60 protein-coding genes and 1 tRNA gene (2 of these 61 cut by a window edge) are annotated in these 57,554 nt (G+C 37.1%); 24 read left to right on the top strand and 37 right to left on the bottom strand.

The window, feature by feature from the left end:
- Positions 1-335, top strand: partial view of a UvrD-helicase domain-containing protein gene (locus AC5YGD_RS02595; RefSeq protein WP_496142000.1) — the 3' end only. Its footprint begins 1,834 nt before the window's first position; 335 of the gene's 2,169 nt are visible here — the last part of the coding sequence; the start codon falls outside the window, past its left edge; it ends in the stop codon at positions 333-335.
- On the opposite strand, the gene AC5YGD_RS02590 is transcribed toward AC5YGD_RS02595, so the two are convergent.
- Genes AC5YGD_RS02590 through AC5YGD_RS02570 form a run of 5 tightly spaced genes read right to left on the bottom strand, consistent with a single transcriptional unit; the run spans position 332 to position 5,264 of the window.
- Positions 332-745 (bottom strand): rhodanese-like domain-containing protein, encoded by a 414-nt coding sequence (locus AC5YGD_RS02590; RefSeq protein WP_496141999.1) that lies wholly within the window; start codon positions 743-745, stop codon positions 332-334. The genes AC5YGD_RS02595 and AC5YGD_RS02590 overlap by 4 nt on opposite strands.
- Before the next feature lie 53 nt (positions 746-798).
- Entirely contained in the window at positions 799-2,121 is a 1,323-nt protein-coding gene (gene rlmD, locus AC5YGD_RS02585; protein WP_496141998.1) for a 23S rRNA (uracil(1939)-C(5))-methyltransferase RlmD, read from the bottom strand.
- Positions 2,114-3,268 (bottom strand): glycolate oxidase subunit GlcF, encoded by a 1,155-nt coding sequence (gene glcF / locus AC5YGD_RS02580; protein WP_496141997.1) that lies wholly within the window; start codon positions 3,266-3,268, stop codon positions 2,114-2,116. Before glcF ends, rlmD begins: the two co-directional genes overlap by 8 nt.
- A complete protein-coding gene (locus AC5YGD_RS02575; RefSeq protein WP_496141996.1) occupies positions 3,268-3,831 on the bottom strand; it encodes an FAD-binding protein in 564 nt (187 codons plus the stop codon). Before AC5YGD_RS02575 ends, glcF begins: the two co-directional genes overlap by 1 nt.
- 2 nt (positions 3,832-3,833) lie before the next feature.
- Complete coding sequence (locus tag AC5YGD_RS02570) at positions 3,834-5,264, bottom strand: FAD-linked oxidase C-terminal domain-containing protein (protein ID WP_496141995.1); 1,431 nt, start codon at positions 5,262-5,264, stop codon at positions 3,834-3,836.
- Positions 5,265-5,467: 203 nt separating this feature from the next.
- Between AC5YGD_RS02570 and AC5YGD_RS02565 the strand changes: the two genes are divergently transcribed.
- Positions 5,468-6,577: an aminotransferase class V-fold PLP-dependent enzyme gene (locus tag AC5YGD_RS02565; protein WP_496141994.1), complete on the top strand. Its 1,110-nt coding sequence runs from the start codon at positions 5,468-5,470 to the stop codon at positions 6,575-6,577.
- Between the two features lie 4 nt (positions 6,578-6,581).
- Here the strand turns inward: AC5YGD_RS02565 and AC5YGD_RS02560 are convergent, their stop codons facing one another.
- A complete protein-coding gene (locus AC5YGD_RS02560) occupies positions 6,582-6,827 on the bottom strand; it encodes a YfhL family 4Fe-4S dicluster ferredoxin (RefSeq protein WP_271537370.1) in 246 nt (81 codons plus the stop codon).
- A 140-nt stretch (positions 6,828-6,967) separates the two neighbouring features.
- On the opposite strand from AC5YGD_RS02560, the gene AC5YGD_RS02555 reads away from it, so the two are divergent.
- Genes AC5YGD_RS02555 through AC5YGD_RS02540 form a run of 4 tightly spaced genes read left to right on the top strand, consistent with a single transcriptional unit; the run spans position 6,968 to position 11,223 of the window.
- Complete coding sequence (locus tag AC5YGD_RS02555) at positions 6,968-7,960, top strand: peptidylprolyl isomerase (protein WP_496141992.1); 993 nt, start codon at positions 6,968-6,970, stop codon at positions 7,958-7,960.
- 2 nt (positions 7,961-7,962) lie between these two features.
- Positions 7,963-9,048, top strand: a complete 1,086-nt coding sequence (gene mraY / locus AC5YGD_RS02550; protein WP_496141991.1) for a phospho-N-acetylmuramoyl-pentapeptide-transferase — start codon at positions 7,963-7,965, stop codon at positions 9,046-9,048.
- A gap of 34 nt (positions 9,049-9,082) precedes the next feature.
- Entirely contained in the window at positions 9,083-9,649 is a 567-nt protein-coding gene (dcd, locus tag AC5YGD_RS02545; protein WP_496141990.1) for a dCTP deaminase, read from the top strand.
- A gap of 5 nt (positions 9,650-9,654) precedes the next feature.
- A complete protein-coding gene (locus AC5YGD_RS02540; RefSeq protein WP_496141989.1) occupies positions 9,655-11,223 on the top strand; it encodes a peptide chain release factor 3 in 1,569 nt (522 codons plus the stop codon).
- Positions 11,224-11,226: 3 nt separating this feature from the next.
- Here the strand turns inward: AC5YGD_RS02540 and AC5YGD_RS02535 are convergent, their stop codons facing one another.
- The 9 genes from AC5YGD_RS02535 to AC5YGD_RS02495 form a co-directional block, all read right to left on the bottom strand.
- On the bottom strand, positions 11,227-12,261 hold the full coding sequence (locus AC5YGD_RS02535) for a betaine/proline/choline family ABC transporter ATP-binding protein (protein WP_496141988.1): 1,035 nt from the start codon (positions 12,259-12,261) through the stop codon (positions 11,227-11,229).
- Positions 12,258-14,423 carry an ABC transporter permease subunit gene (locus AC5YGD_RS02530; protein ID WP_496141986.1) on the bottom strand — a complete coding sequence of 722 codons (2,166 nt, stop codon included), beginning with the start codon at positions 14,421-14,423 and terminating at the stop codon, positions 12,258-12,260. Before AC5YGD_RS02530 ends, AC5YGD_RS02535 begins: the two co-directional genes overlap by 4 nt.
- A gap of 85 nt (positions 14,424-14,508) precedes the next feature.
- The gene (locus AC5YGD_RS02525) at positions 14,509-15,516 is read right to left on the bottom strand and encodes a glycine betaine ABC transporter substrate-binding protein (RefSeq protein ID WP_496141985.1); all 1,008 of its coding nucleotides are present in this window, start codon (positions 15,514-15,516) and stop codon (positions 14,509-14,511) included.
- A 193-nt stretch (positions 15,517-15,709) separates the two neighbouring features.
- On the bottom strand, positions 15,710-18,373 hold the full coding sequence (gene gyrA / locus AC5YGD_RS02520; protein WP_496141984.1) for a DNA gyrase subunit A: 2,664 nt from the start codon (positions 18,371-18,373) through the stop codon (positions 15,710-15,712).
- A 103-nt stretch (positions 18,374-18,476) separates the two neighbouring features.
- A complete protein-coding gene (locus AC5YGD_RS02515) occupies positions 18,477-19,532 on the bottom strand; it encodes a 3-deoxy-7-phosphoheptulonate synthase (protein ID WP_496141983.1) in 1,056 nt (351 codons plus the stop codon).
- Positions 19,533-19,537: 5 nt separating this feature from the next.
- The gene (gene folE2 / locus AC5YGD_RS02510) at positions 19,538-20,329 is read right to left on the bottom strand and encodes a GTP cyclohydrolase FolE2 (protein ID WP_496141982.1); all 792 of its coding nucleotides are present in this window, start codon (positions 20,327-20,329) and stop codon (positions 19,538-19,540) included.
- Positions 20,330-20,335: 6 nt separating this feature from the next.
- Positions 20,336-20,704 carry a 6-carboxytetrahydropterin synthase QueD gene (gene queD / locus AC5YGD_RS02505; protein ID WP_496141981.1) on the bottom strand — a complete coding sequence of 123 codons (369 nt, stop codon included), beginning with the start codon at positions 20,702-20,704 and terminating at the stop codon, positions 20,336-20,338.
- A gap of 126 nt (positions 20,705-20,830) precedes the next feature.
- A complete protein-coding gene (parC, locus tag AC5YGD_RS02500; protein WP_496141980.1) occupies positions 20,831-23,068 on the bottom strand; it encodes a DNA topoisomerase IV subunit A in 2,238 nt (745 codons plus the stop codon).
- A gap of 113 nt (positions 23,069-23,181) precedes the next feature.
- On the bottom strand, positions 23,182-23,520 hold the full coding sequence (locus AC5YGD_RS02495) for an HIT domain-containing protein (protein ID WP_496141979.1): 339 nt from the start codon (positions 23,518-23,520) through the stop codon (positions 23,182-23,184).
- Between the two features lie 92 nt (positions 23,521-23,612).
- On the opposite strand from AC5YGD_RS02495, the gene AC5YGD_RS02490 reads away from it, so the two are divergent.
- On the top strand, positions 23,613-24,194 hold the full coding sequence (locus AC5YGD_RS02490; RefSeq protein WP_496141978.1) for a malonic semialdehyde reductase: 582 nt from the start codon (positions 23,613-23,615) through the stop codon (positions 24,192-24,194).
- Positions 24,195-24,225: 31 nt separating this feature from the next.
- On the opposite strand, the gene AC5YGD_RS02485 is transcribed toward AC5YGD_RS02490, so the two are convergent.
- Entirely contained in the window at positions 24,226-24,756 is a 531-nt protein-coding gene (locus AC5YGD_RS02485) for an HPP family protein (protein WP_496141977.1), read from the bottom strand.
- Between the two features lie 117 nt (positions 24,757-24,873).
- Between AC5YGD_RS02485 and AC5YGD_RS02480 the strand changes: the two genes are divergently transcribed.
- Positions 24,874-25,617, top strand: a complete 744-nt coding sequence (locus AC5YGD_RS02480) for an SDR family oxidoreductase (RefSeq protein ID WP_416679516.1) — start codon at positions 24,874-24,876, stop codon at positions 25,615-25,617.
- Positions 25,618-25,636: 19 nt separating this feature from the next.
- Positions 25,637-26,500, top strand: coding sequence for an NAD(P)-binding domain-containing protein (locus AC5YGD_RS02475; RefSeq protein ID WP_496141976.1), 864 nt, complete (start codon positions 25,637-25,639; stop codon positions 26,498-26,500).
- Positions 26,501-26,536: 36 nt separating this feature from the next.
- Here AC5YGD_RS02475 and AC5YGD_RS02470 read toward each other — a convergent pair whose 3' ends face one another.
- The 6 genes from AC5YGD_RS02470 to AC5YGD_RS02445 form a co-directional block, all read right to left on the bottom strand.
- A complete protein-coding gene (locus tag AC5YGD_RS02470; protein ID WP_496141975.1) occupies positions 26,537-27,169 on the bottom strand; it encodes a methyltransferase domain-containing protein in 633 nt (210 codons plus the stop codon).
- 142 nt (positions 27,170-27,311) lie between these two features.
- Positions 27,312-29,018 carry a cis-3-hydroxy-L-proline dehydratase gene (lhpI, locus tag AC5YGD_RS02465; protein ID WP_496141974.1) on the bottom strand — a complete coding sequence of 569 codons (1,707 nt, stop codon included), beginning with the start codon at positions 29,016-29,018 and terminating at the stop codon, positions 27,312-27,314.
- Between the two features lie 27 nt (positions 29,019-29,045).
- Entirely contained in the window at positions 29,046-29,771 is a 726-nt protein-coding gene (locus tag AC5YGD_RS02460; RefSeq protein WP_496141973.1) for an ATP-binding cassette domain-containing protein, read from the bottom strand.
- Complete coding sequence (locus AC5YGD_RS02455; protein ID WP_496141972.1) at positions 29,768-30,427, bottom strand: ABC transporter permease subunit; 660 nt, start codon at positions 30,425-30,427, stop codon at positions 29,768-29,770. The genes AC5YGD_RS02460 and AC5YGD_RS02455 overlap by 4 nt, the downstream gene beginning before the upstream one ends.
- A 10-nt stretch (positions 30,428-30,437) precedes the next feature.
- A complete protein-coding gene (locus AC5YGD_RS02450) occupies positions 30,438-31,097 on the bottom strand; it encodes an amino acid ABC transporter permease (RefSeq protein ID WP_271541425.1) in 660 nt (219 codons plus the stop codon).
- A 51-nt stretch (positions 31,098-31,148) separates the two neighbouring features.
- Entirely contained in the window at positions 31,149-31,964 is an 816-nt protein-coding gene (locus AC5YGD_RS02445; protein ID WP_416678862.1) for a transporter substrate-binding domain-containing protein, read from the bottom strand.
- 218 nt (positions 31,965-32,182) lie between these two features.
- Here AC5YGD_RS02445 and AC5YGD_RS02440 point away from each other — a divergent pair, with 218 nt between their 5' ends.
- The 5 genes from AC5YGD_RS02440 to AC5YGD_RS02420 are packed head-to-tail and all read left to right on the top strand — an operon-like array spanning position 32,183 to position 37,969.
- Positions 32,183-33,082: a dihydrodipicolinate synthase family protein gene (locus AC5YGD_RS02440; RefSeq protein WP_496141971.1), complete on the top strand. Its 900-nt coding sequence runs from the start codon at positions 32,183-32,185 to the stop codon at positions 33,080-33,082.
- Between the two features lie 12 nt (positions 33,083-33,094).
- On the top strand, positions 33,095-34,603 hold the full coding sequence (locus tag AC5YGD_RS02435; protein WP_496141970.1) for an aldehyde dehydrogenase family protein: 1,509 nt from the start codon (positions 33,095-33,097) through the stop codon (positions 34,601-34,603).
- Positions 34,603-35,634 (top strand): trans-3-hydroxy-L-proline dehydratase, encoded by a 1,032-nt coding sequence (locus AC5YGD_RS02430; RefSeq protein ID WP_496141969.1) that lies wholly within the window; start codon positions 34,603-34,605, stop codon positions 35,632-35,634. The genes AC5YGD_RS02435 and AC5YGD_RS02430 overlap by 1 nt, the downstream gene beginning before the upstream one ends.
- Before the next feature lie 28 nt (positions 35,635-35,662).
- On the top strand, positions 35,663-36,697 hold the full coding sequence (locus AC5YGD_RS02425; protein WP_496141968.1) for a proline racemase family protein: 1,035 nt from the start codon (positions 35,663-35,665) through the stop codon (positions 36,695-36,697).
- Positions 36,698-36,706: 9 nt separating this feature from the next.
- Positions 36,707-37,969 (top strand): FAD-dependent oxidoreductase, encoded by a 1,263-nt coding sequence (locus AC5YGD_RS02420; RefSeq protein WP_496141967.1) that lies wholly within the window; start codon positions 36,707-36,709, stop codon positions 37,967-37,969.
- A gap of 23 nt (positions 37,970-37,992) precedes the next feature.
- Here AC5YGD_RS02420 and rarD read toward each other — a convergent pair whose 3' ends face one another.
- The 10 genes from rarD to kdsA form a co-directional block, all read right to left on the bottom strand.
- Entirely contained in the window at positions 37,993-38,856 is an 864-nt protein-coding gene (gene rarD, locus AC5YGD_RS02415) for an EamA family transporter RarD (protein ID WP_496141966.1), read from the bottom strand.
- A 62-nt stretch (positions 38,857-38,918) separates the two neighbouring features.
- A complete protein-coding gene (locus tag AC5YGD_RS02410) occupies positions 38,919-39,278 on the bottom strand; it encodes a DUF4282 domain-containing protein (protein WP_496141965.1) in 360 nt (119 codons plus the stop codon).
- Between the two features lie 144 nt (positions 39,279-39,422).
- Positions 39,423-40,604 (bottom strand): ABC transporter substrate-binding protein, encoded by a 1,182-nt coding sequence (locus tag AC5YGD_RS02405; protein WP_496141964.1) that lies wholly within the window; start codon positions 40,602-40,604, stop codon positions 39,423-39,425.
- A 177-nt stretch (positions 40,605-40,781) separates the two neighbouring features.
- Positions 40,782-42,155, bottom strand: coding sequence for an ABC transporter permease subunit (locus tag AC5YGD_RS02400; RefSeq protein WP_496141963.1), 1,374 nt, complete (start codon positions 42,153-42,155; stop codon positions 40,782-40,784).
- Positions 42,148-43,182, bottom strand: a complete 1,035-nt coding sequence (locus AC5YGD_RS02395) for a branched-chain amino acid ABC transporter permease (RefSeq protein WP_416687798.1) — start codon at positions 43,180-43,182, stop codon at positions 42,148-42,150. The genes AC5YGD_RS02400 and AC5YGD_RS02395 overlap by 8 nt, the downstream gene beginning before the upstream one ends.
- Entirely contained in the window at positions 43,183-43,887 is a 705-nt protein-coding gene (locus AC5YGD_RS02390) for an ABC transporter ATP-binding protein (protein WP_271557194.1), read from the bottom strand.
- Positions 43,887-44,663, bottom strand: coding sequence for an ATP-binding cassette domain-containing protein (locus AC5YGD_RS02385; RefSeq protein WP_496141962.1), 777 nt, complete (start codon positions 44,661-44,663; stop codon positions 43,887-43,889). Before AC5YGD_RS02385 ends, AC5YGD_RS02390 begins: the two co-directional genes overlap by 1 nt.
- A 77-nt stretch (positions 44,664-44,740) precedes the next feature.
- Positions 44,741-45,040 (bottom strand): YciI family protein, encoded by a 300-nt coding sequence (locus AC5YGD_RS02380; RefSeq protein ID WP_496141961.1) that lies wholly within the window; start codon positions 45,038-45,040, stop codon positions 44,741-44,743.
- A gap of 9 nt (positions 45,041-45,049) precedes the next feature.
- Entirely contained in the window at positions 45,050-45,781 is a 732-nt protein-coding gene (gene dapB / locus AC5YGD_RS02375) for a 4-hydroxy-tetrahydrodipicolinate reductase (RefSeq protein ID WP_496141960.1), read from the bottom strand.
- Positions 45,774-46,613: a 3-deoxy-8-phosphooctulonate synthase gene (gene kdsA, locus AC5YGD_RS02370; protein ID WP_496141959.1), complete on the bottom strand. Its 840-nt coding sequence runs from the start codon at positions 46,611-46,613 to the stop codon at positions 45,774-45,776. The genes dapB and kdsA overlap by 8 nt, the downstream gene beginning before the upstream one ends.
- Before the next feature lie 77 nt (positions 46,614-46,690).
- Between kdsA and trpC the strand changes: the two genes are divergently transcribed.
- The 4 genes from trpC (at position 46,691) to AC5YGD_RS02350 (ending at position 49,500) form a co-directional block, all read left to right on the top strand.
- On the top strand, positions 46,691-47,491 hold the full coding sequence (gene trpC / locus AC5YGD_RS02365; RefSeq protein ID WP_496141958.1) for an indole-3-glycerol phosphate synthase TrpC: 801 nt from the start codon (positions 46,691-46,693) through the stop codon (positions 47,489-47,491).
- On the top strand, positions 47,488-47,901 hold the full coding sequence (locus AC5YGD_RS02360) for an OsmC family protein (protein WP_496141957.1): 414 nt from the start codon (positions 47,488-47,490) through the stop codon (positions 47,899-47,901). The genes trpC and AC5YGD_RS02360 overlap by 4 nt, the downstream gene beginning before the upstream one ends.
- Before the next feature lie 66 nt (positions 47,902-47,967).
- Positions 47,968-48,059, top strand: a tRNA-Ser gene (locus AC5YGD_RS02355).
- Between the two features lie 16 nt (positions 48,060-48,075).
- Positions 48,076-49,500: an FAD-binding domain-containing protein gene (locus tag AC5YGD_RS02350; protein ID WP_496141956.1), complete on the top strand. Its 1,425-nt coding sequence runs from the start codon at positions 48,076-48,078 to the stop codon at positions 49,498-49,500.
- Between the two features lie 23 nt (positions 49,501-49,523).
- On the opposite strand, the gene AC5YGD_RS02345 is transcribed toward AC5YGD_RS02350, so the two are convergent.
- Together AC5YGD_RS02345 and upp are read right to left on the bottom strand one after the other, a co-directional pair.
- Positions 49,524-50,432, bottom strand: coding sequence for an aminotransferase class IV (locus tag AC5YGD_RS02345; RefSeq protein ID WP_496141955.1), 909 nt, complete (start codon positions 50,430-50,432; stop codon positions 49,524-49,526).
- Between the two features lie 6 nt (positions 50,433-50,438).
- Complete coding sequence (gene upp / locus AC5YGD_RS02340) at positions 50,439-51,068, bottom strand: uracil phosphoribosyltransferase (RefSeq protein ID WP_496141954.1); 630 nt, start codon at positions 51,066-51,068, stop codon at positions 50,439-50,441.
- A 130-nt stretch (positions 51,069-51,198) separates the two neighbouring features.
- Between upp and AC5YGD_RS02335 the strand changes: the two genes are divergently transcribed.
- The 6 genes from AC5YGD_RS02335 (at position 51,199) to AC5YGD_RS02310 (ending at position 56,476) form a co-directional block, all read left to right on the top strand.
- The gene (locus AC5YGD_RS02335; RefSeq protein WP_496141953.1) at positions 51,199-52,140 is read left to right on the top strand and encodes a Gfo/Idh/MocA family oxidoreductase; all 942 of its coding nucleotides are present in this window, start codon (positions 51,199-51,201) and stop codon (positions 52,138-52,140) included.
- 77 nt (positions 52,141-52,217) lie between these two features.
- Positions 52,218-53,000, top strand: coding sequence for a thiazole synthase (locus tag AC5YGD_RS02330; RefSeq protein ID WP_271541612.1), 783 nt, complete (start codon positions 52,218-52,220; stop codon positions 52,998-53,000).
- Positions 53,001-53,018: 18 nt separating this feature from the next.
- The gene (locus AC5YGD_RS02325) at positions 53,019-54,128 is read left to right on the top strand and encodes an aminotransferase class I/II-fold pyridoxal phosphate-dependent enzyme (RefSeq protein ID WP_496141952.1); all 1,110 of its coding nucleotides are present in this window, start codon (positions 53,019-53,021) and stop codon (positions 54,126-54,128) included.
- Entirely contained in the window at positions 54,115-54,813 is a 699-nt protein-coding gene (locus AC5YGD_RS02320; RefSeq protein ID WP_496141951.1) for an alpha/beta fold hydrolase, read from the top strand. The genes AC5YGD_RS02325 and AC5YGD_RS02320 overlap by 14 nt, the downstream gene beginning before the upstream one ends.
- Before the next feature lie 85 nt (positions 54,814-54,898).
- Positions 54,899-55,387: a 5-(carboxyamino)imidazole ribonucleotide mutase gene (purE, locus tag AC5YGD_RS02315; RefSeq protein ID WP_496141950.1), complete on the top strand. Its 489-nt coding sequence runs from the start codon at positions 54,899-54,901 to the stop codon at positions 55,385-55,387.
- A 3-nt stretch (positions 55,388-55,390) separates the two neighbouring features.
- A complete protein-coding gene (locus AC5YGD_RS02310; RefSeq protein WP_496141949.1) occupies positions 55,391-56,476 on the top strand; it encodes a 5-(carboxyamino)imidazole ribonucleotide synthase in 1,086 nt (361 codons plus the stop codon).
- Here AC5YGD_RS02310 and AC5YGD_RS02305 read toward each other — a convergent pair.
- The 3 genes in view from AC5YGD_RS02305 to folD are tightly spaced (at most 24 nt apart) and all read right to left on the bottom strand, a layout consistent with a single transcriptional unit that may run on beyond the window.
- Positions 56,473-56,850, bottom strand: a complete 378-nt coding sequence (locus tag AC5YGD_RS02305; protein WP_496141948.1) for a hypothetical protein — start codon at positions 56,848-56,850, stop codon at positions 56,473-56,475. The two genes, AC5YGD_RS02310 and AC5YGD_RS02305, sit on opposite strands and share 4 nt — an antisense overlap.
- Positions 56,851-56,874: 24 nt before the next feature.
- Positions 56,875-57,243, bottom strand: coding sequence for a glutathione S-transferase N-terminal domain-containing protein (locus tag AC5YGD_RS02300; protein WP_496141947.1), 369 nt, complete (start codon positions 57,241-57,243; stop codon positions 56,875-56,877).
- Positions 57,240-57,554: the 3' portion of a bifunctional methylenetetrahydrofolate dehydrogenase/methenyltetrahydrofolate cyclohydrolase FolD gene (folD, locus tag AC5YGD_RS02295; RefSeq protein ID WP_416652795.1), read on the bottom strand. The gene runs 519 nt beyond the window's last position; 315 of the gene's 834 nt are visible here — the last part of the coding sequence; the start codon falls outside the window, past its right edge; it ends in the stop codon at positions 57,240-57,242. The genes AC5YGD_RS02300 and folD overlap by 4 nt, the downstream gene beginning before the upstream one ends.

The raw sequence follows: 57,554 nt of genomic DNA, 5'->3' as shown, positions 1-57,554 counted from the left end.
ATGCAAGTAGACGTTTTATTAATGGGCAATCCTTTTATTCAATGCAATCAAGGTTCCTTGACGAGATTCCAAAAAGTTTTTTAAACTATATTAAAAACCCTAATAGTGAAAGCACTCATCAAGGATATGAAAAAAATACCAACTTTAGCAAGAAGATGGTTGCAACTTCAGATTCAATGTACTCAATAGGTCAGGTCGTTAAGCACGCAAAATTTGGACTTGGCACTATTTTAAATTATGAGGGAAGTGGTGACTCAATGCGACTGCAAATTAATTTTCAAAAAGCTGGAACGAAATGGTTGATTAGCTCTTACGCTAATCTAGAGATAGTTTAGCCTTGAGACCAAGGCATCCCATCATGCCTCCAACCATTAAGGTTGCCTCGATGATCGTTTTCATCCAAGTCACCCTCAAATCCACTAGCGACATGGGAAAGACAAGTAAAACCATTACTTTCAAGGCACTTTAAAGCCTCATTTGATCTGAATCCACTTCTGCATATAAAAATCAGTTCAGTATTCAGTACTTCACTTCGGTCTCCGAGTTCATTCAGAACTGATTCGTAAAAAGCCTCTGGATCAGATTTTAAATCCGGCTCATCAAACCAAGGAATAAGAATTGAATTTTCTGGATAGCCTACATACTTATGTTCAGCACGTGTTCTAACATCAATCAATACAGCCTCTGGATTTTCCTTAAGTCTTTCCATAGCCATTTTTGGCAACAAGTTACGCTTATAGCTCATTAATCTTTCCAATAGAAATTAAAATCTTATCTAATATTATCATACGTTAATACTTATTTTTTGCGAGTAAAAAGTGCAATTGACTCTACATGTGCAGTTTGCGGAAACATATCCATCACGCCTGCACTCATCAAAGTAAAGCCTAATTCAATCAAACGAGCAGTATCTCTAGCAAGAGTAGCAGGATTGCAAGAAACATAAACTAAACGCTCAATGTTTAATTTTGGAAGAAGCTCAACAATCTCAATTGCCCCAGTTCTAGCTGGGTCAATTAAAGCTTTATTATATTTTTGACCTCTAAACCATTCAGAGCCTGATACATCTTCAGACAGGTCTGCCTTATAAAATGAGGCGTTAGTAATTCCATTAGCATCGGCATTGGCTTTAGCTCTTTCTACTAAGCCTTTATCACCCTCTATACCAACTATTTTTTCAACATATTTTGAAATAGGAAGCGTAAAGTTACCAAGCCCACAGAAAAGATCAAGAACACTATCTTGATCATTCAATTCGAGCAATTCAATCGCAAGGTTAATCATTTTTTGATTAAGCGCAAAATTAACTTGTGTAAAGTCATTCGGTAAAAATTCCATTTCAATCTTATGATCAGGAATAGAGTAAGTTAGGGTTACAGCTCCAATCAAAGGCTTAATGGTGTCTAAGCCTCCACTCTGCGTATACCAAGTTATTGATACTCTTTCGCCGCACTTTTTAAGTATAGCTTCATCAGCCTCAGTCAAAGGCTGGAGATGCCTTAAAATTAATATTGTATGTGACTCCGAAATTGCAGCCTCAATCTGAGGAATATGCTCCCTAATACTGAGCTTACCAATACAGTCTGCAATTATTTCTAGATTGTCACCAAGCGACGGATGTAAAACCTCACAGCGGCTCATCACAGTTATAAATGAAGACTTTCTTTCTCTAAAACCAACAAGAACTTTTTCTTTTTTGGCAACATAGCGAACGCCCAATCGTGCTTTACGGCGATAACCCCAGCTCTCAACCTGCATAGGCTCGAGCCAGTTTTTAGGTTCAGTCTTGGCTTGACCAATAAACGCACTTTGAAGCCAACTCTGCTTTGCAATTATTTGATTTTCAGATGAAAGGTGCTGAAATGAGCAACCACCACATATTCCATAAACAGCACACTTTGCCTCAATTCTATCTGGTGATGATTTAATTATTTCGACAACATCAGCCTCTTCAAACTTTGCTCTGGAGAGCGTACGGGATGCAATAACTTTTTCTCCAGGTAAAGCCCCTCGAGTAAAGATAACTTTGTTGTCACTATGAGAAATACCTCTGCCTTCATGGGATAATGACTCAATCTCTATTTCATAAATTTTACTCTTTAACTTTCTACCTCTAGACATCTAACAACTCCACCCAATGCTTCACAGGAATTGAGCTGCCTTTTTGAAGATGCATCAAACAGCCTATATTGCTAGTAACTATAATCTCTGGCTGAGAAGCATTTAAATTTTCAAGTTTATTTATCATTAATTTATTTGATATTTCAGTTTCAAAGATTGAATATGTTCCCGCAGAGCCACAGCAGATATGTGAATCCTTAATTGGATCTTTAAGATAGCCAAACTGAGACAGGATTGACTCAACAAGTCCGCCTAATTTTTGGCCATGTTGTATAGTGCATGGCTCATGATAGGAAACATTTAACTCTGATAATTGCAGTCCACTCAAATCTTGATTTGCTAGATATTCTGCAATATCTTGAGTTTTTGATGAAACTTTTTTAGCCTTCTCAAAATATGGATCTGACTCCTCAAATAGGCTTGGATAATCCTTTACCATGACCCCGCATCCACTCGCGCTGGAAATAATAGCCTCTGCATTTGATTCAAGCTCTAGAGTCCATTTATCAATATTACGTTTCACTTTTGATAAAGCATCTTTTGGTGCAGCCAAGTGCTGATCTAATGCACCGCAACAATCACTTTGGCTGCCCTCTAGAACTCTTACATCTAATTTAGCTAAAATATTTTTTATGCTATGATTAATGTTAGGAGCTAGTGTTGGCTGCACACAACCCCCTAAAATTAGCACTGTGGACTTTACCTTTTTAGGCTTAATTGGTTTTGAAATAATTTTAGAGTGTCGAAAAAAATAACCTACCGGTTTAAAAATTAAAGGTGTTGAAAGAACTTTTCTTACTGAAAATCGATAAAGTGTTTGCAGGATTGATCTTTTAGGCTCTATAAAATTACGCCCAACCTCAAGCAGCTTGCCATATTCAACACCTGAAGGGCAGTTTGTTTCACAGGAGCGACAAGTAAGGCACTGATCCAAATGCTTTAGAGATTTAGAGCTATATTCATTATTTTCAAGTGCTGACTTTATTAAATAAATTCGACCTCTTGGAGAATCAAGCTCATCTCCTGAAATTTGATAGGTCGGACAGGTTGGCAAACAAAAACCACAGTGCACACATGAGGCAATTACTTGGCTAGCAATGTCATTTTCATGTTGTGTGATCGATGGCTGTTTAAGCTCTGCATGCATTAGATAAAAACTCCATAAGGATCAAATACTTTTTTTAACTTAATTTCAACTTGCTCTCTTAATGACGACTCTTTATTTTTTATTGATGGTTTTTTATGAAACTGTACTGCTACTTTTTCAGGCAAGATCTTTAAGCTAATTTGAGTTATTATTGCCAAACGACCCATTGAGCCAACCAAGAGGCGAGATACATCATAACCAGCAACATTCTTCATAACCTGGCCACCAAAATTTAGCAGTTCACCCTTACCATTAATTATTTGAACGCCTAGAACACTATCTGAAAATTCTGCTCCAGATGTTGCATACATTGACCCAATTGTTTTTTTAGAGTCATCGGTAAAAAAAGCTAAAGCTTGATTATTTTTTGACAAAATTTTATTAACTTCATCAATAGTTGTTCCAGCCTTTAACGTAATGACTAACTCTTCTGGGAAGTATTCGACAATCCCTGAATATGAAGACATATTTAATTGCTCTTCTTTATTGTCTTTAACATTATTAGTAATTCTGAGTTTATTAGCTTGCCTTACTTTATGCTGCATTTCTGAAATTGAGCTCATAGCTAGAAGCGCTCCAATTCAGGGTGAGGTAAATTGCCATTATGAACATGCATATTTCCTAATTCAGCACAACGATGAAGCGTAGGCACTGCCTTTCCAGGATTAAGAAGAGAATGGGGGTCAAAGACCGCTTTAATTTGATGAAAAATCTCTAGCTCTGAACTATTATATTGATGACACATAGCATCTAATTTCTCAATTCCCACGCCATGCTCACCAGTAATTGATCCACCCATATCAACACATAACTTGAGGATGTCATTACCAAAGTCTTCTGCTTTTTCAAGCTCTCCTGGCTGAGCGGCATCATATAGAATTAAAGGGTGTAAATTGCCATCACCGGCATGAAAGACATTTGCAACTCTTAGATCATATGTTGTTGAAAGTTTGCTAATCTTTTCCAGAACATCAGCTAAAAATCTTTTTGGAATTGTGCCATCCATACAATAGTAATCAGGAGATAACCTTCCAACCGCAGGAAATGCTGACTTCCTTCCCTTCCAAAAAAGTAAGCGCTCTTCCTCATTTTCTGACACTCTTACAGAAGAGGCTTTAGAAAGTATATTAATAACTTTATTTAAATCTTCCTTTACCAAGTCTTCAGAGCCATCTAACTCACACAGTAATAGTGCCTTAGCGCCTAATGGGTATCCTGCTTGAGCAAAGGCCTCAGAAGCTTCAATGGCAAATTGATCCATCATCTCCAGCCCGGCTGGGATAACTCCAATCTTAATAATTTCTGCTACTGTATTAGCACAATCTCTAACACTATCAAAACCAGCCATTACAAGCTTTGCTACTTGTGGTTTTTTAGTCAGCTTAACAGTAATTTCAGATATAACACCCAAAAGGCCTTCTGATCCTGTCATTAATGCCAATAAACCCATGCCTTCATCTTGCCTCGAAAAAAGCAACTCTTGGCCATCTATTGTCAATATTTTTACTGCCTCTAAGTTTTGAACTGTAAGTCCATACTTAAGACAATGAACGCCGCCTGAATTCTCGGCAACATTTCCACCAATAGTGCACGCTATTTGAGAAGAAGGGTCTGGCGCATAATACAAACCATACTCTTCAACTGCCTCACTAATAGCAATGTTACGAACTCCTGGCTCAACTATTGCTATTTGAGCTTCTGGATCAATGGAGAGGATTCGGGTTAGCTTTGAAAGCCCCAGAACGACACTGTCTTTAAGCGGTAAAGCGCCTCCAGATAGCCCTGTCCCTGCCCCTCTTGTAACCACAGGAGTATTATTTTTCTTACAAATTTCCAAAACTTTTTTAATTTGATCAACACTACTAGGTAAAGCAACAGCTAAGGGCTTTTGTTTATAAACACTAAGGCCATCGCATTCGAAAGGACGAGTATTCTCTTCACCAGATATGACTGAATTTTTGGGCAAAGCCTTGGTTAACTCTGAAATAATAGACATATCACTTACATTTAAATAATTATTGTTAATATTGATGCATTCTATTAACTTATGCCTATAGTAGCTTAATTAAATAGAGGCTCAATTAATATAGTTCAAGTTGCTTTGAATATTATTAAAAACTATTTACACAGCTTCTGTGATAATCCTCATGACTGAAAACATTATAAAGAGTTATTAATTATATTTCCTAAAAAAAACGTATGAAATCATTTACCCCCCCTTCAAGAACTCTTATGGGTCCTGGCCCTTCAGATGTTCATCCAAGAATCCTTAATGCAATGGCAAAAACAACCATTGGCCATCTAGACCCTGCTTTTATTGACATGATGGATGAAATTAAAGAGATGCTTCAGTATGCCTACATGACTGATAATGCATTAACAATGCCAATATCAGCGCCTGGTTCAGCTGGAATGGAGGCCTGCTTTGTAAATCTTGTAGAGCCTGGAGATAAAGTTATAGTTTGTATCAACGGTGTCTTTGGGTCAAGAATGAGAGAAAATGTAACTCGAATTGGTGGCCAAGCAATAATCATTGAGGATGACTGGGGAGCACCCGTTAGCCCTCAAAAACTTGAGCAGTGCTTGACTGAAAATCCTGATACTAAAATTGTTGCATTTGTTCATGCAGAAACTTCAACGGGTGCCTTGTCGGATGCAAAATTACTTTGTGAGATTGCCAATAAGCATAATTGCTTAACTATTGTTGATGCAGTGACCTCACTAGTAGGCTCCGAGTTAAGAGTAGATGACTGGGGTATTGACGCAATTTATTCAGGATCTCAAAAATGTCTTTCTGCTATGCCAGGGTTGTCACCAGTTAGCTTTAGTGAAAAAGCAGTACATAAAATTAGTAATCGAAAAACGCCTGTAACAAGCTGGTTTTTGGATCTTAATTTAGTGATGGGTTATTGGGGTAAAGGTTCAAAGCGTGCATATCACCATACAGCTCCAGTAAATACTCTATATGGCCTTCATGAATCTTTAGTTATGCTTTGCGAGGAGGGACTTGAAAATTCATGGGATCGACACCAACAAAATCACCAGTTACTTAGAGATGGCTTAAGTGAACTTGGTATTAGTTACTTGGTCGAAAAGTCCAGCAGACTGCCTCAGCTTAATAGTGTGTTCATTCCTGAAGGAGCAAATGACGCTGAAATTCGCACCACTTTATTAAATGATTACAATATGGAAATCGGCGCTGGCCTTGGTAATTTGGCAGGAAAGATATGGCGAATTGGATTAATGGGCTATACTTCAAGAAAAGAGAATATAGAACTTTGTTTGTCCGCACTAAAAAAGACGTTATAGGCCTTTAGCTTTCCCGATCTTTAATTTTTGCTAAAAGCACTTCATCGGTCTCAACCCTGTCAGGATCTGGGAGACAACAATCAACTGGGCATACCTCTACGCACTGTGGTGTATCAAAATGCCCTACACACTCAGTACAAAGATCGCCATCGATTTCGTAGATCTCTTCGCCCATATAAATAGCCTCGTTCGGACATTCAGGAACACAGACATCACAATTAATGCATTCATCTGTAATTAGCAAAGACATAAACGATCCTCAAGTTAAATAATAATTTAATACAACAAATCCAGCTGTATCCTCTATTTATTAGATGAGTATTTTAACGTATCAGAGTAAAAATAAAGATGATTTTGGGTATCATTAATCATTTTATTTCTAGGGTTATTATGAGAGTTCTTTTAGTTGTTTTTTCATTATTATTTTCTTCTATGTCATTAGCTGCAACTAATGATGGAATTTATGCATATTTGCAGACCAATAAAGGAAAAATAGTTGTTGAGCTGGCTTATAAAAAAGCGCCGTTAACTGTAATCAACTTTATTGCATTATCAGAAGGCACTAAAAAAAGTAACAAGGATTTTGGCGTTCCTTTTTATGATGGCATTTCTTTTCATAGAGTGATAGATGACTTCATGATTCAAGGTGGCGACCCTAAAGGAGATGGAACTGGTGGCCCTGGGTATCGATTTGCAGATGAATTTACCGATTTAATGCATGACAAACCTGGAATCCTATCAATGGCTAACTCTGGACCAGCAACGAATGGATCACAATTTTTTATTACTCATGTGCCAACTCCATGGCTAGATGGCAAGCACACCGTTTTTGGTCATGTCGTTGAGGGCATGGACGTTGTAAATTCCATTCAAAAAGGTGATACTTTGGAAACTGTAAAAATTGAGCGTGTTGGTGATGATGCAAATGAATTTATTGCTAATGAGGGCTCATTTAATAATCTACTAGCTCAAGCAAATGAAGGAATTATTGCGCAACAAGCCTTGCGACAAGTTGACTTTGAAGACTTTGCTACTTCCACTTATCCAGATGCCAGAAAAAATGATTTAGGTTACTTCACAAGAATTAATAAGGAAGGTGATGGTAATCTAGCAAATCAAGGTCAGCTTGTTTCAGTAGATATAGCATTAAAAGCAAATAGTGGGCAAATAATGCGCGCGCCAGGAAGTGCAATTGACTTCACGCTTGGAAGTGGTGAGATAATTAGAATTATTGAGGAAAACACTCAAGCAATGTCCATTGGAGAAGAGCGCACTATTATTGCAACCTATGAATATGTATTTGGTGACGCTCCAAGTGGCAACATACCTCAAGACTCATTCATAATATTTGAGCTAATTCTGATTTCTGCAATGGATAAATAATAATGTTTTTAGAAATATTAAGCTTTCTTTCCACATTAGATACTGGCTTTAATGTTCTAAGCTATTTAACTGTAAGGGCTGTATTTGCTATGATGACCGCCCTTCTTATTACACTAGTTCTTGGCAAATGGATTATTGCAAAACTTCAGCATTATCAAATTGGTCAAGTGATTCGCAATGATGGCCCAGAAACTCACCTAGAAAAAGCAGGGACTCCAACTATGGGAGGAATTCTAATACTTTTTGCTTTTTTTATGAGTGTTCTTATTTGGGGAGATTGGGACAACCCATTCCTCTGGATAGTAATTGTTACAGCTCTTCTTTTTAGCTCAATTGGCTTTATCGATGACTATCTAAAAATTAAAAAACAAAACTCAGATGGTCTAAGTCGAAGACAAAAAATTCTAGCGCAGTCGATTAGCTCAATATTAATTTGTGTGTGGCTACTCAGCTTAAATTCTAAAACTATTGGCGCAGAGCTATTGATTCCATTCTTCAAAGACCTTATTATTCCGCTTAATGCGCTTGCTTTTTTAATTATTGGCTGGTTTGCACTTGTTGGAAGCTCAAATTCTGTCAATCTTACAGATGGCCTAGATGGTTTAGCAATAATGCCTGTTATTTTAATCAGTGGAGCACTTGCAGTTTTTGCTTATATTGGGGGAAATTATAACTTCTCAGGCTACCTTAATATGCCATTCATGCCAGGAACAGGTGAAATATTTGTACTATGCGCAGCATTAGTAGGAGCTGGCTTTGGCTTTCTTTGGTTTAATACCTACCCAGCTGAAATATTTATGGGTGACACTGGATCACTCTCTTTAGGTGCAATTTTAGGTGTTATTGCTATTATTGTTCACCAGGAGATACTGTTAATTCTAATGGGCGGTATATTTGTTGCTGAGACCTTATCAGTAATTATCCAAATAGCCTACTTTAAGAGCACTCAAAAAAGAATCTTTTTAATGGCGCCACTGCATCATCACTATGAAAAAAAAGGACTTAAAGAACCAAAAATTATTGTGAGGTTTTGGATTATTACCCTGATTTTGGTTTTAATTAGTTTAGCTAGCATAAAGATTCGATAATGTTGATTGTTTACGCACTGTAAAATACCGATTCATGAGTATAAAATCAGACACGTGGATTCGTAAAATGTCCCTAGAAAATGGGATGATTCATCCGTTTGAGCCAAAACAAGTTCGACAATCAAACGATCAAAAAATAATCTCTTATGGCACCTCTAGCTATGGCTATGATGTTCGCTGCTCAACTGAATTCAAAATATTTACCAATATCAATCACAATATTGTTGATCCTAAAAATTTTAACGCCAAAAGCTTTGTTGAAATTGATTCAGATGAGTGCATTATTCCTCCAAATTCTTTTGCACTCGCAAGAACAGTCGAGTACTTTAAAATTCCTCGCTCTACGCTAGTTATTTGCCTTGGGAAGTCCACTTATGCAAGGTGCGGTATTATTGTTAATGTCACTCCACTTGAACCAGAATGGGAAGGACACGTAACACTAGAGTTTTCTAATACAACGCCTTTGCCTGCAAAAATATATGCCAACGAGGGAGTTGCTCAAATGCTCTTTTTTGAGTCTGATGAGGTATGTGAAACTTCATATAAAGATAGAGACGGAAAATACCAAGGCCAAACTGGCGTAACTTTACCAAAGGCTTAGGCAATATGTCTGAAACCTCCATACGTCGCACTTTTGCGATCATTTCACATCCCGATGCTGGCAAGACTACAGTTACTGAAAAGTTACTCCTTTATGGTGGAGCTATTAAAACAGCTGGAAGCGTAAAGGCAAGAAAAGCTGATAGTCATGCTACAAGCGACTGGATGGAAATGGAGAAGGAAAGAGGCATCTCTATTACTTCATCTGTGATGCAGTTTCCATATAATAATCACATTATTAATCTACTAGATACACCTGGACACGAAGACTTTTCTGAGGATACCTACCGCACTCTAACTGCTGTGGACTCTGCTTTAATGGTTATTGATGTAGCCAAAGGTGTTGAGCAAAGAACAATTAAATTAATGGAAGTATGCAGACTTCGTGATACGCCAATCATAACCTTTATCAATAAGATGGACCGCGAAGGACGTGAACCTATTGATCTTCTGGATGAAGTTGAATCTGTATTAAATATCGAATGCTCGCCTATCACATGGCCAATTGGTATGGGAAAGGGTTTTAAAGGAGTTTTTCACCTGCTTGAAAACAAAGTTTATTTGTTTGAAAGTGGTAAAAATGCAAATATTGGTGACAACACAATTATCGAGGGAATTGATAATCCTGAATTAGATAAAATACTGGGTGAAGATCTTGCAAAAGAAGCCCGAGAAGAAATTGAACTCGTTAGTGGAACAACAAACCCTTTCAATTTAAATGATTTTCTTGAGGGTAAACAGACGCCCGTATTTTTTGGATCAGCAATCAACAATTTTGGCATCGAAAACTTACTAGATGGGTTTATTAAATATGCCCCTTTACCTCAAAGCAGACAATGTGATACTAGAAATGTATCTCCTGAAGAAGCAAAACTGACTGGATTTATCTTTAAAATTCAGGCAAATATGGACCCCAAACATCATGACAGATTAGCCTTTATGCGAATTGTAAGTGGTGAATATCAAAAAGGAATGAAGGTCCTTCAAGTTCCAACAGGTAAGCAGATTAAAATTGCAAACGCTGTAACCTTTATGTCTCGTGAAAGGAGCTCAACTGAAGTGGCCTATGCTGGCGATGTTATAGGTATTCATAATCATGGCGGCATAAGTATTGGAGATACATTCACTCAAGGCGAGAAGATTAACTTCCAAGGCATCCCTAACTTTGCTCCAGAGCTTTTTAGAAGAGCACAGCTCAAAGACCCTCTCAAAGCTAAGGCATTACAAAAAGGGCTTGATCAGCTTTCAGAAGAAGGAGCAACTCAAGTATTCAGACCCATTTCTAATAACTCACAAATTTTAGGGGCTGTAGGTATTTTACAATTTGATGTTGTTGCTCATAGACTCAAATATGAGTACGGAGTTGATTGTCAATTCGAAACGATAAATGTAGCAACGGCAAGATGGGTTACTGGCCTCGATAAAGATATCGACCAGCTCAAAATAAAAGCCGGGAATAATGTAGCAATTGATAGCGCAGGAATGCTTTCTTATTTAGCCCCAAGCATGGTAAATCTTCAGCTTACAATCGAGCGCCACCCAGACTTAACCTTTAGCTCTACAAGAGAGCATTGATTCTTAAGCTTCTAATGGCTTAACAACTTCAGCTATATCTTTCTTATTTAAATAGCCTACAACTGAGCCACCTGAGTCTTGAACTATGCAGCAATCAGCATTTTCACGAAGCATCTCACATAAAGCAGAATCCACTGAATCCATCTCGTTAACGGTGATATTTGAAGAAGCTTTTGCTGGCTTCTGATCAGTCATCACAGATTTTGTTTGCAGGACATGAGAGCGATTTACTTTTTTAACAAAATCCCTAACATAATCATCAGCAGGAGTCATTATAATTTCCTGAGTTGTTCCATGCTGAACCAGCTCACCACCATTAAGAATAGCAATACGGTCTCCAATCTTAAGTGCCTCCTCAAGATCATGAGTAATAAATACAATAGTCTTGTGGAGTTCTTTTTGGAGTTCTAGCAATAAATCTTGCATATCACTTCGAATGAGCGGATCAAGCGCACTAAAAGCCTCATCCATCATTAAAATTTCAGTATCGCACGTTAAAGCTCTCGCTAAACCAACACGCTGCTGCATTCCACCAGAAAGCTGCGATGGATAACGATCCTCATAGCCAGATAAGCCTACGCGATCAATCCATTTCTTAGCTCTTTTTACTGCTTCATCACCCTTTACTCCTTGCAAATGAACGCCTAAACAAACATTATCCATAATCGTTTTATGGGGAAGGAGCGCAAAGCTTTGAAATACCATTGCAGTTTTTTGTTGTCTAAATTTACGAAGTTTTTCCATAGGCATTTGTATTACATCTTCACCGCCAATAATAACTGAACCTGCAGTAGGCTCAATAAGTCGATTAATATGACGAATAAGTGTAGATTTACCAGAACCAGAAAGGCCCATAATTACTTCAATATTTTTATTGGCTAAATCAAGATTAATATTACTTAAACCAAGAACATGCTTATGTTCCTTAAGGAGATCATCCTTGGTCATGCCATTATCAACATGCTTTAAAACGGAGTTTGCCTTTGGCCCAAAAATTTTAGTTAGATTTGTGATCTTAATTTTAATATCTTGCGTCATAGAACATCTCCAGAACGGTGTTTTTGAATTCGAGTTCCAAACGCTTGCGAAACCCTATCAAAGATTACTGCTAAAGCAACTATCGCCAATCCGTTAAGCAGTCCAAGTGACAAATACTGATTTTGAACAGCCTGAAGCACAGGAAGGCCTAACCCAGTAACTCCAATCATTGAGGCAATTACAACCATTGATAATGCCATCATAATTGTTTGGTTTACTCCCGCAAAAATATTTGGGAGTGCCAATGGAATTTGAACCATAAATAATCGCTGTCTATAGGTGGCGCCAAATGCATCAGCAGCCTCCATTGCCTCCCTGTTGACTAAACGAATACCTAAATTTGTCAACCTTACAATAGGTGGCATTGCATAAATACAAACTGCAATTAAACCAGGTACTTTACCAATACCAAGCAGCATAACTACTGGTATAAGGTAAACAAAGGATGGAATCGTTTGCATAATATCAAGTATTGGAGTAATCATAGATTGTGCCCTATCAGACCGGGACATCCATATTCCCAAAGGGATTCCTAAAGTTAAACATAGCAAAGTAGCGGCAGAAATCATTGTTACAGTAGAAATCATCGGAGTCCACATACCAAAGAATCCTATAGCAAAGAATGCTAATATAACACCAATAGTAACTTTCATACTCCTAGATCCAAGCCAAGCTAAAATACCAGCAATTGCTAGAAATAATGGCCATGGAGTTGCAAGTAATAATTGTTCAAATTGAGCCAAAAAATATAAAAGTGGATCAAAAATTTTCTCCATCGTACTGCCAACATCCCTACTAAAGTCTTTAAATGCACTATCTACGCACTGACGTGAATTCATCATTACATCATGCGATATAGCTTGTGCATTATTTATAAAGATGGAGAGATCAGAAGAATTAATTGTATTGTCAATAGTAGCAGTTAAGTTAATAAAATAATCTATTTGAGAAGCAGGATCAAGAGACTGAACAGTTTCGAATTGAAACTCCAAATCATTAGATAAATCACCTATTACTGCTGACAAGCTCTCAGGATCTTGTGGGCGAATTGACATGTAAGTCCTTTCTAGTCTTGACACCTCATTGTCAATACTTTTTACTAAGTTAGCTTTAATTTCGCTATAACTACCATTATTAAATTGAGCTGCTAATTCATTCACTTTACTACTAAGTGCAGTTGCGTTATTAACAATTGGCATAAGGGCATTTTCCACTACACTTACATTAGTCCTTAATGATGCCTCTATAACAGCTTGTGAAAGTATTTCAGGATTATCAACATGCTGCAGAAGCTTAGATATAGCGTCATAATTACCATACATATCTTGAACCTTTGTATCCGTTGCAAGACTCAAATCATTCAAATTTAAAACCATCTTTTCAGACCCTGAAAAAATTTTGAATTGTGGTGCAGAAGAATTTATAATCTCCCTTAATTTAGAGAGTTGCTCAAGATGGCTTTTAACCTCATAAATAGAACTTAGTGAGTCAACATTATTAGCAAGACTACTAATTTGAATATTTATTGAATCCACTTGAGAACTTACATCATTGATAAATGAAGAGCTGTATAACTCAGCTTTTTCAATATAATTTTGGGTTAATATTTCAATATTATTAAGAAATTGATTTGCATTATTATTGCTATTAAGATAGCCAGCATTTTGAGTAGCATCTTTCAAAAACGATTCTAAATTCTTATACAAAGCCACAACTTCGGTATGTGAAGAAATTGAATTTACACTCTGACTCAACTCGTTTAGTGAGTTATTGAAATTTTGATACTTTAACTCAACTATAGAGTTAAATTGACCACTAAGTTCAGTGGTTTTTTGTTCAAGGTTATATGATAATAATTGAACCTTTTCAAAAAATTGTGACGAATCATTTATTTGCGTCAACGGGTTTGAATCTTTAGTAAATTCTTTTAAGGATTCACCTCTATCAACTGATCTTTTAGTAAGCGATGCAAACTTTTCCGTAATTGTGACAAGCTGTGAGTAATCAGTTGCAGTTAATGTTTCAGTTGCTAAATCATCAGCCCTTTTAATATTTGCTTGAATAAAATTTAGATCTTTATTTGCGACCCGTAAATCTGCAATCTCAACTGCTGTTGGTAAACAATCTAAGATGCTTTGTTGAGGTACAGATCTAATTGCCATAATTACTCCAAAATAAAAAAAAAAATTGCCCGTAGTTTTGAGCGCTACAGGCAATTAGTTGTTTCTATTCAAACTTATTTACTAACTACATTGCAGCTTCAACGTTAGCAGCAACATCAGCACTTACCCAAGTCTTCCATATTTCAGGATAAGTCTGTAGGAAATGAGTTGTAGCATCTGCACCACCAGCCTGATTAGCATCCATCCAGACAAGCATAGCATTCATAACATCACCAGGATAGGTACGTGCTGCAAAATAATCCATTGCCGCAGGTGGAGCCTGATAGAAGAAATGATCACTTACCAATGTGTTAACGCGTGACTCTGTCCATCCAGATGGCTGAGGATCAGCACATAAATCTGCAGCCAGCGCTACACATCCATTCCAGTTATCATCTCCTGCAAAAGGACCTAGATCAACTTTCTTCAGGTCATATTTTCCAATAATCGTAGTTGGAGACCAGTAGTAACCAAACCATGGCTCACCCTGCTCACCTGCTCTAACGATATCAGCATCAAGACCCGCTGCAGAACCAGGATCAAGTAGCTTCCATCCTTTAGCTTCCATATCATGGGCTCTAAAAAGATTAATACTTGCTAATTGACAACCCCAACCTGCTGGACATCCCATAAAAGCGCCCTTAGAAGGGTCCTCTTTGTCTGGAAATAAGTCAGGACGAGCAATTACAGCTTCAATTGTAGTCAACTCTGGATTTGCATCACGTGTTATAGGGTCCATAAACCAACCCTCTCCTAAACCACTCATCGGTGCAGGGTTAGCAACTTTGATTCTACCAGCAGCTACTGCACTATCTACTAGTGTAGCCATTGCATTTGACCATACTTCAGGTGCGACATCAGGTTTACCTGTAGCATCCATTGATGCCCAAGTAGTCATCGTTGCACCAACCACTAGCTCAGTTTCACAGCCCATAGCTGTTAACATTGCAGCATCAACGTTAGCCATAAGCGAAGCTGATCCCCAATTCATATCAGCGATTTGCATTTTTCCACATGCAGCATTTGCAGAAGTGCTAAGCAATAATGCTCCAGCGACTGCTCCAAATAACTTAGTGGTAAATTTAATATTCATATTTATTTCTCCTAAGGATTAATTGTAAATAGATAAAATAGAGTGAAATAATTCAAACTCAAGCAGAATTATAGCAACAGAGAGCATGGTACGTAATGTTTTTTTTATTTTTTATCAAAATTAAAAACAACAATTCACAATGAGCTATTTTTTAAAATTCACATAATATATCAAAATAAACCCTGCTTTCTTCCTACTCATCTTCTTGAGTATCATCGTTTGCCAGAGGAGGAGAATCATCTTCTACTTGATTTTCACCTTCTGCTAATGGAGCGCCGTCAACCTCTAATTGATTTTCGCCCTCTTCTTCATCATCTGTTTCCGCTATTTTAGCTACTGAAACTAATTTTTCATCATCAGCAATGTTAATTAAAGTAACGCCCTGAGTATTCCTTCCAATAATTGAAACATCAACTGCTCTTGCCCTAACTAGGGTACCTTTATTGGAAATTAGCATCATTTCATCTTCATCAGTAACCTGTATAGCGCCAACTACTTCACCATTTCTATCCGATGTTTTTATTGAAATAACACCTGATCCACCTCTTGCTTGAGAGCGATATGCATCCAATTGAGTTCTCTTACCATAACCTTTTTCAGTTGCTGTAAGAATAGGGTCGTCTGACTCAGCAACTATCAAGGAGACTACTTGATCCTTATCAGCTAAACGTATTCCTCTAACTCCTATGGCCGTTCTTCCAACAGAGCGGACATCAGACTCTTTAAAACGGATAGATTTTCCTGCTGAAGAGAAAAGCAGGATATCATGCTCACCAGCAGTAATTTCTACACCAACTAGCTTGTCATCATCTCTCAGTTCAATTGCAATAATGCCGCCGTTTCTTGGACGTGAAAAGTTTTTAAGTGAGGTTTTTTTACATGTGCCTGAACTGGTAACCATAAACACGAACTGATCGTCAGTAAACTCTTTGACTGGCAATATTGCATTTATCGACTCATCCTTCTCTAAAGGAAGTAGGTTAATGATTGGTTTTCCTCTTGAAATTCTCGATGCCATTGGCAATTCATAAACTTTTAGCCAGTGCACTCTTCCTCTAGATGAGAAGCACAAAACTGTGTCATGCGAGTTCGCTACAAATAGTTGATCTACAAAATCCTCATCTTTCATCTTAGTGGCAGCTTTACCCTTGCCACCTCTTCTCTGAGCTTGATAATCACTAAGAGATTGAGCCTTAACATAACCTCCATGAGATAGAGTTACTACTCTATCTTCTTGAGCAATTAAATCTTCAAGTGTTAGGTCGATTTTATTCTCAATAATCTCAGTAATTCGAGGAGCACCAAAATTGTCTCGAATTTCAGTGATTTCTTGACGAATTACGTCCATTAATTGGTCTGGATTTTGAAGAATATCAAGTAAATTTTTGATTTCCTCTAGTAACCCATTAAATTCATTAAATATTTTATCCTTTTCAAGACCCGTTAATCTATGTAGTCTTAAATCAAGAATAGCTTGCGCTTGTTTTTCTGATAATTGATAATCTCCATTCTTTTGGAGGCCAAGATCAGCGCCTAAATCTTGAGGCTTGAACTGAGCCATGTCTCTATCACCAATAAGCTCTTGAATAACTGACCCCTTCCAGACTCTCGCAACTAAGCCTTCTTTTGCCTCACTAGGATTCTGCGCAGCCTTTATCAGGGCAATTACCTCATCAATATTAAAAAGAGCAACAGATAGCCCCTCCAATAAATGTGCTCGATCTTTTGCCTTGTTAAGCTCAAAAATAGAGCGGCGAGTTACTATCTCTCTTCTATGTGCAATAAACGCGCTCAAGATAGACTTTAGATTCATTAATTTTGGCATGCCTTTGTCAATTGCAACCATGTTGATACCAAAAACAGTTTGCATTTCGGTTAGCTTGTATAGGTTATTAAGCATCACCTCAGGAACTTCTCCCCTCCTAAGCTCAACTACCATGCGCATACCATCTTTATCTGACTCATCTCTAAGACCAGTTATTCCATCAATTTTTTTGTCTTTAACAAGCTCTGCAATTTTAGTAATGAGTCTTGCTTTATTAACTTGGTAAGGGAGCTCTGTTACAACAATACTTAATTTATCTTCGCCTTCAACATGCGATCTTGAGCGCATATAAATCTTTCCCTTACCAGTCTCATAAGCTTCACGTATACCAGAGGCGCCATTAATTATTCCTGCTGTAGGAAAATCAGGTCCAGGCATAATTTCTAAAAGCTCATCAATAGTTATATCTTCATTATCAATAAATCGAAGGCAAGCCTCAGTAACTTCAGTTGGGTTATGTGGTGGGATATTTGTGGCCATTCCCACAGCAATACCTGAAGAGCCATTCACCAATAAAGTGGGAACGCGAGTAGGCAATACTGAAGGCTCACTTTCAGAGCCGTCATAGTTATCAATAAAGTCTACTGTTTCTTTATCTAGGTCTCTTAAAAGTTCATGTGAAAGCTTTGTCATGCGTATTTCTGTATACCGCATAGCAGCTGCTCGGTCTCCATCTACTGAGCCAAAGTTTCCTTGGCCATCTACTAGGATGCATCTCATCGAAAATGGCTGAGCCATTCTTACGATTGTGTCATAAACTGCTGTGTCACCATGAGGGTGATACTTACCAATTACATCACCCACAATTCGAGCAGATTTTTTATAAGATTTATTGTAATCATTACCAAGAACTTCCATGGCATAAAGAACGCGTCTATGAACTGGCTTTAAGCCGTCTCTAACATCAGGCAAAGCCCTTCCCACAATTACGCTCATTGCGTACTCCAGATAAGAGTCACGCATCTCGTCTTCTATAGTAACTATTGGGAACTTTTGCTCGAGAATTTCATTAGAATCGATATCGTCAGACATACAATAAACCTATAAAAATAACTAAATTTAATTGTACCCTAGATGAGGTAAAAACACACCAATAATTTGGGTCTTTTTGAAGGCTAAAAACTACAAAAAATCCCTAAGAATTTCGCGCTTTTATAGATTTTGCAAGGTCTCTTAAAAGAGTTTCTGTATCGTCCCATCCAATACAGCTATCGGTAATACTAACGCCGTACTTTAAAGATGGCAATGGTCCAACTTTTTGGTTACCCTCATTGATATGAGATTCAATCATTACACCAAAGATTGACTCTGATCCCTCTTCAATCTGAGCTGCAATATTTGCGCCTACTTTTAATTGATTTTTAAACTGCTTCTCAGAGTTTGCATGAGAGAAATCTACCATAACTTTAGAAACTAACCCTTTTTCTTTTAACTTTTCACAGGTACTTTCAATATGTTCTTTAGAATAATTTGGCCCATCTTTCCCACCTCTAAGAATGATGTGGGCCGTATCATTGCCTAAAGAAGTAAAGTGGCTAATACCCCCATCCTTGTTCACTGACAAGAGATGATGAGGACTATTAGCAGACTGAATTGCATCAAAAGCAATTTCTAAAGAACCACCTGTACCATTCTTAAAGCCAACAGGGCAAGATAACGCTGACGCTAACTCCCTATGAGATTGGCTCTCAGTTGTTCTAGCACCTATAGCACCCCAAGAAATCAAATCAGATAAGTATTGCGGCGTTAAAACATCTAAGTACTCAACACCAACTGGTATATTGATTTCACCTAGATCAACTAGAAGTTTCCTCGCAGTCTCAAGACCTTTATCAATATCAAAACTTTCATCTAGATATGGATCATTAATTAAACCCTTCCAGCCAACTGTTGTTCTTGGCTTTTCAAAATACACACGCATAACTATCAACAAATCTTCAGATAGCTCTTCTTTTAATTTAAGTAGATTATTTGCATACTCCATTGCTGCCTTAGTGTCATGAATTGAGCACGGGCCAACAAGAACCATAAGGCGGTTATCATTGCCATATAGAATATTTTTGATAGCATTTCTAGAGCTTACAACTCCTGATGCAGCTTTTTCAGATAGAGGTAATTTCTCTATAAGAGCATTAGGCGACACCATCGGCGCACTAGATACAATTCGAACATTATCAGTATTATGATGCATAAACCTTACTTCTGATTTGTAATAACAGCATATGCAGAGTGATTATGGATTGACTCAAAGTTTTCTGACTCTAAAGAGTAATAATTAATTTTATCATCAGCATTTAATTCAACAGCAATATCTCTTACTATATCTTCAACAAAAGCAGGATTTTCATAAGCCCTCTCAGTAACAACTTTTTCATCATCACGCTTAAGTATGGCATAAAGCTCACTTGATGCTTTTTGCTCAGCTAAATCAATTAAATCTTCAAGAAAAACAACTGATCCCTCAGAAGGTTTTGCTTCGATAGTTATATGAGATCTTTGATTGTGGGCACCATATTCAGAAATACTCTTAGAACATGGGCACAAACTAGTAACTGGAACCACAACTTTCACAGACATGTCTGCCTTACCATCAACAATATTACCAATTAAGGTTGCCTGATAATCAAGCAAACTTTGAACACCAGATGATGGAGCTGATTTTTTTCGAAAAAATGGAAAATCTACTACGATGCAAGCACTTGTAGAATCAAGTTTTTCAGCAACCGTTTGAACAAGATCCATAAAACTTTCAACACTAAAGCTGCATTCTTTAGCATTTAAGATTTCAATAAATCTAGACATATGAGTTCCCTTTACATTCTCTGGAAGCCTCACTGTCATTGTAAAATTAGCAACTGATGGATGCGTTTCTTTAGCTTTATTTATAAAGCTAATTGGATGCAAAATATCTTTAATTCCAACTTGATTAATAACAATATTACGAAGATCTTTAATGTTTTGAGTATCAGGGAGTAGTGTATTTTTCATTATTTATTATTCCGAATAAGTAACCGCAGACCTAGGTGTTTCCCAGATCATAACTTCTTTAACCTTGACATCTTTGTTGGTAATTAACAAGGCAATTTCATCAAAAAAATATTTAGCAATATTTTCAGCAGTAGGGTTTAGAACATCAAAAGGCTTTATCTCATTTAAATATTGGTGATCCAGCCTTTTAACCACCAACTTCGTTTGTTTTTTAATTTCACGAAAATCTATTGCAATACCAGAATCATCAAGAACTTCTGAACATACAGAAACTTCCACTTGCCAGTTATGGCCATGAAGTCTTGCACAATCACCAGGATAATCTCTGAGTGAATGGGCGGATGCAAAGTCTGTAACAATTTTTAGGACGAACATATTCGGAAAAATTGATAAAAAAATATGGATTATACCTATTAGATTATAAATTACCAACTTCATGAACTATGAAATTAACCCGGTAGATACTAAGTGTAAAGCTTTTTGAGCTATATTTAACTGTAACTAATCAACAGCTTCAATGCTATCAACTTTTTTGAAAACGCCTGGAAGAATTAAACCTTTGCGTGCGCGATGGCTTACAAAATTAACTAGCTCTTCAAAAGAGTATTTTTTATGTTTCTTTCCGTATTGAACTCTTAATTTTTGATTATCTTTAATAGCACAAACACCAATAACAAACTCTTCTCGATCAATGAAGTCCTTATTTGCAATCTGAATAAGTTTATTACCCTTTCCTTTAGAAAGATGTGGCAATTCAGATATTGGAAAAATCAACAATCTAGCTCTATTAGTAGCTACTGCAACATAATGATTATCAACATCTTCAACCATAGCAAGCCTATTTGCTCTTGCATGTTTTGATAATGTAATTAGATGTTTGCCAGATTTAGTTTTTGAATTTAAATTACCTAAGGTTGACACAAAACCATAGCCAGAGTCTGACGAGAGAATTACAGCTTGTTCATCTTTTCCCATAACTACATCTATAAATTCGGCGCCTAATGGAGGTGTTAATTTTCCAGTTAGGGGCTCTCCCTGGCCCCTAGCACTAGGAAGGCTGTTAGCCAGTATAGAATATGACCTTCCTGTAGAGTCAATAAAAAATGCCATTTGATTACTTCTACCTTTGGCGTCTTTTAAGTATGTGTCTCCTGACTTGTAGTTAAGTGAAGAGGAGTCAATTTCATGACCTTTAGCGGCTTTAACCCAGCCTTTTTCACTCAGAACAACAGTAACATTTTCAGCCGGAATCATGTCTTGGTCATTAAATGCCTGAGCAGAAGAGACATCAGAAATAATTTGACAGCGTCTTTTGTCTCCAAACTCCTCAAGGATTACTCTTAGTTCTTTTTTGATATAAGTCTTAAGCCTTGTTTCACTTGAAAGCAAAAGTTCAATTGACTTTCGCTCTTTTCCAAGCTCATCTGCCTCACTTTTAATTTTAACTTCTTCAAGTTTAGCTAGGTGACGCAACTTTAATTCTAATATCGCTTCGGCCTGTATTTCACTGATTTTGAATTGCTCAATTAAAACAGGCTTGGGTTTCTCTTCACGGCGAATGATTGCAATAACCTCATCAATATTAAGATAAGCTATCAGTAAGCCATCAAGAATATGCAGCCGATCTAAAATTTTATCCAATCGAGATTGGAGTCTATTAACAACAACCTGCATTCTAAATTCTAGCCACTCTTTAAGTAAAGGAATCAATGGCTTTACTTGAGGCTTACCATTTAAACCAATAACATTCATATTGACTCGATAGTTTTTCTCAAGATCCGTAGTTGCAAATAAATGAAGCATTAATTGCTCACAATCGACTCTATTAGACCTTGGAACAATTACTAATCGAGTTGGATTTTCATGGTCTGACTCATCGCGAAGATCCTCAACCAATGGAAGTTTTTTATTGCGCATCTGAGCAGCAATTTGAGTGATAACCTTAGCCCCTGATGTCTGGTAGGGAAGAGACTCAATAACAATTTCTCCATCCTCTTTAATATAGCCAGCCCTCATTTTGACTGAGCCGTTTCCAGTTTCATACATTTGGCGGAGGTCTTCTTTTGAACTAACAATATAAGCATCCGTTGGATAGTCTGGAGCTGGAATAATCTGCATAAGTTCATCAAGCTCAGTTGAAGGTTTTTCTAGTAGCTGAATACACGCAGCTATAACCTCCAGAAGATTGTGTGGCGGGACGTCAGTTGCCATACCAACAGCAATTCCAGATGTTCCATTAAGCAGTAAATTTGGCACCTGAGCAGGAAGTTGAAGGGGCTCTTGAATGGTGCCATCAAAATTATCAGTCCAGCTTACTGTGCCTTTATTAATTTCAGCAAGAAGTAAATCTGCATAAGGCGATAATTTAGACTCTGTATAACGCATCGCTGCAAAAGATTTAGGGTCGTCTGGCGCCCCCCAGTTACCCTGTCCATCAATAAATGGATAGCGATAAGAAAAAGGCTGAGCCATTAAGACCATTGCTTCATAGCACGCACTATCACCATGAGGATGAAATTTACCTAAGACGTCACCAACAGTTCTGGCAGATTTTTTAAATTTTGCAGTCGATTTCAGTCCAAGCTCACTCATCGCATAAATGATTCTTCTTTGGACTGGCTTTAAACCATCTCCAATAAAGGGTAGCGCACGATCGAGTATGACATACATTGAGTAATCAAGATAAGCGCGCTCACTATATTCTCCAACGCTTTGTCGCTCAATGCCGTTTTGGCTCATTCTTTCCTTAGTTTATATTTCGAAAATTTAACTCAAAAAAGAGTTAGAGTTGGCGTTATTTTAATTCAACTCTGAACCCGTTTAAGATTAATTATTTATCTTCCTTAAAAGGCCTAACCTGGAGGCCAATTCAACTGTCTTCCACCCAAGCAATGAAGGTGTATATGAAATACACTTTGACAGCCATCACTATTACAATTCATTACAAGTCTATAACCACTTTCAGAAAATCCACGCTCTTTAGCAATCATAACAGCAGTAGTATTTAGTTTGCCAAGTAGAGCCTCATCAGTCGCATCATTCGGTGTAGAAATATGTTCTTTCGGTATTACTAAAAAATGCTCAGGAGCTTGTGCATTTACATCCTTAAAAGCCAACACTTTGTCATCTTCATAAAGTTTTTCAGCAGGTATATCGCCCTTAATAATTGAGCAAAAAATACAATTTTTCATAGTTCAGTTTTTTATATCTTTCAAATTCTATTATTAAAGATACACTAGAAGAACATATAATTAATAATTAATAATTAATAAGGTCAGGCTATATGCTCTCCACTAAAACTCTAGACACACTCTTTAGAACAGCACGCAGTCATAAGGGATGGTTAAATAAAGATATTACTAATGATCAAATTCATCAAATTTATGATTTACTAAAATTTGCACCAACCTCTGGAAATTGCTGTCCTGCAAGATTTACATTTATCCAAACTGCTGAAGCAAAAAATAGAATCAAACCATCCTTAGATGAGGGAAATATTGAAAAAACCATGAATGCTCCATCTGTAGTAATCATCAGCTATGATAATAAATTTTATGAATCACTGCCAACCCTATCTCCACATAATGATGCCAAATCTTTTTACGAAGGCAAAGATAAAATAATAAAAAATACTGCGGAATTTAACTCAGTGCTCCAAGGCGCATACTTTATTATTGCAGCTCGCTCTATAGGTCTTGATTGCTGTCCAATGCTTGGATTTAACAAGGAGATACTAAATCAGGAATTCTTCCCAGATAATAAGAATAAAGCTATTTTTATTTGTGGAATTGGTTATGGAGATGACTCAAAACTTCGTCCCCGAGCACCACGGCTAAATTTTGAAGAAGCCTGTAACATTATATAAACACTAACTCAAAATAATATTTAAAAAATTGTTACCAGTATTTAGGGTAACTTCTATTTTTAGATAGGTTGTTATAAAGAAGTGCTACCATTACGATTAATACAGAGCCTATGAGGGTTGGCATCCACAAGAAATCCCAAGAACCTATAATCATCGGGTCATTATTAGCGCCTAATAAAAAAACGATAAAAGGATTAGATCCTGCTGGTGGATGAGGCACTCTTAAGATCTGCATTGCTGCAATCGCTAATGCCAATGCAATTGCCATACTCCACCAATCTGAACTCACTAAATGAAAAAAGATTAGCCCAATAAGAGTTGTCACAAAGTGACCAAAAATAACATTTCGAGGCTGGGCAAATGGCGAGTCAGGAAGCACAAATAAAACAAAGATTGATGCTCCAAATGAACCCATAATAATTGGCTCATTTGTGTAATAGGCTAAAAAACCAACTACACAGGCCGCAAAAAATGCGCCTAAAGAAATAAAGCTTATTTCTTTGAATGATGGTCTTGGTGGAATGGATGCCGGAGAACCTTTAAGCTTAGTAAGATAAGACATAGTCCATCCTATGAGAAAAAATAAATAAATTATATATTATTTACTTACTTTAATAAAAATCAAATAATACTTATAATATTAAAAGAAAATTTAAACTAACATTGTTAAGGAGTTAATCTGATGAATAGGTTGATGGGTAAGAAAGTTTTGATAACAGCTGCTGGACAAGGTATGGGACGCGCAGCTGCAATCGCTATGGCTAATGAAGGTGCTAAGGTTTTTGCGACAGATATAAATACAGATGCTTTAGAAACTCTATCTGCAGAAAATAAAGAAATTAAAACTTTTGAGTTGGATGTTATGGATCCAGATGCAATTGCTAAAGCTCCAGAAAAAACAGGGCCTTTGACTACCTTATTTAATTGTGCAGGGTTTGTTCATAATGGCACTATTTTGGATATGTCTGATGATGACTGGGACTTTTCCTTTACATTAAATGTTAGATCCCAATTCCGTCTTATCAGAGCCTACTTACCTGGAATGCTAGAAAAAAAAGATGGGTCTATTATTAATATGGCATCTGTAGCCTCATCAATAAAGGGCGCTCCAAACCGCTGCCTTTATGGCTCCACAAAGGCTGCTATTCTAGGACTCACGCGTGCTGTAGCTGCTGATTATGTTAGTGAGGGTATAAGATGTAATGCACTTTGCCCAGGAACAATATTGACACCTTCTATAGAACAAAGAATGCATGATAGTGGAGACTATGAAAAATCAAGAAAAGAGTTTTTAGCCCGCCAACCAATTGGTAGGTTTGCTTCTGCAGAAGAGGTTACAGGTATTCTTATTCACCTTGCAAGTGATGACTCAAAATTCACTACAGGTACCTTTCAGATTGTGGATGGTGGATGGAGTCTTTAGTAAAAATCATATAAAAAAAATGGATAAAAAAAATAAAATTGGATTCATTGGTGCTGGAATTATGGGCCAAGGTATGGTTCAAAATCTACTTAAAGCTGGTAATGAGGTAAGTATTATTGCTAATAAAAATAGGCGCCCTATCGAAGAGCTTGTGGCATTAGGCGCGATGGAGATGACGTCATTATCTGATATGGTAAGTTGCTGCAATAGCTTCATTTTATGTCTTCCAAGTTCAAAAATTGCAATCTCAGTATGTGATGAGTTATTTCCCTTACTTTCTCCAGGAACTCTAATTATTGACTGTACAACCAATGAATTAGTATCAGTAGAGGAGTTGGGCAAAAATGCAAAAAAAGCAAAACTAAAATATGTTGAGGCACCTCTTACGGGTGGTCAAAAACAGTCATGGGATGCTATGCTGGGAGCAATAGTTGGATGCGATGAGGGTGATTTTAAAATTGCTAGTAATATTCTTAAACCCTGTTGTGCTCAAATTGAGTGGCTCGGTGAGCTGGGGATGGGAGCAAAAACTAAACTCGTCTCTAACTTTCTAGCACTTGGTACCGCAACTTTGGTTGTTGAGGCAATGAGAGCAGCAAATAAGCTTGGAGTTGATTGGGAGAAATTTTATAAACTTGCATCACAAGGTTCTGGGCATTCAATGAGCCTAGATCGAATCGCACCCAAGGCAATTACAGGTTCGCATGATGGCTATGTTTTTACTATTGCTAATACGGTTAAAGATATGGAATATATATCAGATCTTTTGAAAGATCAGCCTGATGCTTCTGCTATTACTAAGGTATTTTTAGAAATTTATAAAAATGCAGCAAATGCAGGAATGCAGGACTCATTCTTAAGTGCTCGACTTGAACATAAGTAGCTTTATCTTAAATGGAAAGAACTGAAATCATACTATTTATATAGTTACTTGAAATAAACATAATTGACAGTTTATACCTTCTTGAGTGTTGTACTCTGAAGTGTGTCGTTCAATTTGAATCCATAACCCAGAATTTTCTAGATCTCTAATAATTTTTTCATAGGGCGATGCCTCCCATTCTTGTTTTCGAACAGTAAAACTTATATAACCTCCACTTTTAGTTATTCTTATGATCTCATTAAGAGCTCCAGGACCTACATGACCACATGTGAAAGTACCTGCACAAATAACTGCATCAAAAGTATCATCTTCAAAATCAAGTTTTTGAGTTAAATCACCTAGACTTAGTGATTGATAAACATTTTTTTTAAGCGCCCTATTGAGCATTTCCTGTGAAAAATCTATGCCAACAATATTTTTATAGCTTTTGTTGAAAAGAATATGACCAACTAGTCCTGTTCCACAACCTGCATCTAAAATTTTAGCTTTTTTATTATCTAGATATCTAAGTAAAATTTCAGTTGTGACAAGATGCCCAACGTAACCAGCCAATTGAATAACGTCATGCTCATAGTCATCCCAATTTTTATAAAGCTCTCCTAATTCATCTAAATTTGACACATGCAATGTTTTAAAAATTGTAGGAATCATATTTTTAGTATTTTTCATCAAATTCTCAATATAAGGCGAATATCAGCTAGCTAAGTATTAATATTCCCTCCCTCACAGATGAAACGAAGTTTGGACTTTAGTTTCAGTTGATATAAACTTATTTAGCTTAACATGGATACTTAAGATTTCAAAAAATATTTTAAATGGGGGAATTCAGCCAATTAGGCAGCTCATCATTAACAAAACCACTTAAAGCAGCCATTACACAGTCACTCAAACTTCCAAACCGTATATTTCGCCCTGTCAAACCCTCACCATAGTGAGCATATTTTCCAGAATTAGTAATTAATGATTGTGTCTTTGATGGAAAAACTGGTTCAGTTATTGAGCACCAACAAATATCAGGGACAACTTGAACTCCTAATTTTGAAAGTTGATTTAAATTCCCGTGATCTCTTAATTTTGCAAGAGTTTCTCGCCCAACAGTCAAAATAGTTGGAACAATAACAGTTTGATTTTTTTCCAATAATAATTTTAAAAACTTCATGCACTCGGCAAAAGATGCGTGCGGACTCCCAATAGCAACTAGATCTATCTTGTTATTTCCAGTATTGAATTTTTGCCACAAATTTAACAAATCATTAGGCATTATAGTTGTAGAAATAGCATCTTGAGTGCTTGGCAATTCACCTTCTGGCGTATGCCCTTTAATATGTAGCATCGGAGATGCAGATGTTGTACCAAATGCTGCACATAAAGCTTTTAAATCATCATTACTCAGTGAAATATCTTCAAGGCCAATTAATACTGGAATTCCATTTGGTGATTTATAGCCAGCCAACCAACCTATCATTGGCCAGATAGACTCATCAAATTTCGAAGGTAATGATATTCTAATTTCACAGTTAGGCTTTCGATTCTCTTCTAAATAAACACCAGTATTCGGAGTACGCCCAGTCATTGCTATGAATAAATCTAAATAATCTGGATGCTTCTGGGTGCGAGCTCCAATTACAGAATTTGCATAAACAACAGCATTTGACTCAGACCATCCAATAACTTCGTCTCTAATTGGTTTTTCACTTAAAAGATAAGGCGCACATGTAAATGTAGGATGAGCACCCATTTTGACATATGCATCAGCAAGTCGGCTAGCTTTATTACCCAGTTCAGGAGCTACACCTTGTGATTTCCAATTATCCCTGTCCACTGAGATTGCATTCATTGTAGTTGGAATAATAACACGTGCACCCATATCCAGCATTTTTTCTGCAAAATTGAGATTAGCATCATGCGCTAAGATACAACCATCAATATGACCTCTAGAAACATCGATTAATTTATCAGCATTTTGAGAAGAAGCCATCAAACATAATATTTCCATTGCAATTTTTGTGGCTTTACCGTGATTGCCAGTCAACATTTTTTTATCTGACTTATTCAAGTAAATTCTACTTAAATCAGGCTGACATAAATTAATTAAAGTACTTGAGAAATATAATTTGAGATTATCAATTTTTGCAGATTTCTGTAAAGATAATAAATTATAAATTTTCGGCTTCAGACGTAATATGGCAATTTTTTTGTTAAACAGTCTTTCAGCAATCATTGCCCCAAGAGTTAAAATATCTTCAGTTTCTCTAAATATAAGTGCAGCTGGTGCATTTCCATTTTGCGCAAGCTGCAGCAATACCCCACTTCCACTGCATGACCCTCGGGAAGTTGGCATTAATACAATTTTTCCAGAAAGCTGCTCCCCACAATTAGGATGATGAATATCAATAATTACTCCTGTATCAGGATCAACACCCCCCCAGAAACTCACCCCTTCATTACAAACTACAACATCACCTTCCACATTATTTTGTACAAAAATAATGGCTTCGTTATTGGAAAGTTTTTCCATCGATAAACTCCGGTAAGTAGTTAAGCTCTATGTTTTAACTTTTGATAGAAACTTTTGTAGATATTTAGATTTTGGAGATCCAAATAGTTTTTCAGCTTGGTTTATTTCTTCAATCTTACCTTCGTGAAAAAATGCTACCCTATCAGAGACCTCACGAGCAAATCCCATTTCATGGGTCACACAAATCATCGTCATTCCCTCATCAGCAAGAAGTCTAATAGTGTCAAGAACCTCTCCAACAAGCTCAGGATCTAGAGCAGATGTTGCTTCATCAAATAACATGCATTTAGGCTCCATTGCTAGTGCTCGTGCAATAGCAAGACGTTGCTGCTGCCCGCCTGATAATGCTGAAGGGTATTGCGAAAGCTTATCACCCAGACCAACGTGACGGAGTTGCTTTTCAGCAATTTCTAGAGCGTCTGATTTAGAGAGTTTACTTACTATTTTAGGAGCTAGGGCTACATTTTCAAGGACTGTTAAATGAGGAAAGCTGTTCCATTGTTGGAACACCATACCCATATTTTGGCGAACTGAGTTAAGGTTTGTATCACTTGCATGAACATCGATATCATCTACGATGATTTGCCCTTTTTGAATGGGTTCAAGCCCATTAATACAGTAAAGTAATGTTGATTTACCTGAGCCTGAGGAGCCTATCACACTTAAGACTTCTCCTTTTGGTACTTCAAGATCAATGCCCTTTAATACTTCAAGTTCACCATATTGTTTATGTAGGTTAGTAATTTTAATCATTCAGACCACCTTTGTTCAAGTCGAGTAGCATAATAAGAAATTGGATAAGATAAAGCAAAATAGAAGGCACCAGCAATCGATAGAACGAGGATAGCTTCTTGGGTTCGAGTCATAAGTATTTGGGAGGCCTTTAAAAGCTCTACATATCCAAGTATTGATACTAGTGCACTATCCTTTAAAACCCCTAGTGCAACTCCAACCCAAGCAGGCAATACAGCGCGAAGACCAATTGGCCAAACAACATAGCGCAAATCTTGCCAATAGTTCATACCTAAACTTCGTGCTGCTCGCCTCATTGGGATTCCAACTGCCTCAATTCCAGCTCTAGCTACGTTTGCAACATAGGCTGAGGTATATACAGTAAGAACAATTAATCCTGCTTCAAAGGGATTAAGTCTGAGGCCAATAATTGGCGCAAAATTAAAAAATAAAACTAGTTGAATAATTAATGGAACTGAGCGAAAAATATCTAGTACTGTTCCAAGCGTAAATGCTAATAATCTTGATACACTGAGAGCTAAACCTAAAAATATTCCAAAAATAGATCCAATACTGATTGCCCAAAAAGAAATCCATAGAGTCCTTAAAGCCGCTTCACCAAGAAACCATAAATCATTAGGGCCGAATCCAGAAAAATAAGTTGCTGCTGATTCCATTAATAGACTCTTAGTATTTAAAAAGACGATTTGCCATTAATCTTGATGCACCAAGAATAATTTTAACAAGAACGTAGTAAATTACTGCTGTAACTGCAAAATATTCGAAAATTCGATAAGTTTTAGATGCAAAGAATTGTGTTTCGCCTGAAAGCTCACGAAATCCAACTAACATACCTAGGGAGGACATTAAAACTGCCCAAACCATTTGGTTGGTCATAGGATGGTAAACAATTCGCAGAACTTGAGGAATGATAATTCTAGTGTAAGTTTGGAAACTGTTCATTCCAAGACTTAGTGAGGCTTTTATTTGGGTATCTGGAATAGCATTAAATCCACCACGAAAATTTTCAGCTAAATAACCAGCATTATTAAATGTTAAGCCCATCAATACTATAAGAAATGGACTAAAGTGAATTCCAAATGCGCCGAGCCCAAATCCAAAGAAAAATAATTGTAATAGTGCTGGAGTATTTCGAGCCAACTCAATCCAAGAAACAGCAAACCATTTTAATGGTCCTGTCATGTTAATTCTGATGAGAGAGAGTGCTAGTCCAAATAATATGCCCAAAATCATTGAAAGAATTGCAACTTCCAAAGTTAATACTGCTGATTGTAATAAATCAGGAAGGGTCTTGAAGACTGGTCTCCAATGGAAATTATAATCCATAAATGACTTTTAAAAAAATGGCCGGCAAGCCGGCCATATTAAAATTAACTATTAGTAGTAAACACCAGGAATACGTAATTCAGGCGCTTCGCCACCAACATACTTACCCCAAAGCTCTTGGTAACGGCCAGAACGAACTTGCTGCGTTACAAAAAGGTTAAGGTAGTTAAGCCAAGTAACATCCATACGCGGACCAACTACAGAAGTATAGTCAGTGCCCCATGGCATACGAGGACCAGCAATAACTGTATCAAATTGCTGAGTTATTGGTAATACTGTTGTATTGGTAGTAATACCAGCATGAGCTTTCCCTTGAGCCACAGCTAAGAATACTTCATTCTCAGATTGATAGCCTTGATAATTACCTTCAATTCCAAGTTCTTTTGCTATCTTTAACCATTCCTGTTCAGGAACAGTTCCAATAGCAGCAGCAACTTTCTTGTCATACATATCTTCGACAGTAACAATACCGCTATCAGCTCCAACAATAGCTTGAGCATAATAAATAGCATAAGGGATTGTAAAGCCAACTGTCTTAGCACGAGATAAAGTATCTGAAGTACCTCCAAATACAACATCACCACGATTAGTAACAATTAATGGTAGACGTTCAGCCCAAGTAATTGCAATAATTTCATGATCAACCTCTAATGCAGCTGCAAGATCTTTACAGTAATCAACATCAAAACCCGCAGGCTCATTGTTTGCATCACGGTAGCCAATTGGTGGAAAGTCTAGCACTACTCCACACCTTAGAACTCCAGCATCAATAACATCATCTAGTTTATCTGCAGAAGCTGTAGTTGCGCCTGTAAGCAGCAAAGCTGCAGTAGTAAGCGACACTAATGTTTTAGAAAACATTGTCATATATTTCTCCTATTAATTTTAAATATAACACTGAGTTGCTCATCTAAGTAATTCAATGCTGGCAATATCTTATCACTTTTAATTTAAAAATGGAAGTTCAATTTTTCTATTTACATTTTTATATTTAATTGAAACTTTTAAATTGAATACAAAGTATCGATTAAAGCGAAATATAGTATATTATTTTCAAAATAAACAATTTATAAGGAGAGTCTAAAATGAGATTTGAAGGAATTTACACACCTATTATTACCCCTTTTGCGAGTAATGGTGAAGTTGACTGGGATGTTTACGCAGAAGTAATAGATTGGCAAATTGAAAATGGTGTTGCTGGAGTTATAGTTGGTGGATCAACTGGTGAGTTTTATGCGCTTTCGAAAGAGGAGCGTATTCAGCAATTTAAATTTGCAGCAGAGCGTATTAATAATCAAGTTGAATTTATGGCAGGAGTGAATGATATTCGAGTTGATGAGTGCCTCGATATTTCTATGGCGGCAGTTGATGCAGGCGCTAAATCACTTTTAGTCGCCGCCCCACCATATTCTTTACCTTCAGAAGAAGAGTTAGCGCATCATGTTATTACAATAGCTCAAGCAACAGAATTACCAATTATGCTTTATAACTATCCTGGAAGAACTGGTGTTGAGATGGGTGAGGATTTTCTATCCATAGTTGCAAAAAATCCTCTAGTTGCAGCAATAAAAGAGTCAAGTGGTGACTATTCTAGGCTTCCATTATTATCAAATAACTATCCTTCAATTGAGTTAGCTGTTGGTGGTGAAGAGCAAGTTCTTGAGTTTGCTGCTTGGGGGGCAAAATCTTGGGTATGTGCTACAGCTAATTTTTTTCCATCAGAGTGTGTCCAATTAATGGATATACTTGGAAAACAATCTGATTTTGAGAAAGGAAGAGCTCTAATGAGCGCTTTTATGCCTCTTATGCAGGCTTTGGAGCAAGGTGGTAAATTCCTGCAATGTGTTAAGCTCGGATGTGAACAACAGGGTCGTCCAGGTGGAAAGGTTCGATTACCTTTGCTTCCAATTGACGACGCCCTTAAGAGGGAAATGATTAGTGTAATAGATAAAACTCGTGCTTCGCTTCACTCAATTCTAAATTAAAAGGAGTAAAAAATGTCAAGCCTTCTTAATAAAAATGATTATATAGATATTGCTGCGAAAATACAGTTTCCAACGGATCCATTTATAAATGGAAGGTTCCAGAAATCAAAAGCTGGAAGGGTTATGGAGTCAATTAATCCTGCAACTGGATCTGTTATCACTAATATTTCGGCCTGTGATGATTCTGACGTTAATTATGCTGTTAAAGTTTCACGAGATGCCTTTAATTCTGGTGAGTGGGCTAATAAACATCCTAGCGAACGTAAGGCAGTTTTATTGAAGTTAGCTCAACTTATTGAAGAGAATAAGACAGAGCTTGCAGTGCTTGAAAGTTTAGAAAGTGGAAAGCCTATTAGTGAGTGTGAACTTACTGATCTTCCTGAAACGATAGTCACTATTCAGTGGCATGCCGAGGCTATAGATAAAATGTATGATCAAATCTCACCGGCGAATGTAGATGCTGTTGGCCTCATTACCCGTGAACCATTAGGTGTTGTTGGTTGTGTGCTGCCTTGGAACTTTCCTTTAATGATGCTGGCTTGGAAAATTGCCCCAGCACTCGCTGGTGGTAATAGCGTTATTGTTAAACCAGCAGAACAAACATCAATGACTGCACTTAGAGTTGCTGAACTGGCAACTGAAGCTGGAATTCCCCCAGGAGTTCTCAATGTCCTTCCTGGTGAGGGACCAGATGTTGGTGAACCAATGGGGAGACATTTAGATATTGATGCAATTTCTTTCACGGGGTCAACTGAAGTAGGACGATTATTTTTAGAATTTTCAGGACAAAGTAATTTAAAGAAAATTATTCTTGAGTGTGGTGGTAAAAATCCTGCTGTAGTTCTTTCTGATGCCAATAATCTTGATGGTGTTGCTGAGCATATTGTTTTTGCTGCTCTTTGGAATATGGGACAGAATTGTACTGCTAATTCTCGCCTAATAGTTCATAAGAGTTTGAAAGACACATTGCTTGAAAAGGTCAGAGAGAAAATGAAAGATTGGCATACAGGTGACCCTTTAGACCCAGACAACCAGTTGGGGGCAATAATTTCCAAAGAGCAATACGACAAGATTTTGGGTTACATTGAGGTAGCTAAAAGTGAAGGAGCTGAATTAATTGAAGGTGGTAATGCAATTAATTCGGGAGAAGGATTGTTTATTGAGCCTACCCTCTTTAGTGGAGTTACTGCAGAAATGATAATTGCTAAAGAAGAGGTTTTTGGCCCTGTATTTGTAATGATGTCTGTTGATAGTGATAAAGAAGCCATCGATCTTGCGAATGATACATGTTATGGACTTCAAGCATCATTATTTACTTCCAGTGTGACTAAGGCTCATAAATACGGCAGAGCTCTTCAAGCGGGAACTGTTTCTGTAAATTGTTATGGAGAAGGTGATATATCAACCCCTTTTGGTGGCTATAAGCTCTCAGGGTTTGGTGGTCGTGATAATTCACTTATGGCTCATGATCAATATACTGAGACTAAAACTTTATGGATTGATATTAGTGAGGACATTTAATGAAAACCAGTAAGTTGATTCATATAGTTTCCTGTCATGCAGAAGGTGAAGTAGGAAATGTGATTGTTGGAGGCGTCGCTCCACCTAAGGGTGATAGTCTTTGGGATAAGGCGCTGTGGATTAATCAAGATCAAAAATTGCGTCAATTTGTTTTAAATGAGCCAAGGGGCGGCGTTTTTAAACATGTAAACCTATTAGTGCCAGCACAAAATCCAAATGCTCAACAAGGTTTTATTGTGATGGAGCCTGAACATACACCACCAATGTCCGGCTCAAACTCGATTTGTGTTTCAACTGTTTTACTTGATACAGGAATGATTGAGATGAGAGAGCCGATTACTGAGTTTGTCCTTGAAGCTCCAGGAGGACTAGTTCCAGTAAAGGCATATTGTGAAAATGGGAAAGCTAAAAGTATAGAGGTTCACAATGTAGCTTCTTTTGCTGACCAGCTAGATGTTCATATTGAAGTTGAAGGCTTGGGTTCTCTTAAGGTCGACACTGCCTATGGAGGAGATAGCTTTGTTATTGTTAATGCTGCTGAACTTGGCTTTGAAATTAAGCCTGATGAGGCTAAAGATTTAGCTGAAATTGGTTCAAAAATAACTGCTGCTGCTAATCTACAGCTTGACTTTAATCACCCAACTAATTCTGACTGGAGGCATATTTCATTCTGCGAGCTTGCACTTCCTTTATTTGAAGAAGAGGGTGTGAAAGTTAGTCGTAATAGTGTTGTAATAGACCCAGGTAAATTAGATCGCTCACCTTGTGGAACTGGCTGCTCTGCTCGTATGGCAGTTCTCCATGCAAAAGGTGAACTTCAAAAAGGAGACCACATGATTGGTCGCTCAATTCTTGATTCTCGCTTTGATTGCAGTATAGTTGAGGAGACTATGGTGGGTAAAAAGAAGGCTATTATTCCTTCAATTCGTGGAAGGGCTTGGATTACTGGAACTCATCAGCTTATGCTTGATCCTGAGGACCCTTGGCCTGAAGGATATCGCCTTTCAGATACATGGCCAATTAAACAATGAAATTACTTTTATTAAAAGCCCTTAGATAATGCGCTGGAAAAAAACTATAACTATGGTTGAGGCTCATGCAGAAGGAGAGGTGGGTCGAATAGTAACTAGTGGGGTAATAGATATTCCAGGTAACACTATGCTGGAAAAAATGAATTATATTAATGAAGTAGACGATAGTTTGCGTCGTTTTTTAGTATTTGAGCCCCGTGGTTATGCTCAAATGTCTACAAATCTCATTTTTGATGCTCCAAATAAAGAAGCGGATATAGGTTTTTTGATCTTGCAAGGCGACAAGGCTCATGCCATGTCAGGATCAAACAGTATTTGCCTTGTAACTGTTCTACTTGAAACTGGAATGATAGAGATGAAGGAGCCTGAGACTATTGTTACAATTGATACTCCTGCAGGACTTGTTAGTGCAAGTGCTGAATGTAATAATGGAAAATGCGAGAGAGTGACTTTAGATATGACACCTTCATACGCAGATCAACTTGATGCGATTATTGAAGTAGAGGGGTTAGGGGCAGTAAGTGTTGATATTGCTTTTGGCGGTATTTTTTATGCCTTAATTGACCCTGCCCAGTTTGATTTGAAAATTTTGCCAGAAAATGCCCGTCAACTTGTTGATATAGGAACCAGGATTCATAGGGCGGTCAATAGTCAGTTAGATATAAGACATCCTGAGCTTAAAGACTTAAAAGGCATTTCTTACACAATGTTTGTTGGGCATGATGATGATGGCGTAATGAAGGGTGCAACAATTCTTCCACCAGGTCGAATTGATCGCTCTCCTTGCGGCACTGGTAATTCTGCTCGTCTTGCTGTAATGGAGGCCCGAAGTCAAGTTAAAGTTGGTCAGAGCCTTAAAGCAAGATCAATCATCGATAGTGAGTTCCAAGTTGAGATAGTTGCTAAGAAGACTATTGCTGGAAAGAGTGGCATCCTTCCAAGAATCTCTGGTCGTGGCTGGATTCATGGAATTCATCAGGTAGGCGTAGACCCCAGTGACCCATACCCATTAGGCTATAAAGTTTCAGATTGTTGGGGTGACGCTTTTGATTTACTTAGCTAGTAATAGATAGTGCCAAACGCACAAATATCTCCAGGCTCTTCAGTGGCGATAATAGGGGCAGGCGTTGTAGGGATGGCAAGTGCATGTGCCCTTAATCGGAAAGGCTACGAAGTTACTGTATTTGATCCTTATTATCCAGGAGAAGGTGGGTCATCAAAAGCAAATGCAGGCCATATTGGAGCTTCTGATATTTTTCCTTTGAGCACACCTGGAATTCATTGGAAGGTATTAAAAATGCTCATGGATTCTGATGCGCCATTAAAAGTCCCACTTAAAGATTTTTGGCCACAAATTCCCTGGTTTTGGCGGTTTTTACTTACCTCAAATGTAAATCGCTTCAAAAAGGCAACAGATGTATTAAGCTATCTTTGTCATAACTCTATTAGAGACACTAAAGAATTATTAGAGTATTGTAATATCGCCGAAAAACTTGAGCAAAATGGATGTGCATTCATCTATGATAATGAGCTGAGCTTTAATAAAAGCATCAAAAGTTGGGATGAAAGAAATACTCGAGGCTTTAGTAGCGAAGTATTAAATGCTAAAAAAATAGCTAAAATTACTCCAACTATTAATGAAAAATTTAAGTACGCATATTTATCTCATCATTGGGCTAAAGTAAGTGAGCCAATAGACATAGTTCGGGGCCTTGCTGATTCAGCAAAAATGAACGGAGTTACCTTTCGCCAGGAGCGAGTTAATAGTATAAGTGAGAAATTAAATTCCATCTTAATTAATTTGGACAAAGGAAATAGTAAATATGATGCAGTAGTTATTGCAGCAGGAATTAATTCTGTTTCTTTAGCAAAATCTTTAGGTGATTTTTTACCCATGACAGCAGAGCGAGGATATAACTTAACAATTCCTTTATCAAATATTGATATTGACATACCAATTGTATTTGCAGATCAAGGTATTGTTGCAACAAGTTTAGCAAGTGGGCTTCGAATTGGTGGGTGGGCCGAATATGCCAATCTTAGTAGGCCAGCAAATCCAGATTATTTCAATTCTATTGCTCGCATTAGCCAGGATTTGTTTCCAGGGTTAAATGTAGAAAATGCAAATTATTGGATGGGAAGTCGCCCTTCAACTCCAGACTCTGTTCCAGTGATATCTAAATCTCTAAAAATAGATAGAGTTTTTTATAATTGTGGTCATGGTCATTATGGATTAACTCATGCAGCAACATCAGCTAATTTATTATATAGCTTAATAGAAGGTGAGCAAAATTCAGCTGAAATTAAAGCATTATCAATTGATCGTTTTTTATAGTAAAGGGGGCTTTATTAAATTAACTATTTTTCCTTTATAAGCGCATAACAATAAACAATAAGTCCAATCCAAACAGCTGTAAACCCTAATAATTGATTGAAATTTACTGACTCGCCATACAACACATAGCCAACTAAAAATTGTAATGTAGGGGTAATTAAGAACAATATACCTACAGTTGTCATTGGAAGCAATTTTGTTCCAGCAGTGAATAATGCCAAAGGTATCACAGTGACAATTCCTGCCAAAATTAATAAAATATCTGTTGATGGATTTACATTAAAAATAGCCAAGTCATAATTTGCATAAAACCATAAACTAAATATCAAAATAAATGGCAAGAGTAGGAGTGTCTCGATATAAAGACCTGGAACTGCTGATGTCACCATTGCTTTTCTAGCAACACCATATGATGAAAAAGTAAGCCCAATGAGAAGGCCAAGCCATGGAAAAGAGTCACCACTGAAAACATAATAAAGGGCGCCTATTGTTGCAAAAAAAACAGCCCACTGCTTAAGTTTTGAAATCCTTTCATGGAAAAAAATATAGCCGCCCAACATACTTATTACAGGTGATAAAAAATAACCCATAGAGGCTTCCACAACTCTTTCTAAATTTACTGAAAGAATATATGCGCCCCAATTAATGGTGATGAGGATAGCTGTTAAAAATAAGAAAAGTAGTTCTTTTTTTGAAGATATTGAAGATTTGAAATTTGCTAGCCAAGATGGCTTGAAGTAGACTAATATAAATAATACAGGCACTGACCAAAGGATCCTGTGAACCAGAACTTCAGACGGGTTAACATGATTCAGTAATGCCCAATAAAGAGGGAATGCTCCCCACATCAGATAGCCTGAAAGGACAAGTAGGATGCCTTTATTCATAAAGCAAAAACTTACATGAGAAAAACGCCTATTGTAGACTAAATAATCTAATATTATTTTTATTAATGCTTGTAGTAATCTTTTTCAAAACTAGTGCTACTTAGGGCATCATTCTCACTAGTTTTTTCATTAATTTCATTTAAGTTTTCATTAATTCTAAATAGAATTACCACCATTTCACAGGCTACTCGAGAGGCTAAAGAACCTCCAATTACCCAGACTAATCCTCGCCAGAAGTCACCTTCAAGGAATATGTCTCCAAGACCTTTTGTTATAAAGGCAAATAACAGTATCCAATAGAAAAGCGTTATAAGCTTAGGAGTAACCATCTCATCTAGATAAAACATGTAATGGTTATCTAGCTTATCCACTGAAAGTTTAAAAGCTTTTTTTATGCCCTCTAAGATCTCATTATTATTCATTTTGATTGCCCTTATTTTTCTTCAATCTAATTTAATATAATACCAGCCTAAGAAAATGTTGTAAATTCATAATTAGATAGAAATTTTAAAAATAAAAAAAAGCCCATCATAAAGACGGGCTTTTTAGTCAAAATTTAAAGCTTATTACTTATGAATCTTAATATTAGTGAACGCACCACCAACAACTTCACGCTCTGCATATGAACCATTAGCTGTTCCACCTGCATCTAATTCAACACCAGTAGCACCAACATAGTCAACCACTAAGCCGCCTGAGATATATTTAAGGCAAGTAGCCAAATCACCAGCAGCACATGGAATACCAGGAGCATTAGCAACATTCAATACTTGAGCTTGAATTGCCGCTCTATCTGTTGAACCTGCAGCCTGTGAAGCAAGAATAATCAATGCCATAGCGTCATAAGATTCACCTGCATATGCACCAGAACCATCAACACCGCCAGCAGCAGCTACTGCTGTCCAGACATCAACTAGATCTGAATCTGGAGATGCAATTGTCCCCCAAGAACCATCTGCAACCGCGCCTGAAGTTAATGCACTGATCATACCATCACCAAATACATAGTCAGAAAATGCACCAGTATCTTCAGAAGCAGCAATAATTCCTCTACCACCAGTATCAGCATAACCTAATACAGCTAAAGTAGCTGAGCCACCTGCAGACAATGCAGCAACATCAGCTGAATAGTCAGCCTTGTCGTCGTCATGTCCAGCCATAACTGTAACAGTTCCACCCATAGCTTCATAAGCAGTTACGAATGCATCAGCCAAACCTTTACCATAGTCACTGTTTGAGTGAGTTACAGCCATATCAGTTTGTCCTCTTGACATTGCAATACTTGCAAGTACTGGACCCTGTCTAGCATCTGAAGGAGCAGTTCTAAAGAACCATCCACCATCTTCTAGAGTTGTTAAAGCAGGTGAAGTAGCTGATGGTGAAATTGAAACAATACCATTAGGTACAAGCACGTTGGTTATAACTGCACCAGTATTACCTGAACAGTTAGGACCCATAATAGCCATAACATTATCATCATTAATCATTTTTTCTGCTTGAGCAATCGCAACGGCTGGATCGATACATACTGAATCGCCCTGCACAACATTAATTGTTCCTTGGAGGTAGTTACCAGAAGCATTAGCCTCAGTTACTGCTAAGTTTGCACCACCAGACATCGCACCAATCATTGATTCAAGCGGTCCAGTAAATCCCTGTAGCTCTCCTATAGTTACATCAGCATGTGATACTGATGCCATCGTAGCTGATAATACAAATCCAGCTGTTGTTTTTAAATAACCTTTCATTTCGTCTCCTAAAATATAAAAAAGAGTCCCTACACCTAATAAAGTATTAAAGCGTATTTCTTATGGGAATCCCCTTAATGATAAACAGTTTCCTGTAGTTTGTGTTAAAAATATTATAAAAAAAAATGAACTAAACCTTTCTAGAATAGTTCATTTCAGCCCAATTTAAAGAACATATTACAGTTCTTTATTTTTCTCTGGAAGAATTCCGCCAGGAGAAAATCTCATGATCAAGAGCATTATGCTGCCCATAAAGATAAGTCTTAGATAGTGGACTCGATCTTCTATAAATTCTAGTGATGTATTTCCCTCTTGAACATAATTACCAAGCATTTCAACCACCCAAAGACCTATAGGGCCAGACTGAATCCAAATAAACCACATAATAAAAGCCCCTAGAACTGACCCTAGATTATTACCTGACCCTCCAACAATAACCATCACCCAAATTAAAAAAGTAAATCGAAGGGGCTGATATGCAGTAGGAATAAATATCCCATCATAAGTCACTAATAATGCACCAGCGACACCGACAATTGCTGATCCAATAACAAAAATTTGTAGATGTTGACGCGTAATATTCTTACCCATCGCAGAGGCTGCTACTTCATTATCCCTTATTGCCCTTACTTTTCTACCCCATGGAGAATTTAAAGCAAGATTAGAAAGAATAATAAAGGCGACTAAAATTACAAGAAATAAACCTGAATAACTAAGTTTTACAAATACGACTGATGCCTCTCGAACATAGTCACCTAGCTTATCAATTTGCTCTGATTGAGACAAAAACTGTAACTCTGACTTATGAATCCAAGCAACAATATTTTGAAGCCATTCTGATTTTTGCATATCAACTTCGTAAGGAACAGGTCTTTGAAGTCCATAAACATTTTTAAGTCCCCGTACAAACCAGTCTTCATTTTTGATGACATAAATAATAATTTCAGAAATTCCGAGAGTTGCTATCGCAAGATAATCAGATCTTAAGCTTAAGGTAATTTTTCCAATCCACCATGCGGCTCCAGCTGCAGCTAAGCCACCCACTATCCAAGAGAGCATTATAGGAAGTCCAAAACCGCCTAAATAGCCTGTAATTGCAGGGTCTACTTTCTCAATTAATTTTGAAGCCTCAGAGAAATAAAATCTTGTAAAGAGATAGCCAATAACTACGATTAAAGATATTAACCATTTATTAATCCCCCTTCTGCTTAATAAAACTCCTGCGGCAATCGTTGCAGCTCCTAAAGCCAAAGCAAGAAGCATCTTTATACCGCCAGCATCTATCGCCTCAGTTACAGGTTGCTGAGAAATTAAAACAACACTAACGCCTCCCAAGGCGGCAAACCCCATAATTCCAACATTAAATAATCCAGCATAACCCCATTGGATATTTACACCTAAGGCCATAATAGCTGAAATCAAAGACATGTTAATAATGCCTATTACAAGTGCCCATGACTGATTAAAACCAACAAATAAAAGTACAAAACCCATAAGGGAGAAAGTAATAATTGCTCTATACGATTGCCAAATATTATTTAGATTATTCATCAACTATCACCTTGCCTTTAAATAACCCAGTAGGCTTTATTAAAAGAACAATAACCAAAATAACAAAGGATATTGCATATTTATACTCAGTACCAATAAGCTGAACCAAAGACGAAGGATGCATCGATAGTGGTAATAAATATATTAAAAACTTTTTGTAGGCATAAGTAAGGAGTATTTCAGAAAATGCTACTAAGAAAGCACCTGCAATTGCTCCTATTGGAGAGCCAATACCACCTACAATGACAGATGCAAAAATTGGTAAGAGTAATAAGTGATATTGTTGAGGTGCGAAGCCTTTATCTAATCCATAAAGGGCGCCAGCAATTGTAGTAAGAGCTGCAACTATTAACCAAGTTATTTGAACCATCTTATCTGGATCAATACCAGAAAGAAGTGCTAGTTCTTTATTGTCAGAATAAGCTCTCATAGCCTTACCCGTTTTAGTTTTTTGTAAAAAGTAAAATACAAAAGCCACTAATAAAAAAGCGATGGTAATAGTTAAAAATTGAGACGTTTTGAAGGCAATTCCTTGTTCAAGGCCGGTATAAGCCTTAAACTCTCTAACAGAAAAAATAAACCTCTCACCATCTTCAAATTTTTGCGCAGTCGCGCCTAATACGAACCTGACTATTCCGCCAGTAACAAACATAACTCCTATTGAGGACATTACGATCGTAATTGATTTTGCTTTTATTTTTCGATAGTGCCGATAAATCAGTCTATCCATTGTAAGCAAGTACATTGAGGTAAAAACTATAGCTATAGGGATTACTAATAGAGCAGTGGGAATTCCTGAAATTGTCCACCCTCTACTAATCATAAAACCAGTAAGTAATATAACAATCATGGTCCCAAACGCCATACTATCGCCTTGAGCAAAATTAGAAAACCTCAATACTGAATAGACTAAAGTTACAGCTAGTGCTCCCAATGCTAATTGTGAGCCATAAGATAATGCAGGAAGAATTACAAAATTAGTTAGTAAGGCAAATGCATTAATAATATCAATTGAGTCTGACGTCATCTAACCTCCTAAAAACTTTTTTCTAACTTCAGGGTTATTTATGAGCTCTTTACCAGTTCCAGTATGCTCATTACGTCCAGATACTAAAACGTAGCCCTTATCAGCTATGTTAAGAGCTTGCTGTGCATTTTGCTCAACCATAAGAACAGCCATACCAGCATTTCTAACGTCCAAAATATTAGAAAAAATTTCATCCATCACTATTGGTGAAACTCCTGCTGTTGGCTCGTCTAAAAGCATAATTGAAGGTTTCGTCATCATAGCCCTTCCAAATGCAACCTGTTGCCTTTGGCCACCAGAAAGTTGCTCTGCAAGTTGTTTGCGTTTGTCATAGAGAATTGGAAAAAGCGCGTAGACCTCTTCAATTGTTTTATTGATGTCATCTTGCCTAATAAAACCACCCATCTGAAGATTTTCTTCAACTGTCATTGAAGGGAAAACATTTTTTGTTTGCGGAACAAATGCTAATCCATGGCTAATTCTGTCCTGAGTAGAAAGCATTGAAATATCTTTTCCATCTAGCGTTACTGAACCTGAAGTTGCCTCCAGCATCCCGAGCAATACTCTCATTACAGTAGACTTTCCTGCGCCATTTGGGCCAACAATTACTGCAAGCTCACCTTTTTCAACTTCAACAGAGCATTCATGGAGTATTGGAACTACTCCGTATGATGCAACTAAATTTTTACCTTCAAGATAAGCCATTAACTCGTAGCCTCGGTCTTAATTCCTTTACCTAGATAAGCCTCAATAACCGCATCACTACTTTTAATTTCATCAGGGGTGCCGCTTGTCAAAATTCTACCTTCAGCTAATACTACTACAGGATTACAAAGCCTTGAAATAAAATCCATATCGTGCTCAATCATGCAGAATGTATACCCTCTTTCTGAATTCAGCCTTAATATGGCATCACCAATCTGATTAAGGAGTGTTCGATTAACGCCTGCTCCAACCTCATCTAGAAGAACAACCTTAGCATCAACCATCATAGTTCGAGCCAACTCTAGCAATTTTTTCTGTCCACCAGAAAGATTACCCGCTCTTTCATTCTTAAGGTGGCTAATACTCAGAAAATCGATAACTTCTTCTGCTTTTTTTTGAAGTTCTCTCTCCTGAACATGAATTTGTTTCCGCTTTAACCAAGTATTCATCAAGCTTTCGCCTAACTGATCTGCAGGCACCATCATTAAGTTTTCCAAGACACTTAGGGTTGGAAACTCATGGGCTATTTGAAATGTTCTTAAGAGTCCTTTATGGAAAAGTTGGTGAGAAGTTAAGCTTGTTACATCTTCACCATCAAGAATTATTTCACCCTCTGAAGGTTGATAAAGTCCAGCAATCAAATTAAACATTGTGGTTTTTCCAGCACCATTTGGACCCACTAAACCAGTTATCGAGCCTCGCTCAATATGCAAGTCAACACCATCAACTGCCTTGATTCCGCCAAAATGTTTTGATAAATTTTTAACTGTAATCATTATCTAAGTTTTTGATTGAGTTGCTTTTTTCAAAAAAGGCTAAATTATCCAACAAAAAACCTCTCTATGGAAATCATTTAAGGCAAAACCTTATTGAAATTTTTAACAACAACGCTTGAATATACTCCGGCAGCAACATAAGGATCTGCATCAGCCCAGGACCGCGCCTCTTTAAGATTTTCAAACTCAGCAACAATCAGTGATCCTGTAAAACCTGCATCACCTGGATCTATTGAGTCGATAGCCGGATGAGGTCCGGCCAAAATAAGGCGTCCTTCATCTTTTAATTGAATTAAACGGGCAACATGATCACGTCTAGCGCCAATGCGTTTTTTAAAACTATCCTCTACATCTTGAGAAATAATTGCATACAACATTAATTACTCCTAAAGTTCTAAAACATCTTGCATTGAATATAGACCACTAGGCTTGTCACTAAGCCAGTTAGCTGCTCTTACAGCACCATTAGCATAAATCATTCTAGAAGATGCTTTATGTGTTATTTCAACGCGCTCACCTTCCATAAAAAAACTAACAGTATGATCGCCTACAACATCACCGCCCCTAATCGATGAAAATCCAATGGTATTTAAATCTCTAGGCTCATCAATACCTTCACGGCCATATACTGCGCAGTTAGCTAAGTCTCTTCCAAGCGCATTTGCAACAACCTCACCCATCTTAAGAGCAGTGCCTGAAGGCGAATCAACCTTATAACGGTGGTGAGTTTCAATAATTTCTATACTAGAATCTTGCCCAATAACTTTTGCAGAAGTCTCCAACAACTTAAGCGTTAAATTAACTCCAACACTCATATTAGGAGCAAAAACAATTGGTATCTGAGTTGAAGCTTGCTTGATTACTTTTAGCTCATCATCACTAAAGCCAGTAGTTCCAATGACCATAGCTTTTCCAGAATTTTTACAAATTGAGATGGCCTTCAGAGAGGCTTCGGGTCTTGAAAAATCAATTAAAACGTCGAAATCTTGGAGTGAATCATTAAGGTTATTGCCCTTATCAACAGCCCCACCTAATGTCGCACTATTATTTAAATTGACAGCCTCAACAAGGGTTTGCCCCATCTTTCCTTTAGATCCGTTTATTGCAATTCTAGTCATTTATAGAATCCTCTAATAAATCATTATTTTTAGTTACTTCATCAATCTTCTTGAGAGTTTCAAGTAATGTAAACATTAAGTTCATTGGCATAGAGTTAAGGCCATCACTTTTTGCAAGCTCGGGATTTGGATGCGTCTCCATAAAGAGACCAGAAACGCCAACTGCAACAGCTGCTCTAGCTAAAACTGGTACCATTTCTCTTTGCCCACCAGAGGATGCTCCCTCTCCACCAGGCTGCTGAACAGAGTGAGTTGCATCAAAAACAATTGGACAGTTTGTCGACCTCATACTTGAAAGGCCTCTCATATCTGAAACAAGTGTGTTGTATCCAAAAGATGTCCCTCTATCACAAACCATAATTTGTTGATTTCCTGTTGCCTTGGCCTTCTCAACAACATTGACCATATCCCAAGGCGCTTGAAATTGGCCTTTCTTAATATTTACAGGTAGTCCTTGACCACACACATTTTGAATAAAATTAGTCTGCCTTACAAGGAAAGCAGGAGTTTGAAGGACATCAACTACTGAAGAAACCTCATCTAGAGGCGAATCTTCATGAACATCAGTTAAAACAGGGACCCCAACTTCAGACTTTACTTTTTCTAAAATACGAAGCCCTTCTTCAATACCTAGACCACGGAAACTATCTGCACTTGTTCGATTGGCCTTGTCATAGGAAGACTTATAGATAAAATTGATATTAAGCTCACTACAAACTTTTTTCAAATAACTTGCGCTTTCCATTGCCAAAGACTCTGACTCAACAACACATGGGCCAGCAATCAAAAAAAATGGGTGATCAATTCCAGCCTGAAAATCTAGTAAATTCATGTACTTCACTCATTACTTAAATATATACGTAAATTATATTCGTTTAAAATAAGCATTGTTATAAATTCATTAAAACCATGACACAAAAAACACCCGACATACTTAAAAAAATTGTTGCTCGAAAGCAAGAAGAAATAGCAGAGTCAACAAAGCGGCTTCCGATTGAAAAAATGATTGAACTAGCAAATAGTGCAGATACCCCCCGAGGTTTCTTTAACTCATTAAACAAAAAAGTAAAAGAGCGTCAAAGTGGAATAATTGCTGAAATTAAAAAAGCCTCTCCAAGCAAGGGCATTTTTAGAGAGAATTTTGAGCCTGTCGAAATTGCAAAAAGCTACGAAGATGGAGGTGCAAGCTGCCTTTCTATATTAACAGATCGTGATTTTTTTCAAGGTGATCCTTTATATTTGATAAAAGCGCGAGCTGCAGTTTCATTACCAGTTATTCGTAAAGATTTTATTATTAAGCCCTATCAAGTCTATGAATCAAGAGCGATGGGGGCAGATTGTATTTTACTAATTGTGTCTTGTCTAGAAGATGATGAAATCAAACATTTAAGCGATCTTGCTTTATCTCTCAATATGGATGTATTAGTTGAAACTCATGATTTAAATGAACTTCGTCGTGCGCTTAAATTAGATTTACCAATGATTGGAATTAATAATAGGAATCTTCGAAACTTTGAAGTTAGTCTTCAAACCACCATTGACTTGCTTAGTGAAATTAGCGGTGATAAACTTGTGATAACTGAGTCAGGAATTGCATCTAAAGCTGATGTTGAGTTGATGCACAAGAATGATGTATTTGGTTTTTTAATTGGTGAGGCATTTATGAAGCACTCAAATCCTGGCCAAAAACTTAAGGAGTTTTTTGAATGAATCTTTCTGTAAATTGGGTTGATGGCATGTTAATGGTTGGTAAGTCTCATAGTGGTCACTCTATTACGATGGATGGTCCGATAGAGATTGGCGGTGAAAATCTTGGTGTTAGACCAATGGAAATGCTTCTGCTTGGAGTGGCGGGCTGCACTATGATTGATGTCGTTACAACGCTTCAAAAAATGCGTCAAGACCTATCGCATTGTGAAACTAGGATTAGCGCTGAAAGAGCCAATGAACACCCAAAAGTTTTTACTGATATACACATTCAATTTATTGTTAAAGGAAAAGACTTAGACTCTAAAAAAGTTGATAAAGCAATTATACTTTCGGCTGAAAAATATTGCTCTGCATCAATCATGCTAGGGAAAACTGCAAAAATTACTCATGATTTTGAGGTCCTTGAATAATATTTTATTAAACCGTTATTACTAAAATACTCATTTAAAATAATTCCAGTATAATATGCCTTCTTCGGAGAGATGGCCGAGTGGCTGAAGGCGCTCCCCTGCTAAGGGAGTATAGGCTTTAACTCCTATCGAGGGTTCGAATCCCTCTCTCTCCGCCATAATATTGAATGCTCTATGAATACACCTAAAGTTATCCATTGGTTTCGCCAAGATCTAAGGTTATCTGACAACCCTGCACTATTTGAGGCAGCAAAAAATAGTTCAATACTTCCTATCTACATTCTGGACGATATAAATTCAAAAGAACTTGCGATGGGAGAAGCAAGTCGATTTTGGCTGCATCACTCTCTAAATTCTCTTAACAAAAGCCTAGATCAAAATTTATCAATTTACTCGGGAGATCCCATTACAGTAATATTGGATATTATTGATCGATTAAATATTAAAGAGATATTTTGGAATCGCTGTTATGAGCCATGGCGCATCAATCGTGATACTCATATCAAAAAAGAACTTGAGTCTAAAGGAATTAAAGTTAATACTTTAAATGGTTCATTACTCTGGGAGCCCTGGACAATAAAAAAAGGAGACGGGACTCCATATAAAGTTTTTACGCCCTACTTTCGAAAAGGGTGTCTTTTATCTGACGAGCCACGTGAGCCAATTTCTACTCCAATAAATCTAGATCTTTTTAATGATAACAATAGTTTAAAAGATATCAATGCTTTATCTTTATTGCCATCCACTAAATGGGATATTAAAATGAAATCATTTTGGAATATTGGTGAGCTTGGAGCAAATAACCGATTAACCGAATTCCTAAATAATGGAGTGGAAAATTATAAAGAAGGCCGAAATATTCCATCAAAACCTTTTGTCTCTCGGCTATCTCCACATCTTCATTTTGGTGAGATTTCTCCCAATCAAGCTTGGCATGCTGCAAAGAAAAAAAGGGATGATACCAATATTGACCACTTCTGTAGCGAGCTCGGTTGGCGCGAATTTTCATACACGCAGCTCTACTTTAATCCTGAACTTCCTAAAAAGAATTTGCAATCCAAGTTTGATCTATTCCCATGGGATCAAGATGCGAAAAAATTAATTGCCTGGCAAAAAGGTCAAACTGGAATACCTATGGTTGATGCAGGAATGAGGGAGTTATGGCTAACTGGCGCAATGCATAATCGTGTAAGAATGGTTGTAGGTTCATTTTTAGTTAAAAATCTTCTACTTCACTGGCATCATGGTGAGCGATGGTTTTGGGACTGTTTAGTAGATGCAGATTTAGCTAGTAATAGTGCAAGCTGGCAATGGATTGCAGGTTGTGGGGCAGATGCAGCGCCCTACTTTAGAATTTTTAACCCAGTCACACAGGGGCAAAAGTTCGACTCTGACGGGGAATATATTCGTAAATACATCCCTGAAATAAGTGAGCTACCAAACAAATACTTATTTAATCCGTGGGAGGCGCCTCAAGAAGAATTAGATAGAGCTGGAGTTGTTATTGGAAAAGACTATCCAAAGCCTATTATAGATTTAAAATTATCTCGCCAGAATGCGCTTGAAGCGTTTAAATCTTTAAAAAAAGTAGATGATTAATCATCAAAGCTCTGTTAAAGCCCCTACTCTAAAAAATCATTAACTGACTGACTCCAATCAGGGTGAGTATGTTTGTCCCAATAACTCTGATGAAGTATTCTGGTAATTTTTCCAGGGACACCTTTGCCAACTAATTTATTATTTATTCTTGTAATTGGCATTATTCCACCCGCTGTTGAAGTTGCAAAAACTTCATTTGAATCTTGAAGCTTTTCTAGTGATATTGAGCTTAACTGAAAAGGAACACCTAATTCTTTTGCTAAATCAAGAACTGTTTGCCTAGTTATGCCTTCTAAAACCCCCTGATTAGGGGAATTAAGCCCATCCTTATCTACACAAAAAATATTAAAGCCAGGCCCTTCTGAAATATTATTTTCTTCATCCACAAGGATTACCGTGTCATGATCTAAGTCATAAGCTTCATACATTCCACTTACCAAATCAAGCCAATGATAATTTTTAATTCTTGAATCAATAGAATTAGTTGGTATTCTCCTTCTAGCACTTACTAAAACGTCCAATCCTTTCTCAAAATCTTCGGACTTCAGAATCCAGCCAAATGGAACAGCAAAAGCAATAAACCGAGGCTTAGATTTGCGTGGATCTCTGTCAAATTTAGGGGACATTCCTCTAGTTTGAATCATTTCTACATAGACATCATCCAGTCCAGATCGATGGACACAACCAGCAAGTATTTTTTTAAGCTCATCACGGCTAACTATACAAGGCATTCTTAATTTTTCTGTTGATTCAAAAAATCTGTCAATATGCTTATCTAAGCGAAAAAAACGACCTTTCCAAACATGAACAACATCATAAGTTGCATCAGACCTTAAAAAACCCCAATCTAAAATTGGAATACGAGCTTCAGATAGTTGAATGAATTCACCATTCAACCAGGCCGCTCCTTTTGGAAAAATATCTTCTTCCAAGATTATTTACTTAGTTCCAAAAATCTTATCACCAGCATCACCTAACCCAGGAAGAATATAGCCCTGCTCATTCAAAGAGTCATCTATTGCAGCTATAAAAAGATCTACATCAGGATGAAGTTTAGTTACCCTTTCTAACCCTTCAGGAGAGGCTACTAGAAATAAACCAATAATTTTTTTACAACCCTTCTGCTTAAGAAGTTCAATTGTCGCAAGAAGTGTTCCTCCAGTTGCCAGCATAGGATCAATAATTAATGCAGTTCTTTGATCAATATCTGTAATAACTTTATCAAAGTATGCAACGGGATTTAAAGTTTCCTCATCTCTGTAAAGACCAACAACACTTACTTTAGCATTTGGCACCAAAGTTAGCACACCATCAAGCATTCCCAATCCAGCTCGTAAGATCGGAACAATTGATAATTTTTTTCCAGATAACATTTGAGTGTTTATTGGCTCGCCTTGCCAGCCATTAATTTCACGATCTTCGAGTGGTAAATTCCGAGTAGCTTCATACGTCAATAGACTTGCAACTTCATTAGCTAGTTCACGAAAATGTTTTGTACTGATCCCATTTTGCCTAAGTAAGGCGATTTTATGGGCTAAAAGAGGGTGTTTGATTGCATTTAGGGGCATTGATATTCCTTCAAAAAAGTCTTATAAAAAACTAATTTTACACTTTAATACGTTTTGTAATATTTTTCTAAAAATCATATAGAAAGAACAAGTATTATTATCTCTTCATTAAAAAAAATAAAGGGTTTAAATGAAATTTGGAATTTTAGGTGAAGCGAAAATTGCTCGCGAATATGTTGTTCCAGCAATATTAGCTGCAGGACATGAAGTTACCCATGTTGGAAGAAGAAATCCTGGTCAAGTACCATTACCAAGTATCTATAAAGATGCTATTGAGACTGACTATGATGCTCTTCTATCAGAGCCATCAATAGATGCAATTTATAACCCACTCCCAAATCATCTGCATGTGCCCTATTCTATTCAAGCACTTAAATTAGGCAAGCATGTTCTTTGTGAAAAGCCAGTTGCCCTTAACATGAGAGAATTAGAGGAATTAGAATCAGCAGCTGCAAGTAGTGAATCTTTTTTTTATGAAGCCTACATGGTAAGAAGTCACCCACAATGGACATGGCTTAAAGAGCTTGACATTGGAGAGCATCAGTCATCTCACTTTATTTTTAGCTATCCTGACCAGCCTAAAGGCAACATTCGAAATCGCAAAGTAGATGGTGGTGGTCCCTTATACGACATTGGTTGTTATGCAATATTATCAGGATGTATGCTATTTAAAGGCGCCCCCAAAGTTCTTTCAGCAACTGCAATAATGAGTGATCACTATGATATTGAGAAGCAAGTTGATGCAACACTTCAATGGCCAAATGGCGAAACACTAAGCTTCACTGTTTCAGGTAATGCAGCACTTTGCCAAGCATTAACGGTTTTAGGATCAAGTGGCTGGGCAAAACTAAACGTTCCAGTTAACCCACCTGAAATTACTCATGCTTATTGGGCGAATGGAGGTTTGCAGGAAGGTACTAAAGTGAGCTTTCCACCATGTAATCAGTACAAACTTATGATTGATGACTTTGTATCGCTTGCAGAATCTAAATCTAAATCTGATTTTTTAATTTCTCAGATTGTTACGAAGGCTATAAATGAGATCCAACAAAAAGCTGATTTAATCATATAAAAAAATCAATTGAAATCTCAAAAAAATACTATACGATAGAATAATTTTTGTTGCATCACATGGTATCTTATAACGCTATGAAAAAAGACACTCCATTTACTATTGCAGGGAGAACCTTTAACTCTAGACTCCTCGTTGGCTCTGGAAAATATAAAGATCTAAAGGAAACTAAGTTAGCTACTGAAGCCTCTGGTTCAGAGATTATTACTGTGGCAATTCGTCGTGTAAATATTGGCCAAAATCCAAATGAAGAAAGTCTTCTTGACGCTATCTCACCTAAAAAATATACTATTCTTCCAAATACTGCAGGCTGTTACAACGCAAAAGATGCAGTTAGAACTCTCCTTCTAGCAAGAGAATTGTTAGATGGGCATAACCTCGTTAAATTAGAGGTTCTGGGTGATGAAAAAACACTTTATCCTAATATTGTTGAAACTCTTGAAGCATCTAAAATACTAATAAAAGAAGGTTTTGATGTCATGGTTTATACTTCGGATGATCCTATAATAGCTAAAGAACTTGAAGAAATTGGTTGTTGTGCAATTATGCCATTGGCCTCTCTTATTGGATCAGGCCAGGGAATAGCTAATCCTTTTAATATTAAGTTAATTAAAGACCAGGCTAATGTTCCTGTCTTAGTTGATGCTGGGATTGGCTGCGCAAGTGATGCTGCTGAAGCAATGGAACTTGGGTGTGACGGCGTACTTATGAATTCTGCAATTGCAAATGCAGAAAACCCTATACTAATGGCAAGTGCAATGAAGCATGCTATTATATCTGGGCGTGAATCCTATCTTGCAGGCAGAATGATTAAGAAAAGTTATGCAAGTGCTTCATCACCTATGGAAAATTTAATATAGCCTTAAGATGTTAATGCAATGAACTTCTCAAAAAAAATAAGTGATATTGAGCAGAATCACTTATTACGTTTAAGAAGAATTTCTAATAGTGCCCAGGGTGCTATTATGGAAATTGATGGCAAGAAAACTGTGAATTTTTGCTCAAATGATTACCTATCTCTAGCCAATCATCCTAAAATTAAAGAGGCACTAATTGAAGGGGTAAAGCTATATGGAGTTGGATCAGGAGCGTCTCATCTAGTAAGTGGTCACTCAAAATCACATCATATATTTGAAGAAGCATTAGCTGAGCATACTGGCCAGCAAAGAGCGCTGCTTTTTTCATCAGGCTATAGTGCAAATCTAGGAATATTTTCTGCTCTAAGGGATGAAATCAAATGGTCACTTCAAGATAAATTAAATCATGCATCATTAATCGATGGCACAAGACTAATTGGCCTTCCAATTCAAAGGTATCTCCATAAAAATCTTGCCTCACTTCAAAAGAAGTTAATAAAACAAACTGGCCCTGGCCTGGTCGTAACTGATCATATTTTTAGTATGGATGGAGACGAGGCAGATATTTCAGAAATTGATAAAACTCTAAGTCAAACTGATGCCATATTAATGCAAGATGACGCTCATGGATTTGGCATTTTTAACCCAACAATCCCCAAGCATTCCATTTACATGGCTACGCTAGGAAAATCTGCTGGTGTTATGGGAGCCTTTGTAGCTGGAGATGATGACTTTATAGAATTTTTAATCCAGAAATCAAGGCCATATACCTACACTACTGCCATCCCCCCTAGTTTTTGTCATGCAGGCCTTATGAGTCTAGAGTTAATTAAAAAGGGTGAACAAAAAAATAAGTTATTAGCTAATATTAATCACTTTAAGATTATTTCTAGGCAGTTAGGTCTTCAATTTGAAGACTCTGATAGTGCAATTCAACCGCTTGTTGTAGGCTCAAGTAATGTAGCTCTTAAGCTAAGTAACGAATTATTTGATGAAGGTTTTTTTGTTAGCGCTATTCGGCCTCCTACAGTTCCTCCTAACACCGCCCGCCTTCGATTTACATTATCAGCGGATCATAGTGAAAAGCAAATTGAAACACTTTTAAAAAAGGTAAAAGATGTTATGGCATAAAACTATAGGCGACGGCCCAAGTCTAGTTTTATTACATGGATGGGCCTTTAATAGCGATATATTCCAAAGCTTGATAGATAAATATAAGGCAAACTATCGAATAACAGTTATTGACCTTCCTGGCCACGGAAGAAGTAGAGATATAGATGGAAATATTGAAAGCTGGTGTAATGAATTAGCTAAGATAATCCCAGAGCAATCGATCTTACTTGGTTGGTCTTTAGGTGGCTTACTTTCAACCTATATTGCAAGTCAAATTGAGATTAGCAAGTTAATTCTAGTTGCCGCAACACCCTGTCTTGTAAATAATGAAAACTGGAACTATGGAATCAGTAATGAGGTATTTGATCAATTTGCAATTAATTTAAAAAATGATAGTACTAAATCACTCAAACGTTTCGTAAACCTTCAAAGCAAAGACAAGTCTCAACTTCAAGAGCTTTACAAATCAATTCAGAAATATCCAGCCTCACATAGTGCGCTAAATACTGGATTAGAAATTATCATTAATTCTGACTTGCGAGATATTTATAAAGATATTGCAGCACCTAAAACTACTATCCTTGGCTCACTTGATACTCTAGTCCCAGTAAAAATTAAAGAATGGTATGAGGCAGTTGGCACACAAACCTTTATTATTCGCTCTGGTCATCTTCCTTTTATTGATAAAGACTTTAAACTTTAATCACCAGCTCTTTCAAAATTAGTTTCAATTCTAATAACTATCTTGTTTTTGGTATAATTCAAACAATTTCCTCACCAAAATCAAAATGAGTGCACTAGTTGGAGTTATTATGGGCTCAAAGTCAGATTGGCCCACAATGAAAATTGCCACTGAGATGCTTGACGAGTTGGGTGTCCCTTATGAAGTCAAGGTTGTCTCAGCCCATCGAACTCCTGATTTAATGTTTGAATACGCCGAAACAGCTCAAGCAAGAGGCCTTGAAGTAATTATTGCTGGAGCTGGGGGCTCTGCCCACTTACCAGGGATGGTTGCTTCAAAAACAATTATTCCAGTCTTAGGGGTGCCAATTCAGTCTAAAGCATTAAGTGGTCACGACTCTTTATTATCCATTGTTCAAATGCCTGGTGGAATTCCTGTGGGCACGCTTGCCATAGGCGAAGCTGGTGCAAAAAATGCTGGAATTTTAGCAGCCCAGATCGTTGGTAACCATAATGAAGAAGTAAGACAAAAGGTTGCTAAATTTCGTATAGAGCAGACTCAGAGTGTTCTCAACAATCCTAATCCTGACAAATAACTTATGAAAATTGGGGTTCTTGGTGCTGGTCAATTGGGAAGAATGCTTGCGCTATCAGCCTATCCATTAGGTCACCAAATGAGATTTTTAGCATTATCTGAAGAAGACCCATCTTCACTTCTTGGAAAAACATTTATCCATAATAATAATCCAGAAATAGTTAGTAATTTTGCTGATAGTTCGGACATTGTGACCTATGAAAGCGAAAATACTGACGTAACTATTGTTAATGAAATTAGTAAAAATACCAAAGTTTTTCCTAGTGATAAATCTCTATATATTTCTCAACATCGCGGCAGAGAAAAAACACTTCTAGATGCATTAAAAATACCTTGTGCGCCCTATCAAATGGTAAATAGTCTTAGTGATTTAAAAAGTGCAATTAAGAATATTGGAATCCCTTCAATACTAAAAACAGCAACAGATGGCTATGATGGTAAAGGTCAGTTTTTAATTAAATCTGAAACCCAGATGCATGAAGCATGGGAAAAGATGGCTGGTGCTGACTCAATCCTAGAGGGCTTTATAAATTTTAAGCGAGAGCTATCTTTGATTGCAGTTAGAGGTATAGATGGTAGCCTTGAATATTATCCTTTGGTTGAAAATTCTCATCATGAGGGAATACTAAGATTGACAATAGCGCCTGCTCAAAATATCTCAGCGTCTCTTCAAAAAAAAGCAGAAGAGTATATGAGCTCTATTCTTAAAGAAATTAAACACGTTGGAGTTTTAACCATTGAACTCTTTGAATCTGATGACCTTCTAGTTAATGAGATAGCCCCAAGAGTTCATAATTCTGGCCATTGGACCATTGAAGGTTCACAAACCTCTCAATTTGAAAATCATATACGAGCTATTACTGAATCTCCCTTAGGGCAAACAACTATTACTTCAAATTTCAGTGCGATGATCAATATAATTGGAGTCCATGGACCAATCCAAAAAGTACTTAAAACTAAAAATGCTCACCTTCATTTGTACAATAAAGAAGAGCGAACTGGAAGAAAGTTAGGCCATATAACTTTAACTTCTAACTCAACAGATGAATTAAATAAAATGATAGGAAGCTTAAAAGAGTATTTACCTTAATCCTCATTTAGATCTGAAAGACTTCCATTAATACTACCACCTAGTTCTTCTTGATAAAACTGCTCTGCTAGCTCCTCTTCATAGTGATATGCTGATAGCTCACTGACTTCAACTCCTGCTAAAAATTGACACACATGTATCATTTCATGACACAGGGTAATAATGAATTTTTTTCTATCTAATGATTCTTCAATTTCTATAAAGAACTTACCATCACCCTCATAGTCTGTCCAAGCAAGCGCATCATCTACTTTTTGAATAGTTAGATCTATATTTGGAATGTTATTTGCTTGAAACAAGCCGTTACTGCAGAAACTAAATAACTGCTGGGAAAGTACTATTTGTTCTTTATTACCACCACGAATATAAAGCATTTTTATAAAAAATTAAATGGTTTATTAAAAGCGCTCATCCAGGTACTTAATAATATCATTCGATTCATAAATCCAAGTAGTTTCGCCAGCACCCTCTAGCTTTAAGCATGGAACCTTAATCTTTCCACCACTTATTTCCAGCTCTTTTCTGAATTGCCCGGCAGTTTGAGCATCACGAGTCTCAACTTTAAGATTTAAACGTTTAATTGCTCTTCTAGTCTTAACGCAAAATGGGCAAGCATAGAACTGATAAAGCTTTAGAATTTTTGTTTCTTGGTCAACCTTAGCTTGCTCTTCATCATTTCTTTTTACTACTGAAGGCTTAAATAACCAGTCAATTAATATCAATACTCTACCAGAGCCTTCTCTTAACAATCTTAGAAAAAATCTCATAAACTTTGCCTGTAAGCTATCAATGTGTTTTCTAAAAGCGTTGCAATAGTCATTGGCCCAACTCCACCAGGAACTGGCGTTATAGCTCCAGCTTTATCTTTGACTGCATCAAAGTCTACATCTCCAACTAGAGAGCCATCTTCCAATCGATTAATACCTATATCTATAACGATAGCTCCATCTTTAACCCAGTCACCTTTGACCATTTCTGGAATTCCAACACCTACAACAACAATGTCAGCTTGCCTAACTTTTTCAGCTACATTTTTAGTTTTACTATTGCAAATAGTTACAGTTCCTCGCGCATTTAG

The sequence above is a fragment of the Candidatus Pseudothioglobus sp. uisw_070 genome, from assembly GCF_059512545.2.
Note: the sequence above shows the minus strand (reverse complement) of the source record. Positions and strands in the feature narration are given on the sequence as shown.

Coding starts and splice junctions, on each gene's coding strand:
- AC5YGD_RS02590 (WP_496141999.1), bottom strand. CDS start 745: ATGAGCTATAAGCGTAACTTGTTGCCAAAAATGGCTATGGAAAGACTT.
- rlmD (WP_496141998.1), bottom strand. CDS start 2,121: ATGTCTAGAGGTAGAAAGTTAAAGAGTAAAATTTATGAAATAGAGATT.
- glcF (WP_496141997.1), bottom strand. CDS start 3,268: ATGCATGCAGAGCTTAAACAGCCATCGATCACACAACATGAAAATGAC.
- AC5YGD_RS02575 (WP_496141996.1), bottom strand. CDS start 3,831: ATGAGCTCAATTTCAGAAATGCAGCATAAAGTAAGGCAAGCTAATAAA.
- AC5YGD_RS02570 (WP_496141995.1), bottom strand. CDS start 5,264: ATGTCTATTATTTCAGAGTTAACCAAGGCTTTGCCCAAAAATTCAGTC.
- AC5YGD_RS02565 (WP_496141994.1), top strand. CDS start 5,468: ATGAAATCATTTACCCCCCCTTCAAGAACTCTTATGGGTCCTGGCCCT.
- AC5YGD_RS02560 (WP_271537370.1), bottom strand. CDS start 6,827: ATGTCTTTGCTAATTACAGATGAATGCATTAATTGTGATGTCTGTGTT.
- AC5YGD_RS02555 (WP_496141992.1), top strand. CDS start 6,968: ATGAGAGTTCTTTTAGTTGTTTTTTCATTATTATTTTCTTCTATGTCA.
- mraY (WP_496141991.1), top strand. CDS start 7,963: ATGTTTTTAGAAATATTAAGCTTTCTTTCCACATTAGATACTGGCTTT.
- dcd (WP_496141990.1), top strand. CDS start 9,083: ATGAGTATAAAATCAGACACGTGGATTCGTAAAATGTCCCTAGAAAAT.
- AC5YGD_RS02540 (WP_496141989.1), top strand. CDS start 9,655: ATGTCTGAAACCTCCATACGTCGCACTTTTGCGATCATTTCACATCCC.
- AC5YGD_RS02535 (WP_496141988.1), bottom strand. CDS start 12,261: ATGACGCAAGATATTAAAATTAAGATCACAAATCTAACTAAAATTTTT.
- AC5YGD_RS02530 (WP_496141986.1), bottom strand. CDS start 14,423: ATGGCAATTAGATCTGTACCTCAACAAAGCATCTTAGATTGTTTACCA.
- AC5YGD_RS02525 (WP_496141985.1), bottom strand. CDS start 15,516: ATGAATATTAAATTTACCACTAAGTTATTTGGAGCAGTCGCTGGAGCA.
- gyrA (WP_496141984.1), bottom strand. CDS start 18,373: ATGTCTGACGATATCGATTCTAATGAAATTCTCGAGCAAAAGTTCCCA.
- AC5YGD_RS02515 (WP_496141983.1), bottom strand. CDS start 19,532: ATGCATCATAATACTGATAATGTTCGAATTGTATCTAGTGCGCCGATG.
- folE2 (WP_496141982.1), bottom strand. CDS start 20,329: ATGAAAAATACACTACTCCCTGATACTCAAAACATTAAAGATCTTCGT.
- queD (WP_496141981.1), bottom strand. CDS start 20,704: ATGTTCGTCCTAAAAATTGTTACAGACTTTGCATCCGCCCATTCACTC.
- parC (WP_496141980.1), bottom strand. CDS start 23,068: ATGAGCCAAAACGGCATTGAGCGACAAAGCGTTGGAGAATATAGTGAG.
- AC5YGD_RS02495 (WP_496141979.1), bottom strand. CDS start 23,520: ATGAAAAATTGTATTTTTTGCTCAATTATTAAGGGCGATATACCTGCT.
- AC5YGD_RS02490 (WP_496141978.1), top strand. CDS start 23,613: ATGCTCTCCACTAAAACTCTAGACACACTCTTTAGAACAGCACGCAGT.
- AC5YGD_RS02485 (WP_496141977.1), bottom strand. CDS start 24,756: ATGTCTTATCTTACTAAGCTTAAAGGTTCTCCGGCATCCATTCCACCA.
- AC5YGD_RS02475 (WP_496141976.1), top strand. CDS start 25,637: ATGGATAAAAAAAATAAAATTGGATTCATTGGTGCTGGAATTATGGGC.
- AC5YGD_RS02470 (WP_496141975.1), bottom strand. CDS start 27,169: ATGAAAAATACTAAAAATATGATTCCTACAATTTTTAAAACATTGCAT.
- lhpI (WP_496141974.1), bottom strand. CDS start 29,018: ATGGAAAAACTTTCCAATAACGAAGCCATTATTTTTGTACAAAATAAT.
- AC5YGD_RS02460 (WP_496141973.1), bottom strand. CDS start 29,771: ATGATTAAAATTACTAACCTACATAAACAATATGGTGAACTTGAAGTA.
- AC5YGD_RS02455 (WP_496141972.1), bottom strand. CDS start 30,427: ATGGAATCAGCAGCAACTTATTTTTCTGGATTCGGCCCTAATGATTTA.
- AC5YGD_RS02450 (WP_271541425.1), bottom strand. CDS start 31,097: ATGGATTATAATTTCCATTGGAGACCAGTCTTCAAGACCCTTCCTGAT.
- AC5YGD_RS02445 (WP_416678862.1), bottom strand. CDS start 31,964: ATGACAATGTTTTCTAAAACATTAGTGTCGCTTACTACTGCAGCTTTG.
- AC5YGD_RS02440 (WP_496141971.1), top strand. CDS start 32,183: ATGAGATTTGAAGGAATTTACACACCTATTATTACCCCTTTTGCGAGT.
- AC5YGD_RS02435 (WP_496141970.1), top strand. CDS start 33,095: ATGTCAAGCCTTCTTAATAAAAATGATTATATAGATATTGCTGCGAAA.
- AC5YGD_RS02430 (WP_496141969.1), top strand. CDS start 34,603: ATGAAAACCAGTAAGTTGATTCATATAGTTTCCTGTCATGCAGAAGGT.
- AC5YGD_RS02425 (WP_496141968.1), top strand. CDS start 35,663: ATGCGCTGGAAAAAAACTATAACTATGGTTGAGGCTCATGCAGAAGGA.
- rarD (WP_496141966.1), bottom strand. CDS start 38,856: ATGAATAAAGGCATCCTACTTGTCCTTTCAGGCTATCTGATGTGGGGA.
- AC5YGD_RS02410 (WP_496141965.1), bottom strand. CDS start 39,278: ATGAATAATAATGAGATCTTAGAGGGCATAAAAAAAGCTTTTAAACTT.
- AC5YGD_RS02405 (WP_496141964.1), bottom strand. CDS start 40,604: ATGAAAGGTTATTTAAAAACAACAGCTGGATTTGTATTATCAGCTACG.
- AC5YGD_RS02400 (WP_496141963.1), bottom strand. CDS start 42,155: ATGAATAATCTAAATAATATTTGGCAATCGTATAGAGCAATTATTACT.
- AC5YGD_RS02395 (WP_416687798.1), bottom strand. CDS start 43,182: ATGACGTCAGACTCAATTGATATTATTAATGCATTTGCCTTACTAACT.
- AC5YGD_RS02390 (WP_271557194.1), bottom strand. CDS start 43,887: ATGGCTTATCTTGAAGGTAAAAATTTAGTTGCATCATACGGAGTAGTT.
- AC5YGD_RS02385 (WP_496141962.1), bottom strand. CDS start 44,663: ATGATTACAGTTAAAAATTTATCAAAACATTTTGGCGGAATCAAGGCA.
- AC5YGD_RS02380 (WP_496141961.1), bottom strand. CDS start 45,040: ATGTTGTATGCAATTATTTCTCAAGATGTAGAGGATAGTTTTAAAAAA.
- dapB (WP_496141960.1), bottom strand. CDS start 45,781: ATGACTAGAATTGCAATAAACGGATCTAAAGGAAAGATGGGGCAAACC.
- kdsA (WP_496141959.1), bottom strand. CDS start 46,613: ATGAATTTACTAGATTTTCAGGCTGGAATTGATCACCCATTTTTTTTG.
- trpC (WP_496141958.1), top strand. CDS start 46,691: ATGACACAAAAAACACCCGACATACTTAAAAAAATTGTTGCTCGAAAG.
- AC5YGD_RS02360 (WP_496141957.1), top strand. CDS start 47,488: ATGAATCTTTCTGTAAATTGGGTTGATGGCATGTTAATGGTTGGTAAG.
- AC5YGD_RS02350 (WP_496141956.1), top strand. CDS start 48,076: ATGAATACACCTAAAGTTATCCATTGGTTTCGCCAAGATCTAAGGTTA.
- upp (WP_496141954.1), bottom strand. CDS start 51,068: ATGCCCCTAAATGCAATCAAACACCCTCTTTTAGCCCATAAAATCGCC.
- AC5YGD_RS02335 (WP_496141953.1), top strand. CDS start 51,199: ATGAAATTTGGAATTTTAGGTGAAGCGAAAATTGCTCGCGAATATGTT.
- AC5YGD_RS02330 (WP_271541612.1), top strand. CDS start 52,218: ATGAAAAAAGACACTCCATTTACTATTGCAGGGAGAACCTTTAACTCT.
- AC5YGD_RS02325 (WP_496141952.1), top strand. CDS start 53,019: ATGAACTTCTCAAAAAAAATAAGTGATATTGAGCAGAATCACTTATTA.
- AC5YGD_RS02320 (WP_496141951.1), top strand. CDS start 54,115: ATGTTATGGCATAAAACTATAGGCGACGGCCCAAGTCTAGTTTTATTA.
- purE (WP_496141950.1), top strand. CDS start 54,899: ATGAGTGCACTAGTTGGAGTTATTATGGGCTCAAAGTCAGATTGGCCC.
- AC5YGD_RS02310 (WP_496141949.1), top strand. CDS start 55,391: ATGAAAATTGGGGTTCTTGGTGCTGGTCAATTGGGAAGAATGCTTGCG.
- AC5YGD_RS02305 (WP_496141948.1), bottom strand. CDS start 56,850: ATGCTTTATATTCGTGGTGGTAATAAAGAACAAATAGTACTTTCCCAG.
- AC5YGD_RS02300 (WP_496141947.1), bottom strand. CDS start 57,243: ATGAGATTTTTTCTAAGATTGTTAAGAGAAGGCTCTGGTAGAGTATTG.